40 protein-coding genes and 1 tRNA gene (1 of these 41 running past the window's edge) are annotated in these 57,671 nt (G+C 70.4%); 7 read left to right on the top strand and 34 right to left on the bottom strand.

Annotated features, from left to right (window positions below; all coding sequences use genetic code 11):
* The 22 genes from HMPREF9062_RS12105 to HMPREF9062_RS04485 all read right to left on the bottom strand — a co-directional run.
* A protein-coding gene (locus tag HMPREF9062_RS12105; protein WP_156789971.1) for a hypothetical protein crosses the window boundary here: on the bottom strand, nt 1-2,806 show its 5' portion. Its footprint begins 26 nt before the window's first position; the window shows 2,806 of its 2,832 coding nt (coding positions 1-2,806); its start codon is at nt 2,804-2,806; its stop codon lies off the left edge, out of view.
* A gap of 146 nt (nt 2,807-2,952) precedes the next feature.
* A complete protein-coding gene (locus HMPREF9062_RS04580) occupies nt 2,953-4,143 on the bottom strand; it encodes a hypothetical protein (RefSeq protein WP_009748879.1) in 1,191 nt (396 codons plus the stop codon).
* Nucleotides 4,143-5,033, bottom strand: a complete 891-nt coding sequence (locus HMPREF9062_RS04575; RefSeq protein ID WP_253270658.1) for a hypothetical protein — start codon at nt 5,031-5,033, stop codon at nt 4,143-4,145. The genes HMPREF9062_RS04580 and HMPREF9062_RS04575 overlap by 1 nt, the downstream gene beginning before the upstream one ends.
* The gene (locus HMPREF9062_RS04570; RefSeq protein WP_156789970.1) at nt 5,033-7,792 is read right to left on the bottom strand and encodes a GAP1-N2 domain-containing protein; all 2,760 of its coding nucleotides are present in this window, start codon (nt 7,790-7,792) and stop codon (nt 5,033-5,035) included. Before HMPREF9062_RS04570 ends, HMPREF9062_RS04575 begins: the two co-directional genes overlap by 1 nt.
* Nucleotides 7,792-9,957, bottom strand: coding sequence for a hypothetical protein (locus HMPREF9062_RS04565; RefSeq protein ID WP_009748876.1), 2,166 nt, complete (start codon nt 9,955-9,957; stop codon nt 7,792-7,794). Before HMPREF9062_RS04565 ends, HMPREF9062_RS04570 begins: the two co-directional genes overlap by 1 nt.
* A gap of 92 nt (nt 9,958-10,049) precedes the next feature.
* On the bottom strand, nt 10,050-12,716 hold the full coding sequence (locus tag HMPREF9062_RS04560) for a hypothetical protein (protein ID WP_253270657.1): 2,667 nt from the start codon (nt 12,714-12,716) through the stop codon (nt 10,050-10,052).
* A complete protein-coding gene (locus HMPREF9062_RS04555; RefSeq protein WP_009748874.1) occupies nt 12,706-16,284 on the bottom strand; it encodes a tubulin-like doman-containing protein in 3,579 nt (1,192 codons plus the stop codon). Before HMPREF9062_RS04555 ends, HMPREF9062_RS04560 begins: the two co-directional genes overlap by 11 nt.
* Nucleotides 16,285-16,347: 63 nt before the next feature.
* The gene (locus HMPREF9062_RS04550; protein WP_009748873.1) at nt 16,348-19,113 is read right to left on the bottom strand and encodes a VWA domain-containing protein; all 2,766 of its coding nucleotides are present in this window, start codon (nt 19,111-19,113) and stop codon (nt 16,348-16,350) included.
* A gap of 7 nt (nt 19,114-19,120) precedes the next feature.
* Entirely contained in the window at nt 19,121-19,639 is a 519-nt protein-coding gene (locus tag HMPREF9062_RS04545; RefSeq protein WP_009748872.1) for a hypothetical protein, read from the bottom strand.
* 46 nt (nt 19,640-19,685) lie between these two features.
* On the bottom strand, nt 19,686-20,357 hold the full coding sequence (locus tag HMPREF9062_RS04540; RefSeq protein WP_034253756.1) for a hypothetical protein: 672 nt from the start codon (nt 20,355-20,357) through the stop codon (nt 19,686-19,688).
* A gap of 102 nt (nt 20,358-20,459) precedes the next feature.
* Nucleotides 20,460-20,600, bottom strand: coding sequence for a hypothetical protein (locus HMPREF9062_RS12880; protein ID WP_156789969.1), 141 nt, complete (start codon nt 20,598-20,600; stop codon nt 20,460-20,462).
* 26 nt (nt 20,601-20,626) lie between these two features.
* Nucleotides 20,627-21,745 carry a hypothetical protein gene (locus tag HMPREF9062_RS04535; RefSeq protein ID WP_009748869.1) on the bottom strand — a complete coding sequence of 373 codons (1,119 nt, stop codon included), beginning with the start codon at nt 21,743-21,745 and terminating at the stop codon, nt 20,627-20,629.
* Nucleotides 21,746-21,982: 237 nt separating this feature from the next.
* The gene (locus HMPREF9062_RS04530) at nt 21,983-25,942 is read right to left on the bottom strand and encodes a DNA-directed RNA polymerase subunit beta' (RefSeq protein WP_009748868.1); all 3,960 of its coding nucleotides are present in this window, start codon (nt 25,940-25,942) and stop codon (nt 21,983-21,985) included.
* Nucleotides 25,943-26,091: 149 nt separating this feature from the next.
* Complete coding sequence (gene rpoB, locus HMPREF9062_RS04525) at nt 26,092-29,613, bottom strand: DNA-directed RNA polymerase subunit beta (RefSeq protein WP_009748867.1); 3,522 nt, start codon at nt 29,611-29,613, stop codon at nt 26,092-26,094.
* 379 nt (nt 29,614-29,992) lie between these two features.
* Nucleotides 29,993-30,382 (bottom strand): 50S ribosomal protein L7/L12, encoded by a 390-nt coding sequence (gene rplL / locus HMPREF9062_RS04520; RefSeq protein ID WP_009748865.1) that lies wholly within the window; start codon nt 30,380-30,382, stop codon nt 29,993-29,995.
* A 127-nt stretch (nt 30,383-30,509) separates the two neighbouring features.
* Nucleotides 30,510-31,028: a 50S ribosomal protein L10 gene (rplJ, locus tag HMPREF9062_RS04515; RefSeq protein WP_009748864.1), complete on the bottom strand. Its 519-nt coding sequence runs from the start codon at nt 31,026-31,028 to the stop codon at nt 30,510-30,512.
* Between the two features lie 349 nt (nt 31,029-31,377).
* A complete protein-coding gene (locus tag HMPREF9062_RS04510) occupies nt 31,378-33,822 on the bottom strand; it encodes a serine/threonine-protein kinase (protein WP_009748863.1) in 2,445 nt (814 codons plus the stop codon).
* Between the two features lie 74 nt (nt 33,823-33,896).
* On the bottom strand, nt 33,897-34,586 hold the full coding sequence (rplA, locus tag HMPREF9062_RS04505) for a 50S ribosomal protein L1 (protein ID WP_009748862.1): 690 nt from the start codon (nt 34,584-34,586) through the stop codon (nt 33,897-33,899).
* A gap of 83 nt (nt 34,587-34,669) precedes the next feature.
* Nucleotides 34,670-35,101, bottom strand: a complete 432-nt coding sequence (gene rplK / locus HMPREF9062_RS04500; protein WP_009748861.1) for a 50S ribosomal protein L11 — start codon at nt 35,099-35,101, stop codon at nt 34,670-34,672.
* 274 nt (nt 35,102-35,375) lie between these two features.
* Nucleotides 35,376-36,218, bottom strand: a complete 843-nt coding sequence (nusG, locus tag HMPREF9062_RS04495) for a transcription termination/antitermination protein NusG (RefSeq protein ID WP_009748860.1) — start codon at nt 36,216-36,218, stop codon at nt 35,376-35,378.
* Nucleotides 36,219-36,341: 123 nt separating this feature from the next.
* Entirely contained in the window at nt 36,342-36,581 is a 240-nt protein-coding gene (gene secE, locus HMPREF9062_RS04490) for a preprotein translocase subunit SecE (protein WP_009748859.1), read from the bottom strand.
* Between the two features lie 94 nt (nt 36,582-36,675).
* Nucleotides 36,676-36,748: transfer RNA gene (locus HMPREF9062_RS04485), tRNA-Trp, on the bottom strand.
* Nucleotides 36,749-36,888: 140 nt separating this feature from the next.
* Here HMPREF9062_RS04485 and HMPREF9062_RS04480 point away from each other — a divergent pair.
* Entirely contained in the window at nt 36,889-38,112 is a 1,224-nt protein-coding gene (locus HMPREF9062_RS04480) for a pyridoxal phosphate-dependent aminotransferase (RefSeq protein WP_009748858.1), read from the top strand.
* Between the two features lie 15 nt (nt 38,113-38,127).
* Here HMPREF9062_RS04480 and HMPREF9062_RS04475 read toward each other — a convergent pair whose 3' ends face one another.
* Nucleotides 38,128-39,375: a phosphotransferase gene (locus HMPREF9062_RS04475; protein ID WP_009748857.1), complete on the bottom strand. Its 1,248-nt coding sequence runs from the start codon at nt 39,373-39,375 to the stop codon at nt 38,128-38,130.
* Nucleotides 39,376-39,530: 155 nt separating this feature from the next.
* Here HMPREF9062_RS04475 and HMPREF9062_RS04470 point away from each other — a divergent pair, with 155 nt between their 5' ends.
* Complete coding sequence (locus HMPREF9062_RS04470; RefSeq protein WP_009748856.1) at nt 39,531-40,544, top strand: adenosine deaminase; 1,014 nt, start codon at nt 39,531-39,533, stop codon at nt 40,542-40,544.
* A gap of 59 nt (nt 40,545-40,603) precedes the next feature.
* Here HMPREF9062_RS04470 and HMPREF9062_RS04465 read toward each other — a convergent pair whose 3' ends face one another.
* From HMPREF9062_RS04465 to HMPREF9062_RS04450, 5 genes are all read right to left on the bottom strand, one after another.
* Nucleotides 40,604-41,953 carry an MFS transporter gene (locus tag HMPREF9062_RS04465; RefSeq protein ID WP_009748855.1) on the bottom strand — a complete coding sequence of 450 codons (1,350 nt, stop codon included), beginning with the start codon at nt 41,951-41,953 and terminating at the stop codon, nt 40,604-40,606.
* 69 nt (nt 41,954-42,022) lie between these two features.
* Nucleotides 42,023-42,814: a glycerophosphodiester phosphodiesterase family protein gene (locus HMPREF9062_RS04460; RefSeq protein WP_009748854.1), complete on the bottom strand. Its 792-nt coding sequence runs from the start codon at nt 42,812-42,814 to the stop codon at nt 42,023-42,025.
* 86 nt (nt 42,815-42,900) lie between these two features.
* Nucleotides 42,901-44,190 (bottom strand): UDP-N-acetylmuramate dehydrogenase, encoded by a 1,290-nt coding sequence (locus HMPREF9062_RS04455; RefSeq protein WP_009748853.1) that lies wholly within the window; start codon nt 44,188-44,190, stop codon nt 42,901-42,903.
* A gap of 113 nt (nt 44,191-44,303) precedes the next feature.
* On the bottom strand, nt 44,304-44,402 hold the full coding sequence (locus HMPREF9062_RS12470; RefSeq protein WP_003792170.1) for a 30S ribosomal protein bS22: 99 nt from the start codon (nt 44,400-44,402) through the stop codon (nt 44,304-44,306).
* A 164-nt stretch (nt 44,403-44,566) separates the two neighbouring features.
* Complete coding sequence (locus tag HMPREF9062_RS04450; RefSeq protein ID WP_009748852.1) at nt 44,567-44,812, bottom strand: helix-turn-helix domain-containing protein; 246 nt, start codon at nt 44,810-44,812, stop codon at nt 44,567-44,569.
* Nucleotides 44,813-44,972: 160 nt separating this feature from the next.
* Between HMPREF9062_RS04450 and HMPREF9062_RS04445 the strand changes: the two genes are divergently transcribed.
* Both HMPREF9062_RS04445 and HMPREF9062_RS04440 read left to right on the top strand, forming a co-directional pair.
* A complete protein-coding gene (locus HMPREF9062_RS04445; protein WP_009748851.1) occupies nt 44,973-46,622 on the top strand; it encodes a TrkH family potassium uptake protein in 1,650 nt (549 codons plus the stop codon).
* Between the two features lie 18 nt (nt 46,623-46,640).
* Nucleotides 46,641-47,108, top strand: a complete 468-nt coding sequence (locus HMPREF9062_RS04440; RefSeq protein ID WP_009748850.1) for a hypothetical protein — start codon at nt 46,641-46,643, stop codon at nt 47,106-47,108.
* A 285-nt stretch (nt 47,109-47,393) separates the two neighbouring features.
* Here HMPREF9062_RS04440 and HMPREF9062_RS04435 read toward each other — a convergent pair whose 3' ends face one another.
* Entirely contained in the window at nt 47,394-48,095 is a 702-nt protein-coding gene (locus HMPREF9062_RS04435; protein WP_009748849.1) for a TetR family transcriptional regulator, read from the bottom strand.
* Nucleotides 48,096-48,296: 201 nt separating this feature from the next.
* Between HMPREF9062_RS04435 and HMPREF9062_RS13510 the strand changes: the two genes are divergently transcribed.
* Nucleotides 48,297-51,206, top strand: coding sequence for an MFS transporter (locus tag HMPREF9062_RS13510; RefSeq protein ID WP_253270656.1), 2,910 nt, complete (start codon nt 48,297-48,299; stop codon nt 51,204-51,206).
* A gap of 123 nt (nt 51,207-51,329) precedes the next feature.
* On the top strand, nt 51,330-51,998 hold the full coding sequence (locus HMPREF9062_RS04425; RefSeq protein WP_009748847.1) for a potassium channel family protein: 669 nt from the start codon (nt 51,330-51,332) through the stop codon (nt 51,996-51,998).
* A gap of 108 nt (nt 51,999-52,106) precedes the next feature.
* Here the strand turns inward: HMPREF9062_RS04425 and HMPREF9062_RS04420 are convergent, their stop codons facing one another.
* The 5 genes from HMPREF9062_RS04420 to HMPREF9062_RS04400 all read right to left on the bottom strand — a co-directional run bounded on the left by HMPREF9062_RS04420 (nt 52,107) and on the right by HMPREF9062_RS04400 (nt 56,092).
* Complete coding sequence (locus HMPREF9062_RS04420) at nt 52,107-53,081, bottom strand: aldose epimerase family protein (protein WP_034253751.1); 975 nt, start codon at nt 53,079-53,081, stop codon at nt 52,107-52,109.
* 98 nt (nt 53,082-53,179) lie between these two features.
* Entirely contained in the window at nt 53,180-54,001 is an 822-nt protein-coding gene (locus tag HMPREF9062_RS04415; RefSeq protein ID WP_009748845.1) for a hypothetical protein, read from the bottom strand.
* Nucleotides 54,001-54,507: a hypothetical protein gene (locus HMPREF9062_RS04410; protein ID WP_009748844.1), complete on the bottom strand. Its 507-nt coding sequence runs from the start codon at nt 54,505-54,507 to the stop codon at nt 54,001-54,003. Before HMPREF9062_RS04410 ends, HMPREF9062_RS04415 begins: the two co-directional genes overlap by 1 nt.
* On the bottom strand, nt 54,507-54,929 hold the full coding sequence (locus HMPREF9062_RS04405) for a hypothetical protein (protein WP_009748843.1): 423 nt from the start codon (nt 54,927-54,929) through the stop codon (nt 54,507-54,509). Before HMPREF9062_RS04405 ends, HMPREF9062_RS04410 begins: the two co-directional genes overlap by 1 nt.
* Nucleotides 54,930-54,967: 38 nt before the next feature.
* The gene (locus HMPREF9062_RS04400) at nt 54,968-56,092 is read right to left on the bottom strand and encodes a hypothetical protein (protein ID WP_009748842.1); all 1,125 of its coding nucleotides are present in this window, start codon (nt 56,090-56,092) and stop codon (nt 54,968-54,970) included.
* 573 nt (nt 56,093-56,665) lie between these two features.
* Here HMPREF9062_RS04400 and HMPREF9062_RS04395 point away from each other — a divergent pair.
* The coding region (locus HMPREF9062_RS04395) for a sugar-binding domain-containing protein (protein ID WP_009748840.1) at nt 56,666-57,671 on the top strand (1,006 nt) is incomplete at its 3' end.

The raw sequence follows: 57,671 nt of genomic DNA, 5'->3' as shown, positions 1-57,671 counted from the left end.
CCGTCACGGTGGGCTCCTCCTGGCCATCAGTCCACGTGACCTCGCCGGAGAACCTGAACTGGGTCCTGTTCGGTTTGGGGGCCGAACCTCCGCCCTTAGGAGGATCGGGCGTAGTTGTAATAGATATTACATCGCTTGTGAAACGCGTCCCCGATTCCATGGTGACGCTCGTGGCGTCGGTGGTCACCTCGAGACTGGCGAGATGGCTCGACTGCGTGGCGGAGGGGCACACGGGATCCATATTGGTCGGCACCGTGACGCAGGCCTTGGCCCTGGACTTGACCGAGGACAGGACGAGGTCCTTGAGGGCCTGGGTCGGGGTCCCGCCGACCTCGACCGTCTCACCGGATGCCGACGGCATGGTCTTCGCCGTGGACGTGGAACCAGACGGCTTGATCTCGAGCGACGTCGTATCCGGCGTGAGGTACGTCGAGCGGGACGACCCGCCGGCTATGTCGTAGACGCCGAAATACGCGTACTGCACCGTCTTGTAGGTCGCGGGGGCGGACGCCGAGGAGGACGAGGAGCCGCCCTCCCTCTCCAGCGGCACCTCCTGACCCCCGACGATCAGGGAGTCGAACGACGTCGACGTCAGCGTCACCGGGGAGGCCGGGGAGTCGTCGATCTCCCAGTTATCGAGCAGCCCGTACTCCGAATCACCCTTGGTCAGCGAGAAGGTGTAATCGAACTTCTGCCCGTCCAAAGAGAAGGTCGCATCGACGCTGGCGTGATCGCCGTCGACGTCTGCGTCCTTGACGCGGATCGACGTGATGCGGGAGGTCGCGGCGCCCAGCGCCTCATCGGTCAGGAGAAGCCGCTTGTCGTTGGACACCCCGGGGTCGACCATCTCGTTGGCGGCCTGCGCGTGCCCGTCCGCCAGGAGGTTGAGGTAAGTCGCGACCTCCTTGTCCGGGCTGCGACGGGAGTTGAGAACGTGCACAGCCACGACGGCGGCGACGACCAGGACCAGGACCAGGCTCAGAACACCGACGCCCGTGCGCAGCCGCCGGCGGGTCTTCGGGCTCATCGGCGCGGGCGGGGGTGGAACGGCACCGGCCGCGGTCGACGGGGCCGGCGCCGAACCGACCGCGGGGAAGGCCCCCGTCGCCGCCGAAACCGCCGACGGAGCCGACGGGGCCGGCGCCGAACCGACCACGGGGAAGGCCCCCGTCGCCGCCGAAACCGCCGACGGGGCCGACGGGGGCGGTGGAACGGCACCGGCCGCGGTCGACGGGGCCGGCCCGGGCGGCCTGTTCGCCCTCTGCCCGGAGGATCCGGCCAGCCAGGCCGACACGGCGCTGCGGCCGGCGCACAGGGTCAACAGCCCGGTGGCGCTGGTGTAGAGCCAGGCCGGAACGTACTCGGCCAGAACAGAGACGATCATGCCTACGATGCCGAGCGTCAGGCCCGCCGACCAGGTGGCTCCGGCGGCACCGGAGACCGGTTGCCCGAGGAGGCCGCCGCTCAGGCGCAGCGGCAGGAGCAGATTGAGCACGACGACACCGACCACGAGGACCGCGGCGCCCAGCGCCCAGGTGCGCGTCAGGTCGGGCCGGACGAGCCGCACGCGTCGCACACCCACGCGCGCGGCCGCGGCGAGGACGACGACGAGCAGGGCGAGGAAGAGCAGCACCGAGACGCCTCCGAGAACATCCCAGGCGTAGACAGGCTCGACGTTGCGCAGCAGGGACTGAATCCCCGCGTCGGCCAAGCTCCCCGAGGACGAAGCCCCGGTCACCGTCAGCCCGCCGAGGCAGCCCAGGCTCAGCGTGTACAGCGCTAGATTCGGCAGGTAGACCGGCAGCGCCAGGATCAGAGGCCCGTCGCCGTTGCTCAGGGCGCCGATCACGGTTCCGGGAACGACCAGACCGCCCATGACGAGACCGGCCACCGTCGTCAGCGCGGCGAGCTCGGAGAGGACCTGCCGCAGCCCTGCCGGCATCATGAGCGCCAGCGTCTCGCCGCCGCGCGCGGCCACGAGCGCGACGAAGACGACGAGTGCGACGACGATGAGGGTCAGCGGCGCGCTGGAGCGCACGTCGCCGATCTCACCCCCGTCCACGGAGGTGAAGGAGGACGTGGCGGTGAGTACGCAGGCGGCGAGGGCGGTCGCCGCGGCCTCCACCGCGGCCCGGGCGCACAGCCCGCCGAGAGGCGCGCCGGACCCGTCAAGACCGGCGCGCCGCGTCGCTACGAGGTAGACGCCCGCCCCAGCGGCCAGAAGCGTGCCGAGGGCCGGCATCGAGACCGACACGTTCGCGCCGCCCAGGCCGGCCGACACGCTCATCGACAGGCGGCCTCCCAGGCTCGCCCCCATGAGGACCGGCAGCAGGGAGAAGCTCACCTGCAGGTCCCTGCTGGGAACGACGCCTTGGATGGCCAGGATCAGCAGCACCGCCGAGATGAAGGCCGCCCCGATGACGACGGCGATCGTGATGCCCAGCGACGTCAGGCCCGGGGAGGTCAGCAGCGGTGCCAGGGACCGCTGCACGGGGCCCGGTGACGCCGGGCGGCCGAATGCGCCGGGAGCCTCCGGCCGGTACGTGTCGAATCCGGGCGGGCCGGCTCCCGGAGCGGGCGCGGCGTCCGGAGCGGGCGCGGCAGAATACGCGCCACCGCCCGGCGGCACCGCTCCGGGCGCCGGCGTCGTCGGAGCAGGAGGCGGGGGAACCGGGCCCGGGACCGCCGGAGCCGGCGCCTGCGGGGCGCCGGGGTTCTCGGGGGTGTCGGAGGGGGAGCCGCCCGGCTGCGACTCCCCCGACGCCTGGGGCGCCTCGGGATCGGGCGGCGGGGTCGCATCACTCATGGTGAGACCTTCCTGGAACAAAAAGTGTGGCTGTATTGTGATCCGCCGACCGTCGAGCGATCAACCGCCTCCCTGCTGCGCAAGCGCCCCCGTCCGAATCGTCCGAGCCGGCCGAACGGGCAGGTCCGCCGCTCCAGCGCACCGATTCAGAACACCACGCCGGAGCGGCTGAACCCCCACAGGATGGGGTCGAGGACGCGGAACGGGGAGATCCCGCGCTCGGTGAGCCTCTCCCGGTGCTGCGGCGTCTCGCCCAGCGAGGAGACGGCGAAATGGCGCATCGACGCGATCTTGCCGTCTCCGACGGCCTGATCCGCCAGCAGGGTGACGGCGTCCTCGCCCATGTACCCGAAGATCGAGCGCACCTCGGCATCGAGGAAGGCGGAGTCCGCCTCCAGCACCCGCGCCGCCTGCGCGCACGGCATCTTCGCGCGAATCATGGTGTCGTCCCAGTTGAAGTGGGCGGCCGGGTTGGCCAGTGCCGGCGCCATAGGGCTATTGGCCCTCGGCAGCTGCTGCAGGGAGTCGAACTTGCACAGGGTCAGCGCGAGGTTGGGATGACCCGAGCTCATCTGCGACAGGATCCTGGGCAGGACCTCGCCGGGCTTCACGCCCGTGCGACTGGTGTCCACCTCGGGGATGAGCCCCGAGAGCATCTTGCGAATCGAATCCAGCATGAGCGGGTCGAATAGGAACATGACGAGGTCGGCGCGATCGACGAAGCTGAAGGCGGGGTCGCGTCCGCTGAGGTCCTGAAGATCCTCACCGGCGATGTCGCGCATGACCAGGTGGAGGCGACCCAGGTCGCCCCCGGCGAGTTCCCAGATCAGCGGGTCCTTCTGATAGGCCCCGCCGCCGCTCATGCGGGGAGTTCCCTCCATGACCACGTTCCTGCGGTAGAGCGGCACGTAGTAGAAGTCGTTGTAGACGTCCTGGGTCCCCTGGGTCAGAGCCGTCAGGATGACGGCGCGCTGCTGGGCGTAGCGCAGCAGCATCTGCACGGCCACGGCGATGTACACGGACTTGCCGGTGTCGCGCGCGCCGGTGACGGTCATGGTGAACACAGGCGTCCGCCTCCAGTCCGCGGGCAGATCCCGATGGCAGACGAGGCAGATCTCCTGGGAGGTCTGCATGCCGCAGCGCCGGCACAGCACGTACGACGGCAGCTGCTTGGTCTCCGTGCTGCGCACCATCCGGTACACCGGCGGGACCAGGTAGGGCTGGCCGGCATAGGCGGTCGCCTGGGAATCGGGTTCGGCACTGCACGCGCCAACGCATCGCAGGCCGATCTCGTCGGCCGGCAGGGGCGTGAAGCAGTACGGACAGGCGACGGTCATCAGTCGGCTCCATTCCGGGACGAGGACGGGCTGAGCCAGTCCAGGAGGGGGGCGAGCGCCTCAAGGGTTCCGCGGGTGAAGGCCGCGTCGGTCCGGGCCAGCTCCTCCCACACCTCGGGCGGGGGCGTGTAGGCGTCGCCGGGCAGCGCCGTCGACAGGTCCGCGGCGCCGACGACCAGGCACTCGCCTTGGCCGGGCGGCAGCGGCAGGTCCGTGACGACGATGCGGCGCCCGCCGTCCGCCCCGCCGCCCGGCCCCGCCTCAACGCAGCCGACGCCATCGTTACGAGCGCCGGCGATGACGGCGCGGTGAATCGTCGGCCCGGCGACCTCGGCCGTGACGTACAGGTCGTTGAGGAACCTCGTGAGAGCCTCGACCCGCGGGGCGAAACGACGCATGGAGGAGGAGGTGTCGATCACCACGTCGGTGACCGTGGGTCTGAGGGGCCGCCCCTGCTCGGCCCTGCGCTTGGCGCACCAGCCGCCCAGTCCCGTCGTCGCGCCACCGCCCTCCCCCGGTCGGGCGATGATGCCGCCCTCGCGCCGGGAGAGTTGGAGGACCGGGGCGCTGATCCGACCGGCGACGGGTACCCGCTTGAGCAGGAAGGAGTGCCCTCCTCCGGTCGAATCCACGGCCAGGTCGATGGTCCCGTCGCCCGGGAACGGCTCCCCCGCGGCGCTGCGGACCCGCACCCCCACCGGCCCGCGGTCGCCGACCGCACCGGTGGGGAAGGCGACGACGTCGTGGGCCGGGCCGAGGTACTTGGGCGGGCCGGACGTCCCCGTCACCTCCAGCCTCGCCGCGACGGCGGAGACAAGACTGATCCGGATGGCGCCGTCGTCGACCAGCGACAGCATCTGCCACTGTCCGCTTTCCAAGATGTCGGGCATCATGTACTCCTTTCGCGTCCTGCGGCCCGGTGGCCGCCGAAGAGCCTGCGCCGCAGGCCGGAGGCCCCCCTGGCCGGGTCGGCGGGCAGGACGCACCCGTCCAACCAGCGGTCGGCGTCCGGCGCTTGCGCCATCGCACTCACCAGCTCATCGCGCAGCGCCCGCCCCCACTGCGGCCCCAGGTAGACGTACCAGGCGCGCACGATGGCGCGCACCGTCTCGTCGCGCCCGCCCAGCGCAGCGCTGGAGCGCTCCTCCGCCCCCCTCACCTCGCTCAGCTCCCGGCGGACCGAGGCGAACAACTCCTCGGGGATCTCCGTATTGTGATCGCACCAGTACAGGCGGTCCACGGCTCGCGCCAGCAGTCTGCCGGCACCGGTCTCCCCCGGAGCGGCGAGCAGGCCGGGGTCCCGGTCCAGGTGGGCGTCCAGCTCCTGCACCGCCGCGCCCCAGGTGCGCTCGTGCCCCGGCAGTCTCACCGGCCGGCCGTTCCACACCACCAGGGTCAGCACCGCCAGGGCCTTGCTCCGCGCCGCCGCCACCGTCGGGGAGGCGGCCAGCGCCGCGTCGGCGCCCAGCACTCCGACCGCGACGAGGACGTTGCTCGCGTACGTCACCGCGGCGTCCACGCTGCTGCGCGTCATGAGCGGGGCGTGATGGACCAGGACGACCAGCGACACCGCCGTCGGAACCGAGAAGCGAGTGTAGACCGCCCGGCCCATCGAGGCCTCGGGGTGAGCGCGCCCGGCCAGAAGCTCGCGGCAGATGCCGGCGGACGTCGGAGACCGCGGGTCCGCCAGCAGCGCGGGGGCCAGGACGTCCCACGCATTGCGCCACCCCTGCGGGCGGGTCCGCAGCAGGTCGACGGTGGCATGGGCCGCGAGCGCACGGGCGGCATCGGCCCTGATCTCGAAGCTGCCGGTCACGCCGTTCAGCGCCTCGACGGCGCGCCCCGCCTTCGCCGCGTCGGGGTCGTCGACCAGGTCGGTTAGGGCGATCTGGGCCGTCAGCCCGGTCAGTCCCTCCCGCATCGCGCCGTGACCGAGCCAGGCGACCGCGTCGTGGGACATCCACGGGATCGCCCTGTCCCGGGCAGGCTCCTCGCGGAGCACCTGCTCGACGAGCCGCGCCAGCCGCGCCCTGCACCGTCGAGCCAGGTCGAGCCGGACGACCCGTTCACGCAGCCCTGTGGGATCCTGATCGGCCGCGAGGGCCCGGGCCGCCGGAAGGAGAAGCTCATCCGTCCTCGCCCGCGGCAGCACCACCCCGTCGCGCGTCAGCCGATCGACCATGACGAGGACCGCCGTGTCCCGCCGATCGTGGGAGACGGTGTCCACGGCCGTCTCCAGCGCAGGGCCCAGAGCCCGTCTCCCCTCCTCGCTCCCGCTCCACGAGCTCAGGCGGTCCGCGGCGCGCCGGTCGCAACGGCGGGCCCCCTCCAGCAGCCAGCGCGGAGCGCGGACCGCGGTCTCCACGTACTTGCGGGCCAGCCCCGTGACGACGCCCTCCGCAGGTGCGCGCTCGGGGAGGGCCGACAGCTTGTCGTACCAGTACGCCGGATCGGTCCGCGTCGACCCGAGCACCCGATCGCCGACGACGGCGACCAGGTAGTCGTCGTCGACGACGGCCCTCGGCTGGCAGGCGACGAGTTCGTGGTCGGCGGCCTCGTCCACCGGTCCCTCCCCCCGGTCCGAACCGGTCAGGACGCCCGGGTCGCAGGCCTCGGCCATCGCCAGCGGCCATCCCGGTGTCAGGTCCCGGTGGTCCGACAGCCGATCGAGGACCTCGCGCACGACCTCGACTCCGGCCACCCAGGCTCCCAGGTCGGTCGTCATGCCGGCGACGAGCCGCGCCCACGCGGTGGCCGGCGGGAGCGTCGGCGGAGCCTGCGGGTCGACGACGACGACGCCGCGGCGCGCGCTCAGCGCCTCCAGGTCTCGGCGGGGGACGCACGCCAGGTCGACGCCCGACGCCATCAGGGACTCGATGTCCCTGGCCGAGCCGACTCTCTCCAACGTGGAGAAGCCCAAGCGCCTTCCGGTGCATGGAGCGCAGGTGCGCTGCAGCGCCCCCACCCACAGCGCCGCTTCGTCGGTCGAGTCCGTGCCGAGCAGCACCGTCGTCGTCTTGTCCGCCGGTGCGTCGGCGCGTCGGGCGAGCACGTCACCGAGCAGGTCGGCCAGCGCCACCAGGACCGCAGCGCGCCCCGATTCCGCCATGAAGTCGGCGACGGAATCGTCCGAGACGTTCCGGCCGGGGATGATCTCGCCGGCGGCGGGCATCCTCGTCGCGCGCACCTCGTCGGGGCCGAACGGGACGCGCCAGCCCGGTGAGCGCCACAGGTCGGCGGTGCAGACCGCGGGCCGCTTCTCATCGGCCAGCACGGCGATATGGGTCATGGTGTTCGGACGGCCGGTGGCGTCGGCGCCAGCCGGTGCCGTGTGCACCAGGACCGTCCCGTCGGCTGTCGGCACCTGGGCCAGGCGGCGGGCCGCGCTGCCGACCTCCTCCGGCGTGGGGAAGCCGGACAGGGGCGCGACCGGGTTCAGCCGAGGCTCGACGAGGGCGAGCAGGCGCGAGGCCGTCGCGTCGTCGAGGGTCGGGGACCGGGCGAGAATCTGCCAGCCACCGGCCCTGGCGCCGTCGACGACGCGGTCGGTGTTCGTGTACAGCAGCTGGCGCACGGCCCCGCGGTCCGCGTCCGTCGCTGCGGGGATCGGCGCGGGACCCGCCGTGGACGTCGTCGTTGAATGCGTCATCATCTCATCTTGATCAGGTGGCCGAGGTCGGGGTCGATGAGGCAGTAGCGTTCGAGGGCCTGATGCTGATGGTCGTCGTCCATGGCCGAGCCGGGATAGGAGTCGACCATGAGACGGAAGTAGCCGGGACCGGCCTGGGCGTGGTCGAACCACAGCGACAGATCCCGCCCCTGCGGGGGCACGCGCACCGCCGTCACCGGCGTCTGGCCGCCGTCCTTGGTGGGCCGCTCCAGGTAGACGGGTATGCGCCGGCCGTCGTTGGCGTGCAACGGCAGCCGATCGCCCCTGTGGATGAGGGCCACTCCGATGACGTCGTTCTCGCTCGTCACCCCGTGAATCGCAGTCAGCGTCACCTCGACGAGGGTCCGGCCGAAGAGGGCCGCACCGCGACGGACCCACCCGCCCCGGCCGATCCTCTCCCCGGGCCACGACAGGGTGTACCGGTACTCCCACTGGGCGGGCACGTCGACGCTCGTGGGAGCCGACAGGATCTTCTCCCCTTCGAGATAGGTCACCGCGGTCGCGTGGAGGCGACCGCCTCGCGACGCCAGACCGCCGGGAATGATGACCCCGCCCTCCAGGCGGTAGGCGTCCTGCGTTACGACGGCGATCGGCGCGGCGGCCGGGTCGACGGGAGCTCGGGCGTCGGTCAGCCGCAGTTCGACGCTCGTGGCCTCACCCGGCCAGGTGAAGGTCACCAGGTCCCACTCCCGGCGCCGGGCCAGGGTCAGATGCCCGACCTCCCCCGCGCGCTTGAGCCGAACAGGGGCCCCGATGGTCGCCTGGTCGTCCGCGTGCACAGTCACCGGCGTGAGATGAACGGTGTCCCAGTCGGCGCCCGCGGGCCACACGACGTTCTCCAGGGTGCGCAGCTGACGGCCGGGCGCGTCCGACTCGCCGATCCCGGCCGCCGCGGAGATGGCGGCGTCCTCCGGCAAACCGGCCTGGGCGAGCTGGGAGACCGGCACGGTGCGGCGCTCGAGGGCCTCGGGGGCCACCGGCGAGCTGGTGCGGTAGATGGTGACCGAGGTCGACGGCGTCTGCGTCCAGCGCACGGTCAGGGACGTGTCCGCCCCGTTGCCCCGGCGACGCTCGACGCTCAGATCGTCGATCGCCTCGACGACGACATCGGGAATGATCTGCCTGCGCGCGGGGGGCGAGGTGTAGCGCCTGCCAGCGGCCTCCACCTCGACGGCGGCGACGTAGTTGTGGGTCTTGCCGCCCTCGACGTCGAGGTCCTGGAAGCCGGCGCCGTTGTTGGGGATCCTGTACTCGTCGGACATCCATGACGAGCCGCGCAGGAACCGCCCCACCGGCTGGTCCAGGGGCAGACGCGCGGTGCGCACGCTCACGCGCACGCCGGGAGGCGCCGGAGGGGGTTCCCAGGCGGCGTCGACCGAGCGGGACTCAGCATCGAACGTCAGGGTCCAGCCCGCCAGCTGATGGACGATCACCCGACTGGCCACCCGCCGGCACTGCCCGAGGATCCTGGGATCGGAGGAGCCGCCCAGCCGGGAGTACCCCCAGACGGTGATGAAACGCACCGCGGAGGTCAATGGGGTTTTGTCCCAGCAGTCGGTGCCCTCGGTGACGGCGACCTCAGTGAAGTCGTCCGGGCTGTAGGGGTCCTCCAGATCGGAGACGACGACGCGGTAGACCTCGCCGTCGCCCGCATCCGGCCACGCGTAGTGAAGACGACCCTCGACGTGCTGGACCTGGACGCCGACATGGTTGCCCGACTCCTCGAAGGAGTCGAGGTCCTCCCGGGAGTAGTCGTAGGCGGGGAACACCCACGGGGGCCGAGGCGCCGCGGCCTCTCGCCGCGGGTGTGCGGGGCCGTTCGACCGACGCCACTCGGGCGGAGCCGCCGGCGCGCCCGGCCGAACGGCCCGAGCGTTCTGATCCGCGGAAGTCGGCGAAGGGCCGAAGCGGCTGTTGAGCATGAGCGAGACCGGCAGCGCCACGCTCATGGACAAATCCTCCCGCCCCTCGAGCACTCGCTCCACGATCTCCTGGGGTGCGAATCGGGTGCCGCCGTCGACGTCCTCCCCGGTGCGCAGGAGCTGCTTCCAGGTCGAGGGGCGCAGATGCTCCCGCGCCTCGGGCGGCGCCTGCGGCATCCACTCGTTCATCGCCTGAGTGAATTCACGCAAGTTGATGGGCATTGTCGGATCCTTGTCGCACAATCGAACAGCTGAGACAGCGCAATGGCGGAGACGGTCGCAAGACGCTCCTGAAACGGAGACGGCTTGGGGCATCAGTACTCGAGCGGATCATCCTCCTCTTCGCCCGCGTCGCCGGCCTCGCCCGGGTCCGCGGGTCCGGGTCCGGCGGGGTAGACGAAGGCCGTCTCGGGCAGCGGCTCGGTGGAATCGGCCAGGACGAGCGTCTCGGACAGGCCATTGCGGCTCTCGGAGAACCAGTGGCCGGCGTCGGTGGTGAAACCGCCCTGCCCGGACAGGGCACTCGCGCCCAGGACGTCCAGGGCCGCGTTCCTGCCGCGCCGGGCGGCGAGATCCTCGCGGTAGTCGGTGATCCGGCGCCGCCCGTCGGGGGTAAGGGCCATGAGCTCCAGCGAGGGGCCGCCACTCCCACTCAAGAGCCCGATGCATCTCGCCCAGCGCTCGGTGCCGGCGTCGGAGCGCACCCCTTTGACGGCGAGCCCTTCAGCCCAGTTGCTCAGGGCCGAGCCCCGCTCGCCGGGCTCGGAGAACAGCTCGAGCTGCCTGCTGCGCAGCAGACTGCGCTGGTCGGGAGTCAGGTCGTCCTTCACCCGCGCCTGAAGCGCCTCCCACGCCTGCCCGGCCCAGCCGACGGTGAAGACCATCGAGCGCAGGTCCGCCGCCGTATCCGCCAGGGCGTCGTCGTCGGCCTCGACGACCACGCGCTGGATCGGGGCGGGCAGCTCGGCGGCGTGCTCGCACGCAGTGCGTCCGGTGCCTCGTTCGCCCAGCGGGTCGGCCAGGAAGGAGGTCAGAACCGACGCCCAGCGGTCGAACTGGGCGTAGGCCTCCCCCTGGGCGGCGAGGTCCTCGATGGCCAGGCGCAGATTGGCGTTGATGACCGGCAGCCGCGTGCGCCGCGACCTGGCCGCGGCGATGAGGCGGAAGACCTCTCGCTGGCGCCGGACGAAGGTGATCAACGAACCGGTGAGCCACGCCAGGAGCACGAGGGCCGAGACGATCGCGAAGGTCATCCAGGAGATCACGTGAATCGCCCCGAGGAGAGTGCACACCGCGAGCACGGTCGCCAACGCGGCGAGCAGACCCCTGAGGATCCCGGCCAGCCGACGCTGGCTGCGCTCAGTCCGAGCGGTCGGGTCCTGGTCGATGAGCTCCTCGAGCTGGGCGGCCAGAGCGGCGATGTCCCTACGGGTCCTGGAGAAGGAGTCGGCCAGGAGGGCGCCCACGAGCGGGAGGAAGCGCAGATCGCCGCGGCCGCGCCACGCCCCCATGCGCGCCAGATACTGGGCCGCCGCCTGGGAACGGGGCTCGTCGGCTTCGGCGATCCTTCTCAGAGCGGCCCCGACGCGGTCGATCTCCAGGCGGTCCCAGGCGTGGATCACGGTGCCGGCGGGGACGTCGCCGATGGTCTCGGCGACGGTGAAGGAGCCCTCGCCGTCCCGGGGAGGAGCAATGATGTCGCGCTCGCAGACGTACCCTTCGTAGGCGGCCAGCCCCAGCTCCGCGCACCCCGATCCGTCGACGAGAGCGCGGGCGCCGAAGACGAGATCCTGCCACAGGGCGGAGAAGTCCCGGCGGACGGGCCGGCCGGCGCGGGGGAAGTCCTCGGGCATGACGGCGCAGGCCCGCCTGGCGGCGCTGGCGAGATCGCGCCAGCCCGCGGTCCTCCCGGCGGCATCCACCCCGCCGACGACGACGCGCACCGGTGAATCCCGCCCGAAGACGATCGTGCCGGTCGTGGCGGCGATACTCGCCTTGGCGGAGCGCAGGTGACCGCGCAGCCAGTCGCCGGGGGCCCCCCTGATCACCCTGACCATGAAGGAGAAGAACATCGTCAGGGCCTGGAGGAACCCGATCTGCTCGTGCTCTTCGTCGGGCACGGGCGCCATCGGGCGGCGCAGCGCCGACCGGTGGCGTCGGCCCCACGCCCGAGCGGCTGTCGTGGCGCGGTCGGCCGGGTCCGGATAGGGGGCGATCCACACCCCGGTCTCCGCCCGGGTGGGCCGGGGGAATCGTCCGTCCATGCGCATGACCCGACGGCGCAGTTCGTCTTCGGCGGCATGCGCGTCGGTCATGCGCACGAAGGAGCGCGTGACCTCGATGTAGGTCGACGACGTCGTGCGCCGGCCGTCGTGGGGCGCGTCCTCGACGGCGCCGCACAGGCCGGCCTGCACCGCCAGCCCGACGGCGGCGGCGCCCGGGATGCATTCCGGCTCCTCCCACCAGGGGGTCGGGCTGTAGGCCGGATCGGCGGTCGCCTCGGGCGAGAGCATGACGTTGTTCCACCCGGACCGCCCGAGCTCGGCCGCCAGCGGCCGGGCCGACCAGGGCACGAGCACGCGGGTGCATTCGCGCCGGGCCGTGGATGTGATGCCCAGGCCATGGAAGTAGAGCTCGGTCTGCGAGGACAGCGCATCCTGGTCCGGGTGGCCGACCGGGACGACGATCAGGAGTCGCACGGTTCTCAGAGCGTGCCGGTTGACGACGCGGGAGTAGCGCGAGGCGCTGACCCGCCCGTCGCGCACCGAGACGAGCGCGGGGTCGGCGGCGCGGCCGGCGGCGTCGGCACCGGCATCGGGGGCGGACTCGACCCAGTGGAACGGGGCGATCAGACCTGCGCCGGACAGGTCCGTCAGGGCCGCCAGCAGGGGTCGCTGGCTGACGGGGGCGATGAAGACGCTCACGGCGCTGCGCTCCTCCACGTCGCCCGGCGCGGAGGCGGGAGCCGCGTCAATACTCAATCTCGTCCTCCTCGATGGGGGCGTCCTCGCTCAGCGGACTCACCCGAGTCAGGATGGAGCGCACCTTCGCGAGCTCGTCGCGCATCTCGCGGGCCATGTCCACCGACAGCGGCGTCGTGGCCACCTGGGAGCGCCTGGTGTAGTTCGTGAAATGCCTGGCGTCGTCGGTCTTCCCGGCGCCGGGGAGGTACTTGGAGTCCAGATCCTTCACGATGACGTCGCACTGCCCGACGAGTGCCCGACGGCGCTCCTCGGGAGCCTCCAGTCCCTCCAGGGGGCCGGGCACCGGCAGGTCGCCGACCCGCCCCCTCCCGAGCAGTTCGGCGAACACATCCCACAACGGGCCGTCGTCGTCGATGGAGATCTCCTTGCGGTTCTCCCCGTCCTCCGCCCAGCGGCGCAGCACCTTCCAGGGGCGAAACGCCTCCAGACCCCTCCTGCCCGCCTGCAGGTGGGCCAGGAGCATGGACTCCAGCACCGAGGCCAGCCACGCGTTGGGCGCGATCATCCGCGAACGCGGGGTCAGCATGGGCTGCGGGAAGTCCACCCACTGGGCCTCCTCTCGATCCCATACCCGCACCGGCCGGGCGTCGCGCTTGTCCTTCCACGCCGGGCGGTCCAGGCCGCCGGCCAGGGTCGCGGCCCACCAGCCGCTCACCATCGCTCGGCGTTCCCCGTCGCCCACCGGCACCCCGCCGGGCAGCGGGCGGGCCCGACGCCACGTCCAGAAGGCCTCGCGCGCTCCTTCGGAGCCTGCCGCGCGGTCCCAGGCCGTCGACACCGAGCTGAGCAGGCCCGAATAGGCCACGGGGAGAGTGCGCGGATAGGAGCCGAACACGTCGACGCGCGGCACCTCCTCGTCCCCCAGGCTCTTCTCGACGACCTGCACCATGGACGGGTCCACCGACGGGTTGGTTCTGAGGTATTCGAGGAACTCCCCTGCCACCCCCGTCTCCAGTCCGCGGAACGGGATCGAGGAGAAGGTGAAGGACAGCAGCGGGTGCTCACCCTCGTGCAGCCTGGAGTAGATCCGCTCGTCGATCTCCACCAGGGGACGGGCCATGTCCAGCACCCGCTTGAGCCCCACCAGCACCTCCTCGCGGCGCTGCGACTTCTCGAAATCCCCCGCCGACTCGTCGGTCAAGTAACCGCGCAGCGACTGCGAGGCGAACCTCGCGAAGACCTCCCCGCGCCGTCCCACGAAGGCCCGTGCGCGGGCGAGCACGTCGGCCGACCGCAGCTTCACCTCGTACTTCGCAGCGGTCGGCAGCGCACTGCCGGTCGCCCCCTGAAGGCCCGCCGGCACCCAGCGCGTCACGACCGTCAGCAGGTTTTCGGGAGGGCGATCGCCGCTGCCCTGCTCCCACGATCCGGTCAGGACTTCACGCACGGCTTCGGTGTAGGCCCGGTGCAGGTCACCGCCCGATTCCTCGGGCACGGCGGCCACGATGTGCTCCAGGAAGCGCCCCGGGTACTGCTCGACGCCCATGAGGACCACCTCGTTGTGCGCCGTCGCGAACCGCTGCGGCACCGCGGCCCCGTCCGCCGCCCCGGCCGGTGGCTCGCCGGGCCACGCCTGGTAGACGTCGGTCGCCACGTCCGCAACCCCGAATGCGTTGTGGTCGTCCCTGCGCTCGCGCTCGAGGACCTTGCGGGCCTCGTCGAGCGCGTCGGACAGGGGCTTGACCGCCGAGGCCGCCAGATCCCGCAGGGCCGTCGCCAGGTGGGTCGCCGTGCGGGCGAGCAGCCACTGGAACACCGATTCCGCCAGCCCGGCCGTCATCCGGTCCACCAGCTGTTCGCTGCCGGCCTCGCCGAGCCGCGTGCGGCCCATGCCCCGCATAGCCGTCGACAGGGAGTCCGGGACGGCCAGCGCATGGGTCGGGCACTGCATCCCCACCTGCTCCAGCCGGTCCGCCAACGGTTTGAGCACGCCACCGACCTGCCCCAGCTCACCCATGACGTGGATGGCGTACGGCAGCCCCAGGTCCGCCAGGTCGCGGCGCGTCCGGCCGACAATGCCCTCCAGGAGCTCCTGGGCCCGCTGCACTGCGAGCTGGAGGCTCGCGCCCTCCAGCTCCTGGCCGACCAGGTTCTCCTGGGAGCGCAGCCAGTTCGTCATGGCGGTGCCCCACTCGGCCACCGGCATGCCCTCCGTTTGCGGACGGCGGCCCATGACGGCGTCGGCGGTGGCGCGGGCGCGGGCCGCCAGGTGCGCCTTGCCGATCGTCGAACCGGGCCGGTCCGACAGCAGCCAGCCGACGGTCTCACGGTCGACGGCGCCCGTCGCGCCCATCATGGTGGTCCCCGCCGAGACCGGCAGCCCCATATGGACGAGTTCGTCGGACCGGCGGTGCTCCCACAGGTCGGACAGGCGCTGGGAATCGTTCGACGCGCCCCCGGGGGCGCGGAACCCGTCCAGAGCGTGATCGACCGTGCGCCGGGCGAGCCTCTGCGCCGCGTACTCCGCGTACCGGTCGCGCCCCGTACTCAGGGAGGCGTACCCGAAGGACGACCAGGCCGTATCCGTCGGGTCGACGTCCCAGCTCACCAGGTCGCGGTTGGGCACCGTCACCTCGTTGGCGATGTCGTAGCTGACGTACTGCTCGAAGGCGGGCGAAGAGATGTACCGAGCCAGTCCGCGCCCCATGCCGCGGAAGACCCCGTCCGTGCTCCCGTCGCCGAAGACGGCCCCGGTCCCCGCGGCCTTGAGCCCGATGGGGGTGACCCGCTTGAAGGCGCGTCCCGCCGGAACCGTCATCCCCAGCAGCGAGTACAGCTCCTCGTCGAGGCGCGCCGTCTCGCCCCCGGCGCCTGCCTGGGCGGCCACGATCTCGCCCAGCATGGCCAGGGTGTTGCCCGGCATGCCCGTCCGCAGGTGCTCGGGCACGGAGCCGAACACCTCCGCCGTGTACAGGAAGACCGAGATCAGCTGGGGGTCGATCGCCGGGGTCGCGGCGGCCCCGGCCACGAGCCGGCACACGTCCAGGGTCATCGAGGCTCCCGAGCCGCCCGCCATGGAGGAGACCACCAGCACCATCGGGGGCGCCGACGGATCCGGAGCATCGCCCACGCCCGGCACTGCGCGCGCCACCCGCTCGGCGGCCTCACGGGAGGAGGGGCCGGCCATTCGCGCCAGAGCCGCCTCCACCGCCCCGCGCACCTGGCCGAGCCGGCGCAGGATGAGCAGCCGCCCGATCCCGCGGAACTGCCCCGCGCCCACGGTCACGGGGAAGGACACGTCCTGCGGACGCCGCGGCATCCACGTCGCCAGGTGGCGCAGACCGGCCCCGCCGCGGGAGCGCACCCGCGCCGTCAGCGCCTCGTCCACCGCGCGATAACCGCCGTCGGCCACGCCGCAGGCCACGTACGCCCCGCCCTGCTTGCTCACCGAGCCGACGGCCTCGCCCTCCTCCTCCTGCAAGGGCGTGTCGACGTTGAGGAACTGCCAGCAGCCCGGGATCTCGTCGATCCCGTAGGCCGCCAGATCCGCGTCCAGCTGATCCATCATGTAGGACAGCGTCTTCGCGCCCGAACCACCGCAGCCGATGACCAGCACCTTGTGCATTCTCTCGTTTCCTTGTCTCCGGCGCCCACCGCCGGGTCAGCTGTTCACTATCCGGAGGGCCCGCTATCGGGAGGAGGTGTACCCGGCGAACGGGTCGTCCTCGCTGAGCGTCGGCAGCCCGGAGGATGAGGTCGTCGAGGCGGCCGCTCCTCCGGCGTCGTCCGCGAGCCCCGTCGAGCCGCCGCCGGCGTCGTCCGGACGGGCTCCGGCCCCCGCCTGCGGGCGGAGGCGGGCGACGCGGGCGGCCAGCTCACGGCCGGCCCTATCCACGAGCCGGTCCCTGGCAACCTCGGCGGTCCCCTGGGCCACCATGACGAGGGTGACGCGGCGGGGGGAGTCGGGCTGGTCGAGGATAGCGATCCAGTTGCCCCTCAGACTCACGGGAACGGTGGCGCGTCCCCCGCGCTGGCCGACGGGGGCGCCGGAGACCGAGGGCGCGCGCGGCGCGACGACGACGGCGTAGGGCACGCGGGTCGGCCACACGCCCACCCGCGTGCGCAGGACGCAGGGGCCGACCGTCACCTCGCGCGCGCCCCTGGGCACGGACACCCACGTCCACTCCCGGGAGGGGACGTCGATGACGGCGCTCGTGCCGTCGTCCGGCACGTCGACGACCGTGCTCGCCACGGCGATGGTGCCCGGAGGGATGCGGGCGGCGAGGAACGTGAACAGGTACAGCAGGCCGACGGGGACGCCGATGCCCGCGGCCAGCGCGATGGCGAAGGCGGTCCACGCCGTCCCCACGTCGAGCGGCCGGCGCATCTCCGCCCGAAGGGGCACGTCGACCGCCTGGGCGCGATCCGGCTCGTCGAGCGGGGCCACCATGACCGAGGCGCTGCCCGTGACCGCGCCGTTGGCGTGGGAGTCGGCCGACAGGTCCAGTCCGAGCTCGGCGGTCCGCCCCTCGGGAACGCTGACGCAGGAGTCCTGCGAGGAGGCGTCGGAGACGACCGTGATCGCGCCCGCCTGCGCGGGCGCACCCGTCAGGGTGACGGCGTCAGGGGGCACCCAGACGCAACCGGGCCCGGTGACGGCCAGGGCCGCATGCGCCGTCGTGTCCTCCTCCAGGCGGCCGAAGTCGATCGGGGAGGCCAGGGTCGGGAAGTCCAGCGGCGGGTTGATCGAGACGGTCGTCGTCGCCTGCGTCGGCGCCAGGGTCGTCCCGTCGACCCGGCCGCCGTCCGCGCCCGTGGCGGGCGCAGTGGTGACGGTCACCGATGTCGTCACGCTCGCCTCGCCGAGGGCCACATCCCGCCCGACGGGGATATTGACCGGCCGGTTCAGATCCTCGACGTCGTCGGACTCGAAGAGGGTCGTACTCGTCCCCTTCGAGTCGGTCAGGGTCACGGTGGCGGAGAGGGCGCCCGTCAGACGGGAGGTGTCCACGGGCCGGCCGCCGGCGTGGTCGAGGAGTGCGAGTCGCACGTCGTCGACGGTCTCGCCCTGGCGCAGCTCGGTGGTCGCCAGATCCTGCCAGGCCAGGGTCAGCGGCGAGGACAGGTGGAGGTTGACGTTGACCTTCTCGCCCTCGGTCCGGGACTGCTCGTCGATGAAGGACAGGCGCCACTGCCCGTCCCAGGTCGGGGCCGAGTCGGCGGCGAGGTCGACCTGGAGGGTGCGCCCGGTCAGCCACTCGTAGCTCACGCCGTCGGCGGTCTGAGGCCCGGTGGTCTGCGACATGACGATCGGGTCGCTCGCCCCGGGCGGGTAGAGGCGGGCCTCGAGGCCGTCGACGTCGGAGGAGGCCAGCACGTGCACGTCCTGGAGGGAGCCGTCGACGACGAAGCTCGACTCCCCCTCAGCGCAGGCGCCGCCCTGGCAGACGCTCACCGAGTCCGAGCGCACCGTCGTTCCCGCGGCCGAGATGGAATCGAAGGCCATCAGCAGGGAGTCGATGTCGGAGACGGGGTAGAACGAGCCGGTGGGCGAGGACACGTCCCCGCACGACTCCACGCCGTTGGCGGCGGCATTCGTCCCGCCGCCGCCAACGATCCGTCTCATGAAGGTGAAGTCGGCGCCCCCATCGCTCAAACCGAGCCCCAGGAGGGTCACCCCCGAGGAGCGCAGCTGGTCGGCGACGCCGGTGGGGCGGCAGATATCGGCCGTCCCCGCCTGCTCCGCCTGAGCGACCCCGTCCTCGGAGTCGAGCCGGACGCCCGGGGCGTAGGGCTTGTCGGTCCCGATGTCCTGACCGGCCCCGGAGTCGCGCATGTCCAGGTCGTACTCGCCGTCGGAGAGCCACGCCACCGCCCGGCAGCCGGAGGCGTCGTGGTCGACCAGATCCTGGCGGGCGCCCTCCAGGGCGTTCCAGTAGTCCGTGTCGTAATCCTGGACGTCATCGCCGACGGCGGAGATCCGGCTCTTGACCGTTTCCAGCGTGTCCGGCGTCAACGCGGTCCAATCGCCCGCGCCCGCGTAGGAGGCGGCGAAGCCGGCGACGTGCACGTTCAACGTGATGCCGTTCGTCGTCGAGAAGGACGCCAGGCGCTCGGCCAGGTACTGGGCGGCCCTCACCCTCGCCCGGTCGGGGTCGGTGGTGCGCAGGGAACCGGACTGGTCCATGAGGATGACCACAGACCCCTGGCCGCTACCGGCCAGGCACGAGCCGAACTCGGACAGACCGCCCTGCTGGCCAGCGGGCTGGTCGGACGGTTCGGCCGGCTCAGACGGTCCCGATCGGTCGGTCTGTTCGGCCTGCTGCGGGAGAGCCCTGGCGGGGGGCGTCGGACCCGGGAGGGTCGGCGGGGTCAGACACAGGGCGCACAGGAGGACGGCCGCCAGCGTGATCGCCCGGCGGATGGGCGAGGCCGTCATCGCGGGCCGCGTCATGGGCCGATCACATCCTTCCCACGAACAGGGCGATCCGCGCGCAGGCCGCGACGATGCCGACCAGGGCGACGACGATGCTCACCCGGTACAGGAGCGCCGGAAGAGGCTGATGGTCGTACCAGGGACTGGCCTGCCGAGCGGTGTCCCTGACGACGAACACCATGGCCAGTCCCAGTCCCAGAGTCACGGACAGGAGCCAGGCGGCCGCGGACAGGAGGAGAGAACCCGCCAGAGCCGTCAGGACGAGTGAGACCAGGACGGCCAGCATCGAGGCGTACAAGTAGGCCACCGGCGCTGAGACCGGGCGGAGCGTCTGCGGCTGACCGCCGAAGGATTCGCCGCCGAAGGGTGAGTCGTCCGGGGATATGACGTCGGCACGACTCCCGATGCCGGCCCCGGAGGTCGAGGGGCCGTCGATCGGATCCCCGGCCGGCGCGTTCGGCGAGCCGGCCCGCCGGTCCTCCCCACCGAACGCGGGCGAGGCGTCCCAGGCGCCCGCGGACGGGATGTTCGGTCTCGAGGTCATCGTTGCCCCTCCTCAGCCGCCCGGTCTCCCTTCAAAAACGTCGTCATCATTCGCCGCTCCGCAGGATCTCCATGATCTTGTCGCGCCCCGGGACGGATACGCCCCTGTCCCTGAGACGGTCGAATGCCGCGTCCACCGTCTGAGGGTCGACCCGCCCGGCGTAGGCGTTCGCGCTGGCCATCGTCTCCTCCTTAAACGTGCGCGTCCCCTGGACCAGCCCGGCCCCGGCCAGGGGCAGGGGCGCCAGCAGCAGCGCGATCACCAACAGGGCCGCCGGCCATCGCACCGCCGAGCGCACGAGAGCCACGATCGCGGTGATGAAGGCGATCAGGAGCAGCAGCGGTCCGAGGACGATCATCACCGCGTCGACCCGGTTGATCAGCGGCGCACCGTCGAGTGCGACGTCGAAGACGTCGACGGAGGCGAGCAGGTCGTAGCACCCCCACGTCAGCACCCCCGTCCCCAGGAGGCCGATCACGACGCCGACCGGCAGCGCCCTCGATATGCGGGGCCGGCGCGCTCTCCTGCTGGGCGCCCGCGGCTCGACGACGTCCTCGACACCCCATCCCATCGGGGGCGCATCCGCGAACTGCATGGGCCGCCCGGGTCCTGTGGCATCCGCTTCGGGCGCCCCGGCACCGCCGAGGGCCGGCCGACCGACGGCACCGGGGTCGCCGTCAAGATCGGCGCTGGGGTCGGGCGACGGGAGAGCGGACATCGAAGCGGGCTCCTTCGGAGGGCGGGGCCGAGGTTGACGGGACTGCGGAATGAGGCGGCGGTCACCGCCGTCCACGCGCAACGGTACCGGGTGCGGCGGACATCAGAAGGTCGAATAGGCCGGCCGCGCGACGACGAAGTCGTGACCGTTGCACTGGTTCCAGCGCGTCGTATCGTTCCCGGCATCCGCGCAGTCACCATCCGCGTCCACCAGAGGCGCGCTGCGACGGGGGACTGAGACCATGTCGCGCCTCACCCCTGGGTGTCTCCCTACCCCTGGGTGTCTCCCTGACCCCCCTCACCGGCGTTGTTCCCGTGACCGCCGCCGTGATCGCCGGAGCCGTTGTTGCCGTTGTTGCCGTTGTGGTCGCCGGCGCCGCCGTTATTGCCGTTGCCGCCGCCACTTCCGTTGCCGTTGTGGTCGCCGGCGCCGCCGTTATTGCCGTTGCCGCCGCCGCTCCCGTTGCCGTTGTGGTCGCCGATATTGCCGATATCGCCACCGTTCTGGATGATCCGCGTCAACTCGTCGCGCCAGGGCCCCGTCACATTGACGCCCGCAACCTTGACCTGGTCGAGGGCGGCCGCGATCTGCGAGGTGTCGAGCATGCTCCCCCGCTCCTTGGCCTCGGCGACGGTCTGGTCCTTCAGCTGAGTGCCGCCGTAGTAGGCGCCCACGCCGGTGGCGACCAACGGGAGGACGAGAGAACCGATCAGCAGCAGGGTGGCCGCCGTCTTGGGGCGGGCCCGGGTGCAGGCAACGATCGCCGTGATGACGGCGACGAAGGCCAGGAGCGCTCCCGCGCCGATGGCCTTGAGGGCGGTCTGGTCGACGGGTTCGGCGCCGTTAAGGACGACGTCGAAGACGTGGAACGAGGTCAGCAGCGTGTAGACGCCCCACCCCAGCAGCACCACCGAGGCCAGCATCAGAACGGTCCCGATCGGAGTGGCCATCGTGCGCCGCCTGCGGGATCCGCCTCGCCGCGGCAGCGCCTCAGGCTGGGGCTGGACCGCCGGCTGGGGCTGAACCATCGGTTGAGCCTGAACCATCGGTTGAGCCTGAGGCATCGGCTGGTTCCATTGGGAGGCCGCAGGGGCCTGAACCGCCGGCGCCGGGGCGTAGGCGGCGGGAGGCTGACCGGACCACTCGCCCGCACCGGCGGGCATGACCGAGGTGGCGGGCTGCTCGCCGGCCGACCCGTCCGCACCGGCGGGCATGACCGAGGTGGCGGGCTGCCCCGCGGCCCAGTCGGCGGGCAGGGCCTGGGTCGCCTCCGAGTCGACCGGCTCGGAGGATCCGGTGCGGCCCAGGATGCTGGTGCGTTCGGCGGGACGCGGCGTCCCGGACGCGGGGTCGTACGAACGGGGTTCGGGCGGTGTGGAGGTGGACAAGAGCGCTCCCGTAAGACGCGGACGGCTGTCGGACTGTCTGGACGAGGCTACGCCCTCCGCCTGTGGACGTCACCGACGTGCGTCACGTCGTGCCCTCCCCCTCCCCGCACCACGGTTCCCCGACCCGCCCCGAGCCCCTCTGGTCGCTTCGGACCCGCCCGAACCGGCGCCGCGGGCCGGGACCGACGACGGCGTCGTCGGTCCCGGCCCGCGATGTCGGTCTCGCGCCGAGGCGCCTCAGAACTGGTAGTCCTCGCTGGAGGAGAAACCGGTGCGGAAATCGTCGGAGAAGTCCGCACTGAACCCGCCCCCGAAGGAGAAGTCGTCCAGAGCCACGGACTCGCCGACGCCGAACACGTCGTCGCCGAAGCTGGAGTGGGAGAAGACCTCCGCCTTGACCTCCTCGGTCGGCTCGACCTCGATGTCCGAGTAACGGGCCAGCCCCGTACCGGCGGGGATGAGCTTTCCGAGGATGACGTTCTCCTTCAGGCCCAGCAGCGGGTCCGACTTGCCGTTCATGGCGGCCTCGGTGAGCACGCGAGTGGTCTCCTGGAAGGACGCGGCGCTCAGCCACGAGTCCGTCGCCAGGGAGGCCTTGGTGATGCCCATGAGCTCGGTGCGCCCGGAGGCGGGCTTGCCGCCCTCGGCCACCACGCGGCGGTTCTCGGCGCGGAAGTGCATGACGTCGACCAGGTCGCCCTGGAGCAGCGCCGTGTCGCCGGCCTCGAGCACCGTGACGCGACGCAGCATCTGACGCACGATGACCTCGATGTGCTTGGAGTGAATGTCCACGCCCTGAGAGCGGTAGACCTCCTGAACCTCGTCCACCAGATGACGCTGGGTCGAGCTCACCGAGCGCAGGCGCAGGACCTTCTTGGGGTCGACCGGCCCTTCGGTCAGGGCGTCACCGGGCTCGACGCGGTCGCCGTCGACGACCAGCAGACGCTGGCGGCGCGAGACGGGGACGACGAGGTCCTCCTCGCCGTCGGCGCGGCGGATGACCAGGCGCTTGCCGTCGGCGTCGTCATCGATCGCGAGAGTGCCGGCGGCCTCCGCCACGGCGGCCTCACCCTTGGGCGTGCGGGCCTCGAAGAGCTCCTGGACGCGGGGCAGACCCTGGGTGATGTCGGCCGCGCCGGCGGCCCCGCCGGTGTGGAAGGTGCGCATTGTCAACTGCGTACCGGGCTCGCCGATGGACTGGGCGGCGATGATGCCGACGGCCTCGCCGATGTCGACGCGCTTACCGGTGGCCAGCGAGCGGCCGTAGCAGGCCGCGCAGGTGCCGACGGCGGAGTCGCAGGTCAACACCGAGCGGCACACGACCTCCTCGATGCCGGCCTCGATGGCGGCGGCAACCGCGGTCTCGTTCAAGTCGGTCCCGGCCTCGATGACCACGTCGCCCTCGGCGTCGACGGCATCGCGAGCCAGCGTCGTGCCGTAGACGGTGGTCTCCAGGATGTCGGAGACGACCTTGACGGGCTCGCCATCGGTGTCCTTCCAGGTGAACAGGCGTTTGGTCAGGCCCTTGCGGGTGCCGCAGTCGTCCTCGCGGACGATGACGTCCTGGGAGACGTCGACCAGACGGCGGGTGAGGTACCCGGAGTCGGCGGTGCGCAGCGCCGTGTCGGCCAGACCCTTGCGGGCGCCGTGCGTGGCGATGAAGTACTCCAGGACGCTCAGACCCTCCCGATAGTTCGACTTGATCGGGCGTTCGATGAGACGCTGCCGAGGGTCGGCCACTAGGCCGCGCATCCCGGCGAGCTGGCGGATCTGATCCCAGTTGCCGCGGCCTCCGGAGGCGACCATTTGGAAGACGGTGTTGCGCTCGGGGAAGTTCGCGCGCATCGCCTCAGCGACCTCGGCGGTCGCTTTGGTCCAGATGTCGATCAGCGACTGGTAACGGTCCTCCTCGGTCAGGGCGCCGAGCTCGAACTGCTCCTCGATCTCGGCGGCCTCGCCCTCGTAGCGCACGAGGATCTCGAGTTTCGACGGAGGGGAGACGACGTCGGCGAAGGCGACCGTGATACCCGACCAGGTCGACCAATGGAAACCGTTGGCCTTCAGAGCGTCCAGTGAGGCGGCCACGTCCACGCGCGGGTAGTTCTCGGCCAGCGCGTTGATGATGTTCCCCAGCTGCTTCTTGTCCACCGTGTAGTTCACGTAGGGGAAGCTCTCGGGCAGGGCCGTGTTGAACAGGGCCCGCCCCAACGAGGTGCGCAGGGTGATCGGGTCGCCCTCGGTCCAGCCCTCGGGGGCCCGCCAGTCCTTGGGGGCGGTGATGCCCTCCTCGAAGCGGATGAAGGCGGTGGCGTTGACGTCGAGCTTGCCGAAGTCGTAGGCCATGACGGCCTCCGCGAAGGAGGAGAAGGACGGGGTGATCTCGTTGCCCTCGGCGTCCCGGGCCACCTCGACGTCCGGGTCGGGACCCTGGGTCAGGTAGTAGGTGCCGATGATCATGTCCTGGCTGGGCATGGTCACCGGGCGTCCGTCGGAGGGCTTGAGGATGTTGTTGGACGAGAGCATCAGGATGCGGGCCTCAGCCTGCGCCTCGGCGCCCAGCGGGAGGTGAACGGCCATCTGATCGCCGTCGAAGTCGGCGTTGAAGGCACCGCACACGAGCGGGTGGAGCTGGATGGCCTTGCCCTCGATGAGCTGGGGCTCGAAGGCCTGAATGCCCAGCCGGTGGAGGGTGGGGGCGCGGTTGAGCAGCACGGGGTGCTCGCGGATGACCTCAGCCAGCACGTCCCAGACCTTGGGGTTGGCCCGCTCAACCATGCGCTTGGCGGCCTTGACGTTCTGGGCCTCCTTGAGCTCGACGAGCCGCTTCATGACGAAGGGCTTGAACAGCTCCAGGGCCATCTGGCTGGGCAGGCCGCACTGGTGCAGCTTGAGCTGGGGACCCACGACGATGACGGACCGGCCCGAGTAGTCCACGCGCTTGCCCAGCAGGTTCTGACGGAAGCGGCCCTGCTTGCCCTTGAGCATGTCGGACAGGGACTTCAGCGGCCGGTTGCCGACACCGGTGACCGGCCGGCCACGCCGTCCGTTGTCGAACAGGGCGTCGACGGCGTCCTGAAGCATGCGCTTCTCATTGTTGACGATGATCGTCGGAGCGCCCAGGTCCATGAGCCGCTTGAGACGGTTGTTGCGGTTGATGACACGACGGTAGAGGTCGTTGAGGTCGGATGTGGCGAAGCGACCGCCGTCGAGCTGGACCATGGGTCGCAGGTCCGGCGGGATGACCGGGATGTTGTCCAGGACCATCGACTCCGGAGCGGTGCCGGTGATGCGGAAGGCGTTGATGACCTTCAGCCGTTTGATGGCGCGGGTCTTGCGCTGGCCGGAGCCGCCCTCGACGATCTCGGTCAGGGAGGCGGCCTCCGCCTCCAGGTCGAAGGTGCGCAGGCGGGCCTGGATCGCCTCGGCCCCCATGGCGCCCTTGAAGTAGATGCCGTAGTCGGCGACCATGTCGCGGTAGAGGATCTCGTCGCCCTCGAGGTCGCCGACCTTGAGGTTGACGAACCGGTCCCACACCTTGTCCATGTGCTCCAGAGTGCGAGCGTTCTTGCGCCGCAGAGCGGTCATCTCCCGCTCAGCCGTCCTGCGGACCTTGTCGCGCTGGGAGGCCTCGGCGCCCTCGGCCTCGAGCTGGGCGAGATCGGCCTCCAGACGCTGCTGGCGCGCCTCGACGTCGGCCAGTCCGGCCTCCTCGACGTGCTTCTTCTTGACCTCGAGCTCATTGCGCAGGCTGGGCAGATCGTCGTGACGGCCCTCCTCGTCGACCTCGGTGACCATGTAGGCGGCGAAGTAGATGACCTTCTCCAGGTCCTTGGGCGCCAGGTTGAGCAGGTAGCCCAGACGCGAGGGGACGCCCTTGAAGTACCAGATGTGGGTCACGGGCGCCGCCAGCTTGATGTGGGCCATGCGCTCGCGGCGCACCTTGGAGCGGGTGACCTCCACCCCGCAGCGCTCGCAGACGATCCCCTTGTAGCGCACGCGCTTGTACTTTCCGCAGGCGCACTCCCAATCACGGGTGGGACCGAAGATCTTCTCGCAGAACAGGCCGTCCTTCTCCGGCTTGAGGGTGCGGTAATTGATGGTTTCGGGCTTCTTGACCTCGCCGTGCGACCAGGACTTGATGTCCTCCGCGGTGGCCAGGCCGAGCTGGATCCTGTCGAAGACGTTGGCGTCGAGCACAGTTCCTACTTCCGATTAGGTGGTCAGCTCATGAAGAATGGGAAGGCCGTCGCGCCGTGTTCCACGACAGCGCGAGGGCCCGGCGGCCCGGGAGGGGCGGCCGGAGCGCACCGCGCATCGGCCGTCCGCCGACCGGGGCCTGCGGCGGATCAGATCTCATCGACACTCGAGGCGGTGGCCCCGCCCGGGCGCCGCCCCAGGTCGAAGCCGAGCTCCTCGGAGGCGCGGCGACCGTCGTCGTCGGTGTCGTCCAGGCCGATGACATTGCCCTCGGCGTCGAGCGCCTCGACGTTCAGGCACAGCGACTGCATCTCCTTCATGAGCACCTTGAAGGACTCGGGAATGCCGGGCTCGGGGATGTCCTCGCCCTTGACGATGGCCTCGTAGACCTTGACGCGCCCGTTGACGTCATCGGACTTGACCGTGAGCAGCTCCTGGAGGGCGTGGGCGGCGCCGTAGGCCTCCATGGCCCACACCTCCATCTCGCCGAAGCGCTGGCCGCCGAACTGCGCCTTACCGCCCAGCGGCTGCTGGGTGATCATGGAGTACGGGCCGGTGGATCGGGCGTGGATCTTGTCGTCGACCAGATGGTGAAGCTTGAGGATGTACATGTAGCCGACCGAGACCGGGTACGGGAACGGCTCACCGGAACGCCCGTCGAAGAGCTGAGCCTTGCCGTCGGGACGCACCAGTTGGACGCCGTCGGGGTCGGGCAGGGTGGAGTCCAGCAGGCCCATGAGCTCGTCGTCGCGCACGCCGTCGAAGACGGGGGTGGCCACGGGAGTCCGCGGCTCGGCGACGACGCCGTTGTCGGGAAGGCGCTCCGCCCACGTCTGACCGGCCTCGCGGGCGGACGAGGCGTCCCAGCCCCGCGAGGCGACCCAGCCCAGATGCAGTTCGAGGACCTGGCCGACATTCATGCGGCTGGGCACGCCCAGCGGATTGAGGATGACGTCGACCGGGGTGCCGTCGGCCAGGAAGGGCATGTCCTCGACCGGGTTGATCTTGGAGATGACGCCCTTGTTGCCGTGGCGGCCGGAGAGCTTGTCACCCACGGTGATCTTACGGCGCTGAGCGATGTAGACGCGCACCATGCGGTTGACGCCGGCGGGCATCTCGGCGTCCTCGGTGGCGGCGTCGAACTCGCGCACACCGGTGACGATGCCGTACTCGCCGTGGGGCACGCGCAGCGAGGTGTCGCGCACCTCGCGGGCCTTCTCACCGAAGATGGCGCGCAGGAGGCGCTCCTCACTGGTCAGTTCGGTCTCCCCCTTGGGGGTCACCTTGCCGACCAGGATGTCGCCGGAGCGGACCTCGGCGCCGATGCGAATAATGCCGCGCTCGTCGAGATTGGCCAGTGTCTCCTCGGACACGTTGGGGATGTCGCGGGTGATCTCCTCGGCGCCGAGCTTGGTGTCGCGGGCGTCGACCTCGTGCTCCTCGATGTGGATCGAGGTGAGCATGTCCGCGGCCACCACGCGCTGGGAGACGATGATGGCGTCCTCGTAGTTCAGACCCTCCCAGGTCATGAAGGCCACCAGGAGGTTCTGCCCCAGGGCGAGGTCGCCGCTGTCGGTGGCGGGGCCGTCGGCCAGAACGCTACCGACCTCGACCCGCTCGCCCTCGGAGGCGACGACGCGCTGGTTGTAGCAGTTGCCCTGGTTGGAGCGACGGAACTTCGCGGCCTTGTAGACGGTCTCGGTGCCGTCGTCATTGGCCACGCGCACGAAATCCGCGCAGACCTCGGTGACGACGCCTCCCTTGGAGGCCACGAGCACGTCCCCGGCGTCGATGGCGGTGCGCCGCTCCATCCCGGTGCCCACGAGCGGGGCGTCGGGGCGGATGAGCGGGACGGCCTGACGTTGCATGTTGGCGCCCATGAGGGCCCGGTTGGCGTCGTCGTGCTCCAGGAAGGGGATGAGCGAGGTGCCCACCGAGACCATCTGGCGCGGGGAGACGTCCATGAGGTCGACCTGGCCGGCCGCCACGAGGGCCGGCTCGCCGCCGGTGACCCGGCACAGGACGTGGTCCTCGGCGAAGTGGCCGTCGGCGGTCAGCTCGACGTTGGCCTGGGCGATGACGTGGCGATCCTCGTCGTCGGCCGTCAGGTAGTGGGTCTCGTCGGTGACCTGACCGTTGACGACGACACGGTAGGGCGTCTCGATGAACCCGAAGGGGTTGATGCGGGCGAAGGTCGCCAGCGAGCCGATAAGGCCGATGTTCGGGCCCTCGGGGGACTCGATGGGGCACATGCGTCCGTAGTGCGAGGTGTGGACGTCGCGCACCTCCATGGAGGCGCGCTCGCGGGACAGACCGCCGGGGCCCAGCGCGGACAGACGGCGCTTGTGGGTCAGGCCGGCCAGCGGGTTGTTCTGATCCATGAACTGGCTCAGCTGAGAGGTTCCGAAGAACTCCTTGATGGCTGCGGTCACGGGCCGGATATTGATGAGAGTGTTGGGCGTGATCGCCTCGACGTCCTGGGTCGTCATGCGTTCGCGCACCTGGCGCTCCATGCGACTCATGCCGGTGCGCACCTGGGACTGGATGAGCTCGCCCACGGCGCGGATGCGGCGATTGCCGAGGTGATCGATGTCATCGAACTCGACGGTGATGTCGACGATCTCGCCGTCGCGCACGCCCTCGATGGTCTCGGCGCCGGCGTGCAGGGCCAGAAGGTACTTGACGGCCGCGGTGATGTCCTCGATGCGCAGGACGGAGTCGGTCAGGTCCCCGTCCAGGCCGAGCTTCTTGTTGATCTTGTAGCGGCCGACCTTGGCCAGGTCGTAGCGCTTGGCGTTGAAGTAGAAGTTCTCCAGCAGGGTGCGTCCGGCTTCGACGCTGGGCGGCTCCCCCGGACGAATCTTCTTGTAGATGTCCAGGAGGGCCTCGTCCTGGGTGGCGACCTTCCGGTCCTCATCCAGGGAGGCGGTCAGCGCCGGATAATCCTTGAACTCCTCGCGGATCTCGGACTCATCCATGCCCAGGGCCAGGAGGAAGACGGTGATGTCCTGCTTGCGCTTGCGGTCCACGCGCACGGCCACATGGTCGTTCTTGTCGATCTCGAACTCGAGCCAGGCGCCGCGCGAGGGGATGAACTTGACGTTGTAGACGTACTTGTCGGACGCCTTCTCGGTAGTGCGCTCGAAGTAGACGCCCGGGGAGCGCACGAGCTGGGAGACGACGACGCGCTCGGAGCCGTTGACGATGAAAGTGCCCTTGTCGGTCATGAGCGGGAAGTCACCCATGAAAACCGTCTGAGATTTGATCTCACCGGTCTGGAAATTTTCGAAATCAGCGACGACGTAGAGGGGGGCGGAGTAGGTCAGGTCCTTCTCCTGGCAGTCCTCAACCGTGTACTTCGGCTCCTCGAAGCGGTGGTCATGGAAGGACAGTGCCATGGTCTCGCCGAAATCCTCGATCGGGGAGATCTCGTCGAAGATCTCCTCCAGCCCGGAGGTCTCGGGCAGGGAACCCGGACGCTCGGCGTTCGCGGCGGCGACTCGAGCGCGCCACTTCTCATTGCCGACGAGCCAATCGAAGCTCTCGGTCTGGAGGGCGAGAAGGTTGGGAGCCTGCATGGGCTCGGCGATCTTCGCAAAATTGATACGCCGCGACGCGGTTCGCGCGGCGATGTCAGCGGCAGTAGGTGCGTAGGTGCGCGAGGCAGCCAAAGGGGATCCTTCCCTCATCTCGGGGATCACTCTGCGCTCACCGCGGTACGTGCGGGACGGGCCTCCTGGCGTGAACCCGACGGTCGACGTCGGGAGTCGACCAGTGCCACTGACGCCAGTACACACAATGGACGCAAAGCGCTAGCGTACACGTCTGACATACCACGGACCATGCCCGTACGGCACTGGTTCTTGCGATTCACGCCACAGTCGCGCATACTGCCCCACTCGACGTCCCGACCGCGCCCCGTCCCGGGTACGACGGCGCCCCGCCCACCCGTCGGGTGGGCGGGGCGCCGTCCGGCCGGACTCCCCGATCCTCCGGCCGTGCACCCGATCGGATGCACGGCCGACCGGCGTCGAACGGAGCCGGGCGGCCTCACGCGAGGGTGACGGTGGCGCCGACGCCCTCGAGCTGAGCCTTGGCCTTCTCGGCGGCCTCCTTGTTGGCGCCCTCGAGGACGGGCTTGGGAGCCCCGTCGACGAGCTCCTTGGCCTCCTTCAGGCCGAGGGAGGTCAGGGTGCGCACCTCCTTGATGACCTGGATCTTCTTGTCGCCGGCGGCCTCGAGGACGACGTCGAACTCGTCCTTCTCCTCCTCGGCGGCGGCCTCGCCGGCGGCGGCCGGGGCGGCGGCGACGACGGCGGCGGCCGGGGCGGCCGCGGTGACGTCGAAGGTCTCCTCGAAAGCCTTAACGAACTCGCTCAGTTCAATGAGAGTGAGCTCCTTGAAGGCCTCAATGAGCTCGTCGGTGGTCAGCTTCGCCATGATGGGCGTTCCTTCCTGGAAAACGGGTCTGCACCGCCGGTGATGTCGGAGCCGACAAAGCCGGTGGCCGCCGGCCGGCGCAGGGATGGGAGTGAGTGGATGTGGGTGGCGCGCGCGGCCGTTCAGATCAGGCCGCGGCCCGCTTCTCGCGCAGGGCGTCGACGGTGCGGACCGTCGTGGAGGCGGGTGCCGCGAAGAGACGCGCGGCCTTGGACAGCGACGCCTTCATGGCACCGGCCGTCCTGGCGAGCAGCGCCTCGCGGGATTCGAGCGACGCGAGTGCGTCGACCTCGTCGGCGTTCATGACGTTGCCGTCCATGACGCCGCCCTTGATCACGAGCTTCCGATTGTCCTTGGCGAAGTCACGCAGTGCTTTGGCGGCCTCCACCGGTTCACCGGTGACGAAGGCCAGGGCCGTGGGGCCCTGGAGGTTCTCAGCGAAGGTCTCCAGCCCGACCCGGCGGGCGGCGATCGCAGTGAGCGTGTTCTTCACCACGGCGTACTGGGCGTTACCGGCGAGGGAACGACGCAGCGTCTCGAGATCGGCGACGCTCATCCCGCGGTATTCAGTCAGCAGGACGGCGCCGCAGGAGCGGAACCTGTCCGCCAGCTCGGCAACAGCCGCTTCCTTATCAGGCCGTGCCATGGGCCCTCCTTCCGTGATCTGCCGCGGGCGTTCGGCCACCATCGGAAAAGCCCCGCGCCGGTGGGCACGGGGCTCGCGCTCCGGAAGCGGAGCGGACTCGTCTCTCACCTGCGCGGGCTCCGAATGACGTCGGACTTGGCCCCGGCCCTCGCCAGCCCCTGCTGACGAAGACCGGGAGACCCGCGGTCTCTGGCAGGCAACACACTACAGGTCGACGGTCGCGGTGGCGCAGGCAGAAACGTTCCCGTAAGGGTGTGATCGGTCACGGCCGACGTCGGCCGAGTAGGACGACCTCCGCAGGCGCCGTCGAAACCGCGCGGACCGCCCCGATCCCCGCAATCCCTCCGGCTCAGCCGGCGTCGACGGCGTAAATGGCCAGATCGCCGATGGAGGTGGGGGACGTGCTCTGCTTCACGAGGATGCGCGGCTTGTTCGCGACGCCTCCCCCGACGTTCGTCGAGGACGGCAGCGCGTTGAGGAAGGTGCCCCCTGTACGCCACAACTCCTCGCCGGAGTCGAGGTCGTAAGCGATGACGTGGTCCCCGGTGGCGTCCTTGCTGCTTGCGGGCTGCCCCATCGTGAACAGGACCGCCGAGTCGCCTCCGATCAGTCCCTTGGGCGTGATGACACAGGATTCTCCCCTGGTCATCTCGGGCGGGGAGTAGGTGGTCCCTTCTTTGCCCAGACGCGTCGCCTGGCAGGCGGAGGTGTCCACGGAGATCCCCTGCGCGGAGCCGGCGCCGACGACCTCGACCGTGTTACCGTCCCCCTGACCGTCCTGGAGAGCACTGTAGATGTCCTTCGCCTTCGGGTCGGAGGAGACCGTCCAGCCGGGCGCGGGTGAATCGGCGCTCCCGACGGAGCCGACCTCATCGCCCTCGGCATCGTAAACGGTCGTCGTATCGCCGACCACGACGAAGGCCCTGGTGCCCGCGTCAATGCTCACGCCCCCGGGGTCGAGGGGATCCCCGGAGCTCGTCTTGAAGTTGGGCTCCTTGTCCATCGGCTGGGAGTAGAGCATCGTGCCGGTGGAGGCGGACAGGACCTGAAGACTCCTCCCCCGAGTCTCGTAGGCCAGGATGAACCCGTTGTGGACCCGGGCCCTGGAGTACTCGCCGCTGGACCGCCACACCTCCGTGCCGCTCTCGTCGAGCGCGACCAGGGGCCCCTTGTAATCATCGTCGATCAGGATGGCCCGTGAGCCGTCAGTGCCGACAAGTTTGTGGTCGGCGGGTCCGGGCACCTCGTCGGTGGTCGAACCGTCCATGGACACGAGCGTGACCGCGTCGCCGCGCATGCTCTCCTCGCACATCAGTGTCGAGTCGTTCCAGAACATGGCATCATCCGAGCACTCGCCCGTCCACACCGCGGACTGATCGGCGCTGTCGAGGTCGTACAGCGACCACTCGGAGCTGGCGGTGATGCCCTTCCCGAACGAGAGCACCGCCAGCGCCCTGCCCGACGGGGAGAGCTGGTATTTGGACACCGAGCTGAAGCGCTCCGCCTCGACCAGTTTGGCCTTGGCCCCCGGCAATGAGGCGATGGTGCCGGCGAGGGCCTCCTGCTGGCGGTGATTCGTCCACAGCACCATCCCGGTGGCGACCAGGGCGACGACGACGGCGGCGGCGATGCTCGTCACGACGAGCACCCGCCGTCGGCGACCTCGGCGCGACGGCGCGGCCTCATCCGCCCCGACCGTGGTCGGGGCGGATGCAGACATCGAAGAGGCCTGCATCGGCGCCCCGGAGGAGGCCGACGGCGCGACCATGGTCGGCGTGTGCCAGTCGGCGACCGTCGGGGCGGTCTCCACCGCGGAATCGGCCGAGTCCGCCCGCTCGGATTCGGAGGACTCCTCGTGCCACATGTACGGCACGGCCGAGGGTGTCGAAGCCGGTGGCGCCTGCATCCGCGGGGCGGCGGGGAGTCCCACGAGCCCGGGGACCATCGTCGTCAGGCACTGCGCGATCTCCCGCGCGCCGGGCCGTGTCGTCGGCTGCTTGGCGAGCATCCGCTCGATCATGGCCCACAGATCGTCGGGCACGCCTCGGGGCCGTCCCGGGGCGCGCCGTGCATGCTGCCCCAGGATCTGGGTGGGCGCCCCGACGAACGGCGGCACGCCGCAGAGCGCCTCGTACAGGACGATTCCCAGGGAGTAGACGTCGGCGGCCGGAGTCGGGGCGTGAACGTCGAGGATCTCCGGAGCCATGTACAGCGGCGTGCCGATGGCCCCCGTGGCCCTGGAGGAGGCCACCGTGTTGCAGATGCGCGCGACGCCGAAGTCGGCCAGGCGCGGGGTCCACGAGGTGGCGGCCGGGGTGCCGGGCGCCTGGACGGGGACGTCGATGAGGACGTTGGCCGGCTTGACGTCGCGGTGGACGATGCCGGCGTCGTGCACGGCGGCCAGCCCCTCGGCGACGAGCGCGCCGAGCTGGGCGACGTCGGCGGGCGGCATGGTGCCGGCGGACTGGAGGAGCAGTTTCAGATCGCCGCCGCCGACGTAGTCCATGACGATAGCCGCGGTCGTCCCCTCCACCACCATGTCCTGAACGCCGACCACGTAGGGCGAGCGCACCCGCATGAGGGTGGCCCGTTCGCGCACGAAGCGTTCGATGACGCCGGGATCCTGGAGGAGATCGGCGCGCAGGAGCTTGACCGCCAGGCTGGACGCGGGGTCGCTGACCCGGTTGCCGAGCCAAACCTCCCCCTGAGCACCGGTGCCGATGAGAGAAGTCAGCACGTAGGCGCTGCCAAGACGACGGGGCTCTCCAGAAGGAGTCTGAGTCGGGACGGTCATACGGGATCCGCTCGGGTCGGGGCTGGTACGGGACCAACCTACTCGGCGTCGGTGCCCAGCGCGGTCGCGCTCGCTCAGGCCTTGGTGACGTCCATCGGAATGCCGGGCCCCATGGTGGTGGCCATGGTGGCCTTGAGGATGTAGCGGCCCTTCGAGGACGAGGGCTTCAAGCGCAGGACCTCGTCGAGGGCGACCCGAAGGTTCTCCTCCAGCTGGTCCTCGGTGAAGGAGACCTTGCCGATGACGAAGTTGAGGTTCGCGGCGCGGTCGACGCGGAACTCGATGCGGCCGCCCTTGATATCGGTAACCGCCTTGGTCACGTCCATTGTCACGGTGCCGGTCCTGGGGTTGGGCATGAGGCCGCGGGGGCCGAGCACGCGACCGAGGCGGCCGACCTTGCCCATGAGGTCGGGAGTGGCGACGGCGGCGTCGAAATCGGTGTAGCCGCCCGCGACTTTGGCGATGAGGTCGTCGCTGCCGACCTCGTCGGCGCCCGCGGCGAGAGCCTGCTCGGCCCTCTCCCCCTGAGCGAAGACGACGACGCGGGCGGTCTTGCCGGTGCCGTGCGGAAGGGACACGGTGCCGCGCACCATCTGGTCGGCCTTGCGGGGGTCCACGCCCAGACGCAGGACGACGTCCACCGTGGAGTCGAACTTCGTGACGGACGTGGCCTTCGCCAGCCTGACGGCCTCGGTCGGGGTGTAGAGGATTCCGGACTGAATCTTCTCGGCGGCGGCCCGGTAGGCCTTGCTGCGCTTGGTCATCTGCTTCTCCTTAGCAGTCGTGGTGATCGGGCCGCGCCGGCCCTTCCACGGGTTCGGTTGATCGGGGAGAGGGGACGCCGGGCTCAGGCCTCGACGGTGATGCCCATGGAGCGGGCGGTGCCGGCGATGCTCTTGGCAGCGGCCTCGACATCGTTGGCGTTGAGGTCGGGCATCTTGGTCTCGGCGATCTGCCTGACCTGGGCCGCGCTGAGCGAGCCGACCTTGTCGGTATGGGGGGTCGCGGAGCCCTTGGCCACGCCGGCGGCCTTCTTGATGAGCTCGGGGGCCGGCGGCGTCTTGGTGACGAAGGTGAAGGAGCGGTCCTCGTAGACCGTGATCTCCACCGGGATGACGTTGCCGCGCTGGGACTCGGTGGCGGCGTTGTAGGCCTTGCAGAACTCCATGATGTTGACGCCGTGCTGACCGAGGGCGGGACCGATCGGCGGGGCCGGATTGGCCTGGCCGGCCTGGATCTGGAGCTTGATGAGCCCGGAGATCTTCTTCTTGGGAGCCATGTGGATGGATCTCTTTCTTGTCCGGAAGAGCTGCACGCCTGCCGTGCAGCGAGTGCGCACATGACCGCACGCGTGCGCACGATCGCTCATCCTAATCCTCGGGCGGAGGTCGGCAGAACTCCCGGTGCGCGGAATCACAGGATCGGACTCACGGAACCCGGGCACTGGTGCGACCCGCGGGGAGAGGGCGGCGCTCGCCGCGCAGGCCCGCCGTGCCCCGCGGGGGGGGCGAGCCGATGGGCGCAGGCGTCCTCCCCCTGTACTTGTCAGATGCTCAGATCTTAGCGACCTGGTTGAAGGACAGCTCGGCCGGGGTGTCGCGGCCGAACAGGGAGATGAGGACCTGGAGTTTCTGAGTGTCGGGATGGATCTCGGCGATGGTGGCCGGGAGAGACTCGAAGGGGCCGTCGGTGACGATGACGGACTCGCCGGCCTCGAAGGCGATCTCGTAGACCTGCCCGTCGGCCGTGACCCGAGTGCGGGAGCCGCCCTCCGGCTCGGTGCCGGCGGCCTGCTCGGCGGCGACCTCCTCCGGCGTGGGGCCGAGCTGGGAGACGGCCTCCTCGAAGGTCAGCGGCACGGGGTTGTACCGGTCCCCCACGAAGCCGGTGACGGCGGGGGTGTCCTTGATGGTGCGCCACACGCGATCGGAGGTCTCGGGGTCGTCCAGGTCCATGCGAACGAAGACGTAGCCGGGCAGGCGCACCCGGGAGATCTCCTTCTTCCTGTTGCCGTTCTTGATCTCGACGACCGTCTCCATGGGGGCGACGGCGTCGAAGACGTAGTCCTCGATCTCGAAATTCTCCGCTCGGGCCATGATGTCCGCGGCGACGCGGCGCTCGTAGCCGGAGTAGGTGTGCAGGACGTACCACTCGCCGGGCAACGAGGACATCCGCTTGCGGAACTCCTCGACGGGGTCGGTCCGCGGAACGGACGTCTCATCCTGCTGCGCCAGCGCCTCCTGCGCCCTCGCCGTCTTCTCGGCACGCTCGGCGGCGGCCTCTTCGGCCTGGGCATCCAACGACTCCGGCTGAGCCTCGTCCAGCCGGACGACCTCCTCGTCGACGACGGGGCCGGTCTCCTCGGGGGTGATCTGCTCGGACTGCTCGGACGACACGGTGTACCTGCTTTCCTCGGGCGTGCGCGGCTGAACGACGGCCGGCTTCGGTCAAGTGAGAGAGCGTTGAGAGGCGGGATGATGAGGGTCCGGCGCGGAACTGCGGACCTGTGGGCCGGTCCCTCAGGCGGCGAAGGCCCACATGACCAGCCGATCGAAGCCGAGGTCGAGCAACCCGGTGAAGGCCATGATCGCCACGATGAACACCACGACGACGACGAAATAGGTCCACAGGTCCTCGCGGGTGGGCCACACGACCTTGCGCAGCTCGTCGATCACCTGGCGGAAGAACAGCATGATGCGGCCCAGCGGGCCGAACCTGGTGCTCTGCTTGCGCCCGGCGACGCTCGCGCTCTCGCTCATGCTCTGGTTCCTCGGGGTCGTACGGCTCGGTCATGCCCTGGATGGGTGAGAGGACGGAACCGACGGGATCTCCCGACAGATCCGCCGTTCTCAGCAGGGCAGGCGGGACTCGAACCCACAACCGCCGGTTTTGGAGACCGGTGCGCTACCAATTGCGCCACTGCCCTTCAGCGGAGGTCCATCCTGCCACACACGAGGCTCGGGCGGCGCCCCGCGCGCCGTGGGCTGCAACACGTCCGGTCCGACGGCGACCCACAGGGAAAGCCCCGGCGGTGCGCCCGCACCGCGCTCGTGCGACCATAGGGGCGTGAGCACTGCAAGCACCGCGCCCCGAAGCCGCGTCTCCGCCCGTCTGGCCGCTATCGCTCCCTCCGCCACCCTGGCCGTCGACGCCAAGGCCAAGGCCCTCAAGGCCGCCGGCCGACCCGTCATCGGCTTCGGCGCGGGCGAGCCCGATTTCGCCACCCCCGACTACATCGTCGAGGCGGCGATCGCCGCCGCCAAGGATCCCGCCAACCACAAGTACACGCCCGCCAAGGGCTTGCCGGCCCTGCGCGAGGCCATCGCCGCCAAGACTCTGCGCGACTCGGGCTACGAGATCTCCCCCGCCGACGTCATCGTCACCAACGGCGGCAAGCAGGCCGTGTTCGAGGCCTTCGCTGCGCTGGTCGACCCCGGCGACGAGGTCATCCTCCCCGCTCCCTACTGGGTCACCTACCCCGAGTGCGTCCGCCTGGCCGGCGGCACCCCGGTGGAGGTGTTCGCGGGCGCGGACCAGGACTACAAGGTCACCGTCGCCCAGCTCGAGGCCGCCCGCACCGAGCACACGAAGGCCCTTCTCGTCTGCTCCCCCTCCAACCCGACCGGCGCCGTCTACACGCCCGCCGAGCTGGCCGCCATCGGCCAGTGGGCCCTGGAGCACGGCATATGGGTGATCGCCGACGAGATCTACGAGCACCTCCTGTACGAGGACGCCGAGAGCGCCCACATCGTCGGCCTCGTCCCCGAACTGGCCGATCGGGCCCTCGTCCTCAACGGCGTCGCCAAGACCTACGCCATGACCGGCTGGCGAGTGGGCTGGCTCATCGGCCCCTCCGACATCGTCGAGGCCGCCACCAATCTCCAGTCGCACATGACGAGCAACGTCGCCAACGTCTCCCAGCGCGCGGCCCTGGCCGCCGTCTCCGGGGACCTGTCGGCGGCCGCCGCCATGCGCGAGGCCTTCGATCGCCGTCGCCGTCTCATGATCTCCATGCTCTCGCAGATCAAGGGCCTTCGGGTGCCCGCGCCCAAGGGCGCGTTCTACGCCTACCCGAGCGTCGAAGGCCTCATCGGCCGCACTCTGCGGGGGCGCACCATCGACTCCTCGATCACGCTGGCCGACGCGATCCTCGAGCATGTCGAGGTCGCCGTCGTCCCCGGCGAGGCCTTCGGCCGCTCCGGCTTCCTGCGCCTGTCCTACGCCACCAGCGACGACGCCATCACCGAGGGCATCGACCGCATCCGGACGCTGCTGGCCGAGGTCGAGTAGTCGATCCCCTATCTCTTAGTGGGCGCCGCGCCGGGCCTGGATCTCGCGAGCCTGAGCGAGCCAGGTTTCAGCGCGCGCGAGCCGCCCCTCCGCGTCGGGCCGCCACGGGCCTCCGTCCTCCCGGCGCGCACCTGCTACGAGTGACAGGACGACCCCCGCGCAGCGAGCCCGCAGCGAGACGGGGTCGACCTGCTTCTCCGCCAGACGCGTCCACGCCTCCAGAACCGGACGCAGGTGCGGGTAGGAGGAGGGAGCCAGGTGGTCCAGGACACTAACGTGCCCGAGCAGGCAGGCGAGATCGTCGACGCGGTGCCCCGGCCCCAGGGAGTCGACGTCGAGTAGGCTCGCCACGCCCTCGCCCTCCATGAGCACGTTGGCCTCGTAGAAGTCTCCGTGCACGGGCACGACCGGCCCGGGATCGCAGGCCGCCATGAGCTGCTCCACGCCCTCGGCGACGGCTCGGGCCCGCAGAGCGTGCTCGGGCAGGACCGTCGAGGCGGCGTGGGCGTAGTGGCGGGCGCGCTCGGACCAGGCGGGGTGGGGGGTCAGCTGGAGGGCGCTGGCCGGCAGCGCATCCAGCAGCGTCGTCAGGGACGTGAAGACGCGCGCGGCCCGGCTCTCATCCATGCCGCGGGACAGCAGGCCCGACAGAGCCATGCCCCGTCCGGTCGACAGCAGGACCAGACCGTCCGGGTCGTCGCGCAGGACGTCGGGGGCGGGTACGCCGGCGGTTCGCAGCATGCGGTGCCGCTCCACGAAGGCGGCCGACTGCCCCGGCCGCAGCACCTTGGCGTAGGCAGTCGAGGAGTCCGGGTAGGTCACGCGCACCACGGCGCGCCGCGTGGGCCGGTAGGCGACCATGGTGGCCTTGATGAGTGCTCCCAGACGCTGCGAGAGCAGGGAGGGCGTGCAGGCGACCGCGAGCGCCGGCAGTTCGGGGTCGGCGGGATGCCGCCAGACGTGGACGACCGGCCCGTCCCCTCCTCTAGGCGAGACCCGGGTCAGCCCGGCCGCCTGGGGGTTGGATAGCCGCGCCGTCGTCGCGCACAGGTACTCGGTGCTGCGAGCCCCGGTCGGGGCGGCGACGACGGCGGTGTAGCCCACTGAGACACCGGCCCCCGGGCGGTGGTGGACCGAGTGCACCTCCCAGCTCAGCAGCTGCTGACCGGCGGGGGCGAGGGCGCCGGCCAGGACGGAGGCGGCACGCGGACCGGTGAGGAGGGCGACTTCCTCGGGCTCATGGGCCGTCTGCGTGCTGCTCATGGCAGTAGTCTGCCTCACCGGACGGGCTCATCCGCGCTGCTCGGGCGGGCAACCGGTACGCAGCCGACGAGCATGCGGGACGCACCCGGTGAGCGGACGCCGTCGGGGCGCGCCGACGGGATGGGCGAGCCGGCGGACCGTGGCACAATCCGGCCATGCGCGACCTGTCCTCCCTGCCCAAGGCGCACCTGCATCTGCACTTCACGGGGGCGATGCGTCTGGAAACGCTGGTGGACCTGGCTCAGGGATCGCGCACGCGCCTGCCGTCGTCCTTTATCGACGGCGACCCGTTCCACGTGCCGGCCGACCACCGCGGCTGGTTCCGCTTCCAGCGAGCCTACGATACGGCCCGCCACCTGGTGACCACCGAGGAGACGATGCGGCGGATCGTGCTGGAGGCGGCCCTGGACGACGCCGCGGAGGGGTCGCGGCGCCTGGAGATCCAGGTGGATCCGACCTCCTACGCCCCGTACGTCGGCGGTATCACGCCCGCCCTGGAAATCATCCTGGATGCGGCGCGACAGGCGACGATTCTGTCGGGGGTGGAGGTCGCGGTCGTCGTGGCGGCCTCCCGGATGCGCCATCCGTTGGACGCGCGCACCCTCGCACGGCTGGCGGTCAGGTACGCGGGGGACTCCCCGGGCACCGTCATCGGCTTCGGACTGAGCAACGACGAGCGCGCCGGTCGGACGGACTCGTGGGCTCCGGCCTTCGCGATCGCCCGGCGCGCGGGGCTGGCCTCCCTCCCCCACGGCGGCGAGCTTCTGGGGCCCGAGCACGTGCGCGACGTCGTGGAGACCCTGGAGCCGACCCGCCTGGGGCACGGCGTGCGCGCGAGCGAGGACCCGGCCCTGCTGGACGCGGTGGTGGCGGCGGGCATCAGCCTGGAGGTGTGCCCGGCGTCGAACGTGTGCCTGGGCGTCTACCGCACGCCCGAGGACGTGCCGCTGGTCGTGCTGCTGGAGCACGGGGCGCAGGTGGCGCTCGGGGCGGACGACCCGCTGCTGTTCCAGTCGCGGCTAATCGACCAGTACGAGATCGCACGTCGTCTGGGCCTGGATGACGTCGCGCTGGCCGAACTGGCTCGCGGCTCCATCAGGGCCTGTCTGGCCTCTCCGGCTTCGAAGCGGCAGTGGCTGGCGGAGGTGGACGTCTGGCTGGCCGGTTGACCGCGGCCGGCGGGCGCTGAAACCGTATCGTCCGCCGGAACCGTGCCGAGGCCGCGATGTCAGGAGTCCGCGGCAGTCCGGTCGTCCGCATCGGCGGCGCCGTCGACCGTATCCACGCGCATGGCGGCACGGCGGTTCACCCGGTCGAGGATCACGGCGGTGGCGCAGCCGATCACCGTAACGCCCGCGGTGATCATGAAGATGATCCGGTATCCCGCGGCCGGGTCGGAGGCGTGCGAGTCGAGGAGGTAGCCGTTGAGGTTGTACCCCCACAGGATGGAGGCGTACGCGAGGAACGAGCCGACGGCCATGGCGGACCCGGCGATCTCCTCGGGCAGTTCCAGCTCGCCGATGGGCGCCAGGATGACGGACTTGCCGAGGAAGGTGGCCAGGGCCACCACGATGAGCAGGACGAGGATCGGGATGATCATGACCCTTGTGACCGGCAGAAGGAGGACGAGCCCGCAGGTCACTGCGACGCAGCCGAGCGCGACCGCCATCATCCTGGTCGAAGACTTGAAGACGTAGTCGGAGACGATCCCTGAGACCACCCCGGCAACGATGGCGACCAACCCGGTGTTGAGAAGGCCGAAGGCCCCGGACATGGCGGTCGAGACGTGAAAGACCTGCTGGAGGTAGGGGGCCGAGACGTACATGAGGTTGATGTCTGCCCAGTAGACGGTCATCGCCGCGATGCCGGCCAGCCAGATCCGGGGCCGTGAGAGCACGTGCAGCAGCCCCTTGAGCGCGGCCACCGAGTGCGAGGCGCGGGCCTGCGTGGCGATCCTCGTATCGGGAACGTAGCGGACCACGGCGATCATCATCGGGACGATGAGCAGGGTGTAGGCGATGGCGAATACGCGCATGACGGTCGTCGTCGCGTCGGGCAGGAACATGAGGACGACGATGACGATCCCGTTGAGGGCGAACTCGACGAACCGACGGATCGACTCCAGCAGGCCCATGGCCAGGCCCCTGCCCTTCTGGTCCTCATCGGCCGCCAGGACGCAGACGCCGTTGGCGACGGCGGGCCACACGATGGCGTCGACGATCGCCCAGGTGACCGCGATTGCCGCCATGAGTCCGAAGGGCGGATCGAGCAGGAACAGGACAAGGTAGGTGACCAGCCTCCATCCCAGGCTGCACAGGATGATCGTGCGCACCCGGAAGCGGTTGTTGATCCAGCCGGCGGGCAGGTAGAAGAACAGCGCCAGGCCGACGTAGGTCATGAGCAGACCGAATTGGGTTTGGCTGATCCCGAGCATCTCCTGAAGGGGGATCATGAGCGCCCCCTTGAAGGCCTCGAAGGCCGAATAGAGGACCTCACCGGAGACGGCGACGGTCAGGAAGGGGACGAGGCGGCCCTTGCGCATGAACGGGGGAAGGCCGAGCGCTGAACGCGTACTCATGGAGCGGCTCCTGCAGGGGTGACAGGTGGGGACGGACGCCAGAGGATTATCGGTGTCCTCTCAAGAGGTTCACAAACTGAGTTCGCCGGCGACGTCCGTGAACACACCGGTGCAGCCCCAATCGAAGAGTCGGCCGGCCCTCTTCTCGTCATTGATCGTCCAGACGTTGACGCCGTAGCCGGCCGCTATGAAGGCCCTCACGCGGTCCGCCGTCAGCCCCGCGTCCTGCGGGTGAACGAACGAGGCGCCGCACAGCTCCAGGACGGAGCGCCAGTCCTCGCCCAGCGTCGCGGTCTCGTAGAGAACCCCGATGGCGAGCTCCGGGTGCCGCTGGTGGAGGGTCATCAGGAGCGGCTGGGAGAAGGAGGAGACGATGATCTCGCGTTCGGCATCCAGACGTGCGAGGGCCTCGACGACGGTGTCGATGAGGGCCACCGTGCGAGCGGCTCCCTGCTCATTGGCCTTGAGTTCGATATTGGCGTTGACGCGGCTGGTGTTGAGGAAGGCGACGACTTCGTCGAGGGTGGGAATCCTCTCGCCCGCGAACCGCTCGTCGTACCACGAGCCGGCGTCGATGCGCTCGAGGTCCTCACGCCGCAGGTCGTACATGCTGCCCGATGCGTCGGTCGTCCGGTCGAGCAGGGTGTCGTGGAGGATGACGGCCGTCCCATCGCCCAGCAGATCGACGTCGGCCTCGATCCACCTCGCTCCGGCGTCGACAGCGGCGCGGAAGGACGCCATGGTGTTCTCGGGGGCGGCCGATGGCAGACCGCGGTGGGCGATAATCGCGCGTTCGACGCTCGGCGCACGGCGGTCGGAGCGCGCGGCGGATTCCCCGACCCCGTCGCCAGCAGCAGGCATGCGCGATCCCCCGACCGGACGCCGGCTCCGACGTCCGTCACGCCCGGGTTCGACGATCATCCCGGTACGGGCCGGTCGATCCCGCCTCACCATCCCACGGCGACGGGCTCGGGCACGAGCGTAATCCCGTAGCGCTCGCGAACCCCCTCCACGATCGTCTCGCGCAGAGCGACGATGTCGGCGGCGGTGGCGCCGCCCCTGTTGGTCAGGGCGAGCACATGCCTGGTGGACAGGCTCGCCGGGGCGCTCGCACCGTCGGATCCGTGAACGGCGAAGCCCTTGGAGAAGCCGGCGTGGTCGATGAGCCAGGCGGCCGAGGTCTTGATCAGCCCGTCGACGACGGGGGCCTTGCGGGTGCCGGCGACGACCCGCGTGTGGTCGGTGACGGGGTAGCGCGGGGCGCCCTCGGGCAGGGCGGCGGCCTCGGCGTCGGTGAGAACCGGGTTGGTGAAGAAGGAGCCGGCGGACCAGGTGTCGTGGTCGGCGGCGTCCAGCACCATGCCCTTGGAGCGGCGCAGTTCCAGGACGGCTTCGCGCACGTCGCGGGCGTCGGCGCGCTCGCCCATGTCGACGCCGAGCACGTGGGCCAACTGGCTGTAAGCGATGGGAGCGGACAAGGAGGCCTGGCGCACGTGGAAGGTCGCCGAGAGCACGACCCAGCGCCCCGTCGGGCCCCAGGTCCGCCCCGCGCCGACGGCGGGGTCGGTCAACGAGCGCTTGAGGTCGGAGTCGCGATAGGCCAGGCGCAGTTCGGACAGCGGCAGGTGGACAGTCCGTCCCGCGGCGCGGTCCCAAGCGCGTACAGAGGCCAGGAGTTCGGCGACCTCGGTGCCGTAGGCGCCGATGTTCTGCACCGGCGCGGCGCCGACGGTGCCGGGAATGCCCGACAGGGTGGCGAAGCCGCCCCAGTGGGAGGCGATGGCCTGGCGCACGAGGTCGTCCCATGTGGTGCCTGCGGTGGCCGTGATCTCCACGCCACCGCAGGCGTCGTCGGACACGAGACTGACGTCGCTGCGCGCATCGCGCACGACGAGGCCCTCGAATCCCGTATCAGAAGCCAGAATGTTGGATCCGCCCCCGATGACGAGCAGGGGCGTGGAGGCGTCGTCGGCCTGCCTGATGACGTCGATGAGTTCGGCCTCGCTGGCCGTCTCGACGTATCGGCCCACGGGCCCGCCCACGCGCAGCGTCGTCAACTCGGCCAGGGCGGGGGGCGCGGCCGGGGCGCCCCGCAAACCGACCGCGCGGGCCAGAGCCTCGACGGGGGCGGGCCAGTCGTCGGAGTCGGCGTGAATCGACAGGGGCATGGTGCACATCTCGTCCTCGGTCAGGGGCTCAATGGGGTCGAGGGCGCCGCTGCTGGTGAACTGGCTCATGGGGTGACTCCTGGGATCGGCGGGCGGTTCGCGGCCCGGCTGCCGGCTGCTGACGTGGACAAGAATGCCCCGCACAGAGCGGTGCGGGGCCTACGATCACGGCGGGGCGATCATCACTTCTTGTTGCGACGCTGGTGGCGGGTCTTGCGGAGCAGCTTGCGGTGCTTCTTCTTGGCCATGCGCTTGCGACGCTTCTTGATGACAGATCCCATGGGGACTCCCTCGGTAGTGGTGCATCCGGGCTCCCGATCGCCTCCTCGTGTCAGCCGGGGGCACGAATCGGGATCCGGGTGAGCATAGCGATCGGACAGCGGGAGCGTCCGTGGATTCTCCCGTACTCCGGTCGCAGTGGTGACCCGCGCGAGTCTAGCGGGTCTCAGGAACCCGTCGACTCCGCCCCCTCGTGGCCCCAGTCACCCAGACCGGCGGAAAGGTACTGCTTGACCGCGCGCTCAGGGACGCGGAAAGACCTGCCGACCTGCATGGCCGGAAGGTCGCCGGAGTGAACCATGCGGTACACGGTCATCTTGGACACACGAAGCATGGTGGCGACCTCGGCCACGGTGAGGAAGGAGGGCGCGCTCGAAGCGCCGGAGGGGGAGGAAGGGATGCCCGGTGCCATGGGTGGTGAGTTTCCCGTCGTCGAGTGGTGATGGCGCAGCGGTCTCGCTACCGCTGGACGGGCCCGCGTCGCAGCAGGCCCGCGGTGGCCAATATAACCTGAGTCCCTCCCGCCGCACAGGTCATTTCCTCTCACACGGGCCACTCGCGTTGCAGATCACATGTCGATCACGATGATGAGGCGCCGGGAATTCCCGCGGTCGGGCCGTCCGGGCGACAATGGCCCCGTGTCCCCCTCGCGTCGGCCCTCCGCACCCATCAGCTTCTCGCCCTCCCACGGGGGGAAGAGCGAGAAGGGTGTGCGCGCCCGCGCACCCCGGCCGCGCCATTGGCGCGCCCCGACCACCGTCCCCTCGCGGCGGCGCCCCCCCGCCGTGACGAGGACCGCCGCATCAGAGCCCTCCGGCGGTCCCGACGACTCCGACGGCCTCGACGTCCGCAAACTCAGGGCGCTCCTGGAGCGCTGGCGCGTGCGCGCCCGCCTGGCGCGCGCCGCACGCTTCACACCGGCCCGCCTGGCCGTCGTCGTCTTCGCCGTCATCGTCGCCGTTGTCACAGCGCTGCTCAGCCTGCCCGTGGCGACATCGGCCAGCGGTCACGCCAGCATGATCGACACCCTGTTCACGGCCACGTCGGCGGTATGCGTCACCGGACTGACCACCGTCGACACCGCCACCTACTGGTCGCCCTTCGGCCAGGCGGTCATCATCCTGGGCGCCGCCGTCGGCGGACTGGGCATCATGACGCTCGCGTCGCTGCTGTCCTTCGCCGTGTCCCGACACGTGGGCCTGACCCAGCGGATGCTCGCCGCCAGCGAGAACCAGTCCCGCCTGGGGGACGTCGCCGCCCTACTGCGGGCGGTGGTGTACACCGCCGTCGGCGTCGAGCTCCTGCTCGCTCTTATCCTGCTGCCCCGCTTCCTCACCCTGGGCCTCGACCTCGAGCACGCCTGCTGGTACGCCTTCTTCATGGCGCTGTCGATCTTCAACAACGCCGGATTCGTCGTCATGCCCGAGGGGCTGGCGCCCTACGCGACGGATTGGTGGATGGGCATGCCGATCGTCATGGGCACCTTCGTGGGCGCCGTGGGCTTCCCCGTCATCCTCGACGTCATGCGCCATCGGCGCCGCCCGCGTCAATGGACGCTGCACACCAAGCTGACCCTGGCCACCTACAGCTGTCTGTCGATCGTCTCCTCCATGACCATCGCCGCCTTCGAATGGGCCAACCCCCGCACCTACGGCGCGCTGCCGACGGGCGGCAAAGTCCTCACGGCGCTGATTAACGGCGTCAACGCGCGCTCCTCGGGATTGTCCACGATCTCGCCCGGGCACATGCGCGAGTCGACCTGGTTCCTGCAGGACGCTCTCATGTTCGTCGGCGGCGGGTCGGCCTCCACAGCCGGCGGCATCAAGGTGACGACCTTCGCCATCCTGGTACTGGCGATCCTGGCCGAGGCCCGGGGCGACCGCGACATCGAGGCCTTCGGACGGCGCATCACCCTGTCCTCGGTCCGTCTGAGCGTCGCCGTGGCCTTCATCGGAGCCTCCATCATCGGTGTCGCAACACTGCTCCTGCTGCAGATGACCGACCTGACCCTGGATCGCATCCTGTTCGAGGTCATCAGCGCCTTCGCCACCGTGGGGCTGTCCACCGGGATCACGCCGTTGCTGCCGACCAGTGCGAAATACGTCATCGTGGTGCTCATGTTCGTCGGGCGCGTGGGCACCATGACGGCGGCGACCGCCCTGGCCATGCGGGAACGGCGCCGCGTCATCCGCGTGCCCGCCGAACGGCCGCTCATCGGTTGAGGATCGGCTGCCGGGGCCATGTGGTACGACGACCTGCTGGAGGAGGTCTCCGACCCGGAGACCAAGCGCCTGCGGTCGCTGGCGGTGCGCGCTATCAATCAGGGCATGTACGACGATGGCGCGAACCTGGCCGTGCGTGCGCGGAATGCGGCGATGGCGGGGCGCACCCGGGCCGAGCGGGCCGACCTGCACCTGGACCTCATCGCCTACGGCCCGGCCCGGCACCTCGTCTCCGCCGCTGTCAGGCACCTGCTGGCGAACCAGTACGAGGAGTGCCTGCATGCGATCCAGCTCGCCGGAGCCCTGTACGAGTACTCCAACGCCTCCGACTACGATCTCAAGGAGTACTGGGAGATCGTCGGCCTGGCCTACCGCGGCCTGGGCGACGAGCGGGAGATGGACAACGCCTTCATCCTGGCCAGGCTGTCAGATTCGAGCCTTCAGCGGCCCCCGTCCACCGATCCGCCCGAGGAGCCGCCGCAGTAGCACGTGCCCCAGAGGCTTCCTCGCCTTCTCCGGATGCTGCTCCGGAGCGTCAGGCGGGTCGGGTTCAGCGGCCCCGGCCGGTGTCGCGTCCTGTGATGGGACAAGTCCTGCGGCGGGGCGGACGTGCCTCGCCCGACCTTCCCGGCCGGCGTCCGGGGCGCGGGCGCCTCGACCGGGCGTGCTGGCGCCGCCGGCGTCCAGCAGGCTCCGTCCCTGGGACGATGCCGCCGCCCGCCGAGCAGCCGGGGAGACAGAGCCCGACGACGGAGCCGCACCGCTCCGGAGTCAAGCGCCCAGGAGGCGAGCGATCGCGCGGGCCGTCGTCACGGCATCGGTTCGGCCGAACTCCCCGGTGACGATCCGCTCGGCGACGAGCCCCATGGCCGCATTATGAACGATGGCCGCCGCTTCGTCCGGATCGATCCTGCGCGCGATGATCCCCTTATTCTGCCACCGACGGATGAGACCGACGATCTCGGATCGTACACGGGCGTAGCGTTTCGCATTCGCCTCGCGCAGGTCCGGCTGACGCGCCAGCTCCGCCCAGACGCTGACCATGAGCTCGATCCGACCGGCCTGCGACAGGTGACATCCCGACGACTGGGAGCCCGACGATCTGCCGCTCCGGCAGGCCTTCCCGGGCCTCGCGGCGGTTGCGTCCTCCTCATCGGAACCGCCCCTCTTGAGAATCCAGGAGCGCTCGACCGCTCCGGCGAAGGCATCCTCGAGAGTGGGAAGCTCGTCGGCTCCGGCGAGCTCCTCGATCCACTCCACGACCGGGTCCGTGGTCTGGCTGAGGACGGCTCGTACAAGGGAGCGCTTCCCCTCGGGGAAGTATCGGTAGACGGTGCTCGACGACATGCCGGTCTCGGTGATGATGTCATCCATCGACGCCCCGTCGAAGCCCCGCCGGGCGAAGCAGATCTCGGCCGCCGCCAGGATCCTGGCGGCCTGCCGGTCTCGATACGACTGAGTGACACGGGGCATGAGGCCAGGATACGGCGGCTCCCCCGCCTCACGAGCCCGACCCGGAGACCCCACCGCCCCGCGGACGGCGGAGTCCCACGGATTCATCGGTCTGATGTCGTACGACACGCCAAACCGAAACACCTATTTTGACTGCAGGGATCCGACGCTCTACCGTCTATGCCTGCATACAGAAACACAACATTTGATTTGGTGATGCTCATGTCTCTCGAACCCACCGTGTCGGAACCGATCGGTCGCGCCCGCCCCGCGCGATCGCACGACCACCTCCTCGCCGCGGGCTCCCTGATCACCCAGCTCATGATCGTCCTGGACATGACGATCATCGCCGTCGCCCTGCCCAGCATGCAGGCCGATCTGGGGCTGACCGACTCCCAGCGCCCGTGGGCGGTCACCGCCTACACCCTGGCGAACGGAGGACTCGTCCTGTTCGGCGGGCGCCTGACCACCATCCTCGGCATCCGGCGTTCCTACTGGATCGGGCAGACGGGCTTCGCCGCGGCCAGTCTCATCGCCGGTCTGGCCTCCTCCTTCCCCGTCCTCGTCGGAGCCCGCACCGCCCAGGGCGCCTTCGCCGCGCTACTCGGCCCGACGGCGCTGTCGCTTCTCAACACCGCCTTCCCCGACGGTCCCCGACGCAGGCGGGTCTTCGCACTCTTCGGCGCGACAGCCGGTGTCGGGGCCGCCGCCGGCCTCCTCATCGGAGGAGCCCTGACGGATTGGTTCAGCTGGCGCTGGTCCCTCTACGTCAATGTGCTCATCGCCGCTATCGGTTTCCTCATCGGACTGCGTGGCCTGCCGACCTCGAAATCGCGGCACGACGGGCCGGCCTTCTCCGACCTGCTCGGCCTCGTCCTGGGCTGCGGCGCCTGCTTCAGCGCCGTCTTCGGCCTCGACCGCGCCGAGCAGACCTCGTGGACCTCGGCGACGACGATCGGGTGGTTGAGCGCCGCCGCCGTCCTGGCCGTAGCGTTCCTGCTCCGCGAGCGCGTCGCAACCGCCCCCACCCTGCCGTTGTGGATCATCTCCCAGCCGGCGCGCGCCGCCTCCTACGCCGCCGTCGCCACCGTCGGCGCCGCGCAGATGGGCGGCGCCGTCTACCTCACGTACTACCTGCAGAACCACTTCGGCTACTCGCCCCTGCGCACCGGCATCGCCTTCCTGCCCATGATCGGCGCTCTCGTGGTAACGGCGCCGCTGGCCGGCCAGTACCTGCTCCGCCGTCTGGGCACCCGCGTCGTGCTGCCCCTGGGCATTGCCATCGAGGGCGCGGCCTTCCTGATGCTGTCACGGATCGAGACCACCTCGACGTACGCCGGCGCAGTCGTTCCGGGGATCATCGTGCTCGGTATCGGCATCGGGTGCATCATGCCGGCCGCCATCAACACCGGAACACGGGGCGTGCCCGGCCCCCACGTCGGCCTGGCCTCGGCCGTCGTGACCGTCGGCCAGCAGATCGGCGCCTCCCTCGGGGTGGCCCTGCTGGCCACCTATTCCACCTCACGGGCCGATGACTACGTCACGGACCACGCCGATACCACCCGGGCCGCCGCCGGTCAGGCGCTCCAGCAGGCGCAGGCGGCCCCGGACTCCGAGGCCGGGCGGACGATCATCGCACGCTTCACCGCCGATCTGGCCGATCGCGCCCAGGTCGACGCCTTCGGCGGCGGCTTCCTCCTCATGGCACGCATCCTGGCAGCCGCGGCGCTGCTGCTGGCCCTCGCCGCCGCCATCGTGCTGATCCGTCGCAGACGGACCGCGGTGCCGAGCTCGACGTCGGCGGTCGAATCCCCGGCCGTACCGGCGCGGCCGGACATCGCACCCCCGCAGGCCCGGTCCGCGTCCGCGCAGACGCGGCCCGCCGCTCCCGGCGCCGGGCCGGCGACGGTCACACGGACGGACCTCACTCACCCCGTCGACCTCACCGCCGCCCCCATGGGTCTGCGCGTCTTCCACCCGAACACCGACATCAACTTCCAGGCCAACCGATGGGCCGAGGCCATCGGGCCGCGGTCCGTGCCCGAGATCCGCGCAGTCGCCGGAGCATTGGGCTCTCTCCCCGGCTGGGTCGCCTCGTTCCTCTCTCTCGCAGACGCGGCGCGAGCCGACGGCAGAAGGCTCGATGCCGCCTACTACGACCGCGCCGCCGAGTTCTTCATGCCGCCCACCGACGCTCGTAAGGCGCCGACCCGAAGCCGGTATGTCGACGTGATGCAGGAGGTTTTCGGCCTCCGCCCCCTCCACGTGCCCTACGGGAGCGGGTCCCTGCCCGTCTACGACATCGCGCCCGCCGGCCCGGCCATGAGCACGTGGGTGATCTTCGGCGGTTTCGACTCCTACATCGAGGACTACCTGCCCATGTACGCCGCTCTCGCCCGGCGCGGGCGCCGCGTCGTCGCCTTCGACGGCCCCGGCCAGGGCGGAGCCCTCATGGACGATCGCATCCCCATGACGCATGAGTGGGAGTGGCCCGTGCGCGCCGTGCTCGACAGCCTTGGCCTCGCCGACATCACCCTCATGGGGATCTCGCTGGGCGGTGGTCTCGCGATCCGCGCCGCCGCCTTCGAACCGCGCGTCGCGCGCGTCATCGCCTTCGACGCCATGGACGACTTCGCACAGGTGATCACCGGTCGGGTCGCACCGCTGGCGGCGGGTCCCGCCTCCCTCGTGGCGCGCCACTGGCCGACCAGGACGGTCGACGCGACGATGGCCCGGCTCGCCCGCCGTTCCGCCGTCATCGACTGGGGCATGTGGCAGGGTATGCATGTGACCGGCACGACGACCCCGTCGGCCTTCCTCCGTACGGCGGGCCGTATGCGCACGGCGGCAGTGGCCGAGCGAGTGAGAGCCGACGTCCTCCTGCTCCAGGGAGCCGAGGACCACGACGTGCCCGTCGAGCAGATGCACCGCCAGGCGATGACCCTGCGTCATGCGCGATCGCTGACGACTCGGACCTTCACCGCCGCCGAGTCCTGCGCCTCGCACTGCCAGGTCGGCAACATCGGCCTGGCGATCAGGACCATGCTGGAGTGGGAAACGGCGGTATCGCCGATGTCCTCGGCGTCGTCGGCATCATCGACGTCGGGTCTTGACTCAACCGATGGACTCTGAGCGCCCCTCATGCGGGCGCCGGGAGTCGGCGCCCGCATGAGGAAGTCGCACCTGCACTACGGTGGACTCTGGGTCCGGCGCTCCGCCCGACCCGACCGCCGTACCGCCCGAGCAGGAGGCCTCATGCCAGCCCCAGCCGATCGCACCGACTCGACCCTCGTCATCGGACTGGGTCGTTTCGGGGCCGCCGTGGCGGCGACCCTGGACCGGCTCGGTCGGGAGGTCCTCGCCGTCGAGTCCAATCCGGCGATCGTGCGCCAGTGGACCGGACGCATCCCCCTGGTCGAGGCCGACGCCACCGACATGGAGGCTCTCGAGCAGCTCGGCGCCACCGAGTTCGGCACCGCCGTCGTAGGAGTGGCGACCTCCCTGGAGGCGAGCGTCCTGATCGCCGGCAACCTCGTGGACCTGGAGACGCCGCAGATCTGGGCCAAGGCGATCTCACGGGCGCACGGACGCATCCTGCGCCGGATCGGCGCCCACCACGTCGTCTACCCGGAGTTCGACGCGGGCCAGCGGGCCGCCCACCTGGTGTCGGGCCGGATGCTTGACTACATCGAGATGGAGAAGGGCGGCTTCACCATCGTCAAGATGCGTCCGCCGGCCGAGCTGCACGGCTTCACCATCGGCGAGGCCAAGGTGCGCAGCCGCTACGGCATCACGGTCTTCGGTCTCATGAGCCCCGGGGAGCCCTTCGAGTACGCGAGTGCGGAAACGCTGGTGAGCGCCGAGGACGTGCTCGTCGTCGGCGGTGACGCCACCCTCCTGGAGCGCTTCGCCAACCGGGCCTGACGCAGACCCGCACCGCCCCGCCGGCCGGGGGGGGGAAGAGACGACTGAGAGGGGAGCGGGCGGCACGACCCCGACGACGGCCGAATCGCGGCCCGCGGCGGAAGGATCTCAGTCCTCCTCATGCAGGCGGTAGACGAAGGCGTGCGACTGCCCCACCTCGAGTTCGATGAGGTCGCGCCCGCTGTTGAAGGCGTCGGGAGGGCAGGTCATGGGTTCGACGGCGACGCCGCGGCGTCCCAGGCGCTCGGCGGAGTAGATCTGCACCCACGGGGCCCGGGCGCTCATGACCACGGTGCGCCCGGCCTGGCCCCCGGTCAGGCGGACCTGCCAGGTGCCCTGCGGCAGGCCCGTGTAGGCGTTGTCCGTTGACGTCGTCCCCACCTGCCGGCCTCGGCGCCAGTCCCAGTCGGTGCCGGTCACGTCGCGCTCGTCGACGGGGGCCATGCTCTCGTCGACCTCGAGGACGCGCGCGGCCGGCACGTGAAGGACGCACTGATCCAGCGGCACGGACCGGGTGAGATAGGGGTGGAAGGAGACGCCGTAGGGCGCCGGGGCGGGGCTGCCGCCGTTGCGCTGCGGGGCGCCGACGACGTCGGGCGCGGGCGACGCGGCCGCCCCGACGTTGGTGGTGGTTGCCGTCACGGTCAGCCCTGTGCGCGCGTCCAGGGCGAATCGCACGTCGATCTCCAGACTCCAGGGGTAGGCGTAGGAGGCGGGGAGGGTCAGACCGAGCGTCGCCGAGGACGCGGGAACACCGCCGGCGCCGGTCTCCTCGGCTCCGGTGACGGCGGTGACCTGGAAGTCGGCCCACCCGACCAGGCCGTGGAGCGCGGAACCGGTCTCGGGCTCGTTGCAGGCCACCGGGTACTCGGTGCCGTGGTAGGTGTAGCGCGCTCCGGTGATTCTATTGGGCCACGGTACGAGGGTCTTGCCCTGCCAGGCCCCGGGCAGGCTGGTCTCGGCGTCGAAGGGGATGATGAGCTCGCGGCCCGCCTTGCGCAGGTGGACGAGTGCGGCTCCCGAGGTGGCGACGCGGGCCTCGTAGTCGCCGGCCCGCAGGTCGATGAGTTCTCCGTTGATCATGCGCACCGTCCAAGTGGTGTCCGAATGGTATGGCGGGATGCTCCCGGTTGACACGGCAACGGTACGGCATCCGGACGCTGCGTCGCTCGCCGCGCACGCTAGGCCGCGAAGAACCAGGGGCTCACGAGCAACCACACCTGCAGTGAGGTGGTGGCGATGAGCGCCATCTCCTCGGGTCCGGACGGCCCGGACGATGCCATGGAGGCGATGGCCTCCGGCGAGGCACCGGATTCGAGGGCGTCGGCGAGGGATCTGGGATGCACCTCGTAGAGGCACTCGGGGACGGACAGGGTCGTCAGGGCGCCCGCCAGTTCCCAGCCGGCTGCCCCCGGCGTGTCGGTGGAGATCAGGCTGAGGGTCCACATCCGGTGGGCGAAGCCCTCCGTCAACGGTGTCGGCCCGCCGATCTCACCCGGTTCGCCGCCCTGGTCGAGGCGGCGGGCGAGTCTGGCCAGCTCGTCGGCGAGGGCGCCAAGGTCGCCGACCTCGAGGAGGTTGTAGACCCGTTCGGGCAGGACCCGGGGTCCTAAGTCGATGTTGTGACGCGGCCCGATGTCGAGCAGCTGAGCGAAGGCGGAGGGGACGTCGCAGCCGTCGAGCCCGTAGACGTGGAAGCCGTCCCGCTCGTGCTTGACGAGGGTGGCCCGGCGCGGGCCGATCCAGGCCTCGGCCCGCCGTCCCGGGCCGTCCGCCTCGAAACATGCGGCGTCGAGGTGCCGGGTCGCGCCGGCGACGCCGTGCAGCGCCGGCGCGGCCTGCGGCGTGATGCCGTCGTCGTCCAGGATCCCGTTTCGGCGCAGCCGGCGGGCGACCCTGTCGCCGGCGACCTGCTTCCCCATCGCCACGCCGTGCACGACCGACCATTCCGCGTCCCCGAGGATGAGGACGGGCGTGTGCCCGCTGGTGTCCAGATGAGCCATCAGATCTCCTTGAGGGTCAGCGCCATGTCTGAGAAGCGCGGGGCCGCGGCGGCGCAGGTGCTCGTCGGACAGGAGAAGGTGGCGGTGATCCCGCGCCGTGACGTACGACCCACCCATGACCACTGCAGGAACGTCACCGAGACGGTGTCGCTGATGTAGACGCCGGAGCGCAGCAGACCCGTGCGCTCATCCACGTCCCACTCCGACATGTCGATCATCTGCACGCCGGGTATGGAGGACATGATCTGGGCGGTGGAGTCGCGGTACCAGTCCTCCTCGGAGGTCCCCGTCGGCAGGGCGACGACGGTGACGACGCAGTTCTCGGCGAATCCGGGGCCGCGCAGCGGCTCGGCGCAGGCGAGGTCGATGAACTCCGTGACGGTACCGGGCGGGGCGCCGGTCTCGCGGAGGACCTCCGGGTCGAGCTGGGCCCAGGTGTCCGGGAGCGACATCTCAACGGCGCGCCCGGACACGGTGCGCGGCAGGGGCGACGTCGGCCGGGGCATTACGCGTCATCTCCTGGGATGCGGTGCTTGCTCCGACGGCGGGCCCGGTCGCGTTCAGTCCACGGCCGTGACGTCGTCGAGAAGCGCTTTCTGGCGCGGCGGGCCTGATGCCACTCGGGGTACATCCATGCGGGCAGGGTGATGGGTATGAGGCCCAGTATCAACACCAGCATGGCGATGGCGGTCGCCACGCCGCAGGCGAAGACGAAATCCGAGTCGGAGTTCTCCCAAACTATCGGGACGGAACCGAAGATGCACATGAACCCCACGGCCGGGAAGATAAGTGAGAGATTGTTCTTGGGACCCCCGTCCGCACTCATCGCCCGAGCCGACTCGCCGTATCCGGTATCCGTGAACATGGCCAGCGCCCAATGCACGAGAATAACGAGCCCGAAAACGAGGCAACCGATTCCGGTCCACATGACAACCGTTCCCTTCTACTCCATGAGAATAGCGGACGTCAATGAAATAACTTATGCCATCCTTTATTAAAGAAATCTCCAGCTTTCTTGCCTGCCGCAGTACTGGCTATTCCTCCGAAGGCGCCACCAATAATGCTTCCGGCCGCAATCCCGATGGGCCCGCCGAAAGACCCGAGCATGGCCCCGGCCTGAGCTCCCATCCAGGCGCCTCCCCACCCGCTGACACCCTGGGTGACGGCCTGCGTCCCGGCACGGGCGATCTTCTCCCCCTCTCCCATGCTGGGGTTGGACGAGTCCTTCTTGTACTGGTCCCAGCCGGCCAGCGCCCCCGACAGGACCGCCGACGCCCGACCGGCCCACTTGAGTGCCGGCGCGGCCTTATTCGCAGCCTGTTGCACCTTCCAGGCGGTCGTCCCGCGGGTGTAGGGCCTGTTGACCCAGTTCCTGGCCTTCGTCTTGGCCCACAGCGTGGCGAGGGGGCCCATCTTGCTGCGATCGGCCACCGACATGAAGGCCCCAGCCCTGGGATGCCACTTCGGGTAGCGGGGCTGGAAGACGGCGATCGACCGGACCGCGGCCCAGGAGGCGCCGGTCGACAGGCGGCTCGCCCACCCGGTTATTTTGGAGACATCACCCACGTCGCCACTGGGGAGATACTTGTCTCGAAACCATTCTCCGGTGCTCTTCAGGGAGTCGCAGGAGGAGATGAGCGTGTCATGGGCGGAGGACTCGTCCTGACGGATCAGGTACAGAGTCTCCTTGAGCTCATCGAACGTCGCCTTCTTCGTCTCGTAGTTTTCGTCCGAGGCGTCGTCGGGCGGGCGAACGAGCGATCCCGACACGGTGAGCTCGGCGGCTGTGGCGTCGGCGAGGACCTGCCCCAGGCGCTTCTTGACCGAGTCCATCGAATTGCCGAAGGTAGTGAGCGTCGTCGCGAGCGTGGACGTGTCCTGCGACAGAGAGTCCAGAGTGGTTCGCTGCGAGGACAAAGCGGAGAGCGCGGCGTCCGTCGTCTGGCTGGTGCACTCCGAGGCCACCTGGTTGCGGGCGGACGAAATGTCGTCGCCCGCCTCACCGACGGTCGTCGAGATCGAGCTCAGGCTGCTCGCCGCGTTCCAGGCGTTCGCAGGCTCGGTGATGACCTTGGCATCAAGACTGTCCATGCGAGCCCCCCGGGGTCGAGGAGGCCACGGACTCGTCGGTGCTACGGAAGGACGCGGCAGCCACTCTCATAGCGCTCGCCACCGACCGGGCCTGCACGACCGCGCCGGATGCCTTCGACGACAGGCGACTGATGGCGGTGGTCGCCGACGATGTCGACCGCCCTAGATCCAGGCCGGTGGGATAGGACACGGACTCGAGATCACCCGCAACCTGATCGAGTTTACCCGCTTGACTGTCGAGAATATCAGGATTGACAGAGAATATGCTCATATATATCACCTACAGGGCATTGTGGTAGAGCATTACCTATTATTTACCGTGCGCCCCACCTCCGTCAACCGCGTCAGCACCGCAGCCTCGCCCTCCTCCACTCGCCTCGGAACGCGTCCATGCGCGCCCCCACGGCCGGCCGGCTCCGAGGCGGAGGCGGCGGAAGAGGCGATAGACGATAGAGTCGTGCGCGTGCTGCCCAGCCCGCCCACCACCGCCCGGCGCGACGGCCGCCGGAGGGGCCCTCGCATCCGGGACCGCCGAGGAACGAGGACCGCGGGGCGCAGGACGAAAGGACGACCATGACCGGAGCGACTGCCGCGGATGCGTCGCCGGCCACCGGCACCGCGGCGGGGGCGGGTGGCTCTGACGCGGCCGACGGGGCACGGCCCCGGCCGGCGCCCGACACGACCGGCGGCCACCCCTTCCCCCAACTGCGCCGCCCCCGCTGGTGCGCCCTGGACGGCCCCTGGGACTTCGCCTACGACGACGCCGACTCGGGTCTCGAGGAGGGGTGGCCCCAGCGCGGGGTGAGCGGGCGGACGATCACCGTGCCCTTCCCTCCCGAGAGCCCCCGCTCGGGCGTGGGCGGGACGGGGTACCACCCGGTGGTGTGGTACTCCAGGCGCCTGAGCGCCTTGGACCTGGAGGCCGCCGGCGCCGGGGTCCAGGGCGATCGGATGCTGCTGCATCTGGGGGCGGTCGACTACTGCGCCGCGGTGTGGGTGAACGGCCAGCGCATCGCCGAGCACGACGGCGGGCACACCCCGGTCGTCGTCGACATCACGCACGCTCTGGCCGTGGACGGGCGGGGCCCCGACGGGCACCTGCTGGTGGTGCGGGCCGAGGACCGGCCGCTGGACGCCGGTCAGCCGCGCGGCAAGCAGGACTGGCGGACCGAGCCCCACGACATCTGGTACGCGCGCACCACCGGCATCTGGCAGAGCGTCTGGTTGGAGGCGGTGCCGCGCACGGCGATCGCCGAGATCGCGTGGACACCCGCCCGGACCTGCGAGGCCGTCGAGCTCGAGGCGACCACGACCCGCCCCGTCCCGGCCGGCTCACGCCTGACCGTCCGCCTGAGCCTGGCCGGACACCCGTTGGCGGAGGTGTCCGCCCATCTGCCGGAGACGTCGACGGCGCGGCTGACCGTCGACCTGCGCGAGCAGTTGCACGGCCAGCGCTGCGGCGAGCTCCTGTGGTCGCCCGAGCATCCGAGACTGATCGACGCCGAGGTGGTTCTGGCGCCCTCGTCGGCTCCGCTCGCCGGCGAGCGGGCGACGCCGGCGGGACCGGGCGGCCCCGCCG

The organism is Actinomyces sp. oral taxon 448 str. F0400 (genome assembly GCF_000220835.1).
Taxonomy (GTDB): Bacteria; Actinomycetota; Actinomycetes; order Actinomycetales; family Actinomycetaceae; genus Actinomyces.
The sequence above is the reverse complement of the archived record's forward strand: the minus strand, read 5'-3'. Positions and strand labels throughout refer to the sequence as shown.

What these genes read in the sequence shown, in the direction of transcription:
- HMPREF9062_RS04580 (WP_009748879.1), bottom strand. Translation starts at nt 4,143, where the DNA reads ATGACCGTCGCCTGTCCGTACTGCTTCACGCCCCTGCCGGCCGACGAG.
- HMPREF9062_RS04575 (WP_253270658.1), bottom strand. Translation starts at nt 5,033, where the DNA reads ATGCCCGACATCTTGGAAAGCGGACAGTGGCAGATGCTGTCGCTGGTC.
- HMPREF9062_RS04570 (WP_156789970.1), bottom strand. Translation starts at nt 7,792, where the DNA reads ATGACGCATTCAACGACGACGTCCACGGCGGGTCCCGCGCCGATCCCC.
- HMPREF9062_RS04565 (WP_009748876.1), bottom strand. Translation starts at nt 9,957, where the DNA reads ATGCCCATCAACTTGCGTGAATTCACTCAGGCGATGAACGAGTGGATG.
- HMPREF9062_RS04555 (WP_009748874.1), bottom strand. Translation starts at nt 16,284, where the DNA reads ATGCACAAGGTGCTGGTCATCGGCTGCGGTGGTTCGGGCGCGAAGACG.
- HMPREF9062_RS04550 (WP_009748873.1), bottom strand. Translation starts at nt 19,113, where the DNA reads ATGACGCGGCCCGCGATGACGGCCTCGCCCATCCGCCGGGCGATCACG.
- HMPREF9062_RS04545 (WP_009748872.1), bottom strand. Translation starts at nt 19,639, where the DNA reads ATGACCTCGAGACCGAACATCCCGTCCGCGGGCGCCTGGGACGCCTCG.
- HMPREF9062_RS04540 (WP_034253756.1), bottom strand. Translation starts at nt 20,357, where the DNA reads ATGTCCGCTCTCCCGTCGCCCGACCCCAGCGCCGATCTTGACGGCGAC.
- HMPREF9062_RS12880 (WP_156789969.1), bottom strand. Translation starts at nt 20,600, where the DNA reads ATGGTCTCAGTCCCCCGTCGCAGCGCGCCTCTGGTGGACGCGGATGGT.
- rplL (WP_009748865.1), bottom strand. Translation starts at nt 30,382, where the DNA reads ATGGCGAAGCTGACCACCGACGAGCTCATTGAGGCCTTCAAGGAGCTC.
- rplJ (WP_009748864.1), bottom strand. Translation starts at nt 31,028, where the DNA reads ATGGCACGGCCTGATAAGGAAGCGGCTGTTGCCGAGCTGGCGGACAGG.
- HMPREF9062_RS04510 (WP_009748863.1), bottom strand. Translation starts at nt 33,822, where the DNA reads ATGACCGTCCCGACTCAGACTCCTTCTGGAGAGCCCCGTCGTCTTGGC.
- rplA (WP_009748862.1), bottom strand. Translation starts at nt 34,586, where the DNA reads ATGACCAAGCGCAGCAAGGCCTACCGGGCCGCCGCCGAGAAGATTCAG.
- rplK (WP_009748861.1), bottom strand. Translation starts at nt 35,101, where the DNA reads ATGGCTCCCAAGAAGAAGATCTCCGGGCTCATCAAGCTCCAGATCCAG.
- secE (WP_009748859.1), bottom strand. Translation starts at nt 36,581, where the DNA reads ATGAGCGAGAGCGCGAGCGTCGCCGGGCGCAAGCAGAGCACCAGGTTC.
- HMPREF9062_RS04475 (WP_009748857.1), bottom strand. Translation starts at nt 39,375, where the DNA reads ATGAGCAGCACGCAGACGGCCCATGAGCCCGAGGAAGTCGCCCTCCTC.
- HMPREF9062_RS04470 (WP_009748856.1), top strand. Translation starts at nt 39,531, where the DNA reads ATGCGCGACCTGTCCTCCCTGCCCAAGGCGCACCTGCATCTGCACTTC.
- HMPREF9062_RS04465 (WP_009748855.1), bottom strand. Translation starts at nt 41,953, where the DNA reads ATGAGTACGCGTTCAGCGCTCGGCCTTCCCCCGTTCATGCGCAAGGGC.
- HMPREF9062_RS04460 (WP_009748854.1), bottom strand. Translation starts at nt 42,814, where the DNA reads ATGCCTGCTGCTGGCGACGGGGTCGGGGAATCCGCCGCGCGCTCCGAC.
- HMPREF9062_RS04455 (WP_009748853.1), bottom strand. Translation starts at nt 44,190, where the DNA reads ATGAGCCAGTTCACCAGCAGCGGCGCCCTCGACCCCATTGAGCCCCTG.
- HMPREF9062_RS12470 (WP_003792170.1), bottom strand. Translation starts at nt 44,402, where the DNA reads ATGGGATCTGTCATCAAGAAGCGTCGCAAGCGCATGGCCAAGAAGAAG.
- HMPREF9062_RS04450 (WP_009748852.1), bottom strand. Translation starts at nt 44,812, where the DNA reads ATGGCACCGGGCATCCCTTCCTCCCCCTCCGGCGCTTCGAGCGCGCCC.
- HMPREF9062_RS04445 (WP_009748851.1), top strand. Translation starts at nt 44,973, where the DNA reads ATGTCGATCACGATGATGAGGCGCCGGGAATTCCCGCGGTCGGGCCGT.
- HMPREF9062_RS04440 (WP_009748850.1), top strand. Translation starts at nt 46,641, where the DNA reads ATGTGGTACGACGACCTGCTGGAGGAGGTCTCCGACCCGGAGACCAAG.
- HMPREF9062_RS04435 (WP_009748849.1), bottom strand. Translation starts at nt 48,095, where the DNA reads ATGCCCCGTGTCACTCAGTCGTATCGAGACCGGCAGGCCGCCAGGATC.
- HMPREF9062_RS13510 (WP_253270656.1), top strand. Translation starts at nt 48,297, where the DNA reads ATGTCTCTCGAACCCACCGTGTCGGAACCGATCGGTCGCGCCCGCCCC.
- HMPREF9062_RS04425 (WP_009748847.1), top strand. Translation starts at nt 51,330, where the DNA reads ATGCCAGCCCCAGCCGATCGCACCGACTCGACCCTCGTCATCGGACTG.
- HMPREF9062_RS04420 (WP_034253751.1), bottom strand. Translation starts at nt 53,081, where the DNA reads ATGATCAACGGAGAACTCATCGACCTGCGGGCCGGCGACTACGAGGCC.
- HMPREF9062_RS04415 (WP_009748845.1), bottom strand. Translation starts at nt 54,001, where the DNA reads ATGGCTCATCTGGACACCAGCGGGCACACGCCCGTCCTCATCCTCGGG.
- HMPREF9062_RS04410 (WP_009748844.1), bottom strand. Translation starts at nt 54,507, where the DNA reads ATGCCCCGGCCGACGTCGCCCCTGCCGCGCACCGTGTCCGGGCGCGCC.
- HMPREF9062_RS04405 (WP_009748843.1), bottom strand. Translation starts at nt 54,929, where the DNA reads ATGTGGACCGGAATCGGTTGCCTCGTTTTCGGGCTCGTTATTCTCGTG.
- HMPREF9062_RS04400 (WP_009748842.1), bottom strand. Translation starts at nt 56,092, where the DNA reads ATGGACAGTCTTGATGCCAAGGTCATCACCGAGCCTGCGAACGCCTGG.